Annotated in this window: 61 protein-coding genes and 4 tRNA genes (1 of these 65 running past the window's edge); 29 read left to right on the top strand and 36 right to left on the bottom strand. The window is 71.8% G+C overall.

Annotated features, from left to right (window positions below):
* Positions 1 to 17: 17 nt before the first annotated feature.
* Genes DEI92_RS03760 through DEI92_RS03770 form a run of 3 tightly spaced genes read left to right on the top strand, consistent with a single transcriptional unit; the run spans position 18 to position 2,814 of the window.
* The gene (locus DEI92_RS03760; RefSeq protein WP_111012442.1) at positions 18 to 1,412 is read left to right on the top strand and encodes an FAD-binding oxidoreductase; all 1,395 of its coding nucleotides are present in this window, start codon (positions 18 to 20) and stop codon (positions 1,410 to 1,412) included.
* Positions 1,409 to 2,194, top strand: a complete 786-nt coding sequence (locus DEI92_RS03765; RefSeq protein ID WP_111008904.1) for a creatininase family protein — start codon at positions 1,409 to 1,411, stop codon at positions 2,192 to 2,194. The genes DEI92_RS03760 and DEI92_RS03765 overlap by 4 nt, the downstream gene beginning before the upstream one ends.
* Complete coding sequence (locus DEI92_RS03770) at positions 2,191 to 2,814, top strand: pyridoxal 5'-phosphate synthase (protein ID WP_220037446.1); 624 nt, start codon at positions 2,191 to 2,193, stop codon at positions 2,812 to 2,814. The genes DEI92_RS03765 and DEI92_RS03770 overlap by 4 nt, the downstream gene beginning before the upstream one ends.
* Before the next feature lie 28 nt (positions 2,815 to 2,842).
* On the opposite strand, the gene DEI92_RS03775 is transcribed toward DEI92_RS03770, so the two are convergent.
* Positions 2,843 to 3,256: a BLUF domain-containing protein gene (locus DEI92_RS03775; RefSeq protein ID WP_181434636.1), complete on the bottom strand. Its 414-nt coding sequence runs from the start codon at positions 3,254 to 3,256 to the stop codon at positions 2,843 to 2,845.
* Between the two features lie 269 nt (positions 3,257 to 3,525).
* Here DEI92_RS03775 and DEI92_RS03780 point away from each other — a divergent pair, with 269 nt between their 5' ends.
* Entirely contained in the window at positions 3,526 to 4,443 is a 918-nt protein-coding gene (locus DEI92_RS03780; RefSeq protein ID WP_111008902.1) for an NmrA family NAD(P)-binding protein, read from the top strand.
* A 52-nt stretch (positions 4,444 to 4,495) separates the two neighbouring features.
* On the opposite strand, the gene DEI92_RS03785 is transcribed toward DEI92_RS03780, so the two are convergent.
* Together DEI92_RS03785 and DEI92_RS03790 are read right to left on the bottom strand one after the other, a co-directional pair.
* The gene (locus DEI92_RS03785; RefSeq protein WP_146243999.1) at positions 4,496 to 4,810 is read right to left on the bottom strand and encodes a hypothetical protein; all 315 of its coding nucleotides are present in this window, start codon (positions 4,808 to 4,810) and stop codon (positions 4,496 to 4,498) included.
* A 248-nt stretch (positions 4,811 to 5,058) separates the two neighbouring features.
* Positions 5,059 to 6,585 carry a glycoside hydrolase family 16 protein gene (locus tag DEI92_RS03790; RefSeq protein WP_146249091.1) on the bottom strand — a complete coding sequence of 509 codons (1,527 nt, stop codon included), beginning with the start codon at positions 6,583 to 6,585 and terminating at the stop codon, positions 5,059 to 5,061.
* Positions 6,586 to 6,837: 252 nt separating this feature from the next.
* On the opposite strand from DEI92_RS03790, the gene DEI92_RS03795 reads away from it, so the two are divergent.
* From DEI92_RS03795 to DEI92_RS03815, 5 genes are all read left to right on the top strand, one after another.
* Complete coding sequence (locus DEI92_RS03795; RefSeq protein WP_111012445.1) at positions 6,838 to 7,767, top strand: NADP-dependent oxidoreductase; 930 nt, start codon at positions 6,838 to 6,840, stop codon at positions 7,765 to 7,767.
* Positions 7,768 to 7,896: 129 nt separating this feature from the next.
* Complete coding sequence (locus DEI92_RS03800; RefSeq protein ID WP_111012446.1) at positions 7,897 to 8,784, top strand: aldo/keto reductase; 888 nt, start codon at positions 7,897 to 7,899, stop codon at positions 8,782 to 8,784.
* Positions 8,785 to 8,977: 193 nt separating this feature from the next.
* Positions 8,978 to 9,892 (top strand): helix-turn-helix transcriptional regulator, encoded by a 915-nt coding sequence (locus DEI92_RS03805; RefSeq protein ID WP_111012447.1) that lies wholly within the window; start codon positions 8,978 to 8,980, stop codon positions 9,890 to 9,892.
* Between the two features lie 38 nt (positions 9,893 to 9,930).
* Positions 9,931 to 10,548: a hypothetical protein gene (locus tag DEI92_RS03810; protein ID WP_111012448.1), complete on the top strand. Its 618-nt coding sequence runs from the start codon at positions 9,931 to 9,933 to the stop codon at positions 10,546 to 10,548.
* An 87-nt stretch (positions 10,549 to 10,635) separates the two neighbouring features.
* Positions 10,636 to 11,058: a hypothetical protein gene (locus DEI92_RS03815; RefSeq protein ID WP_146249092.1), complete on the top strand. Its 423-nt coding sequence runs from the start codon at positions 10,636 to 10,638 to the stop codon at positions 11,056 to 11,058.
* Between the two features lie 23 nt (positions 11,059 to 11,081).
* On the opposite strand, the gene DEI92_RS03820 is transcribed toward DEI92_RS03815, so the two are convergent.
* The 4 genes from DEI92_RS03820 to DEI92_RS03830 form a co-directional block, all read right to left on the bottom strand.
* Positions 11,082 to 11,333 carry a hypothetical protein gene (locus tag DEI92_RS03820; RefSeq protein ID WP_146249093.1) on the bottom strand — a complete coding sequence of 84 codons (252 nt, stop codon included), beginning with the start codon at positions 11,331 to 11,333 and terminating at the stop codon, positions 11,082 to 11,084.
* Between the two features lie 71 nt (positions 11,334 to 11,404).
* The gene (locus DEI92_RS16670) at positions 11,405 to 14,131 is read right to left on the bottom strand and encodes an esterase-like activity of phytase family protein (protein WP_220037447.1); all 2,727 of its coding nucleotides are present in this window, start codon (positions 14,129 to 14,131) and stop codon (positions 11,405 to 11,407) included.
* On the bottom strand, positions 14,049 to 14,867 hold the full coding sequence (locus tag DEI92_RS16675; RefSeq protein ID WP_220037448.1) for a lamin tail domain-containing protein: 819 nt from the start codon (positions 14,865 to 14,867) through the stop codon (positions 14,049 to 14,051). Before DEI92_RS16675 ends, DEI92_RS16670 begins: the two co-directional genes overlap by 83 nt.
* Before the next feature lie 117 nt (positions 14,868 to 14,984).
* Positions 14,985 to 15,701, bottom strand: coding sequence for a hypothetical protein (locus DEI92_RS03830; RefSeq protein ID WP_146249094.1), 717 nt, complete (start codon positions 15,699 to 15,701; stop codon positions 14,985 to 14,987).
* Positions 15,702 to 15,754: 53 nt separating this feature from the next.
* Here DEI92_RS03830 and DEI92_RS03835 point away from each other — a divergent pair, with 53 nt between their 5' ends.
* Together DEI92_RS03835 and DEI92_RS03840 are read left to right on the top strand one after the other, a co-directional pair.
* Positions 15,755 to 16,315 carry an MOSC domain-containing protein gene (locus DEI92_RS03835; RefSeq protein ID WP_111012452.1) on the top strand — a complete coding sequence of 187 codons (561 nt, stop codon included), beginning with the start codon at positions 15,755 to 15,757 and terminating at the stop codon, positions 16,313 to 16,315.
* Positions 16,316 to 16,357: 42 nt separating this feature from the next.
* A complete protein-coding gene (locus DEI92_RS03840; protein ID WP_181434637.1) occupies positions 16,358 to 16,972 on the top strand; it encodes a histidine phosphatase family protein in 615 nt (204 codons plus the stop codon).
* On the opposite strand, the gene DEI92_RS03845 is transcribed toward DEI92_RS03840, so the two are convergent.
* Positions 16,966 to 17,937, bottom strand: a complete 972-nt coding sequence (locus DEI92_RS03845; protein ID WP_111012453.1) for an SDR family NAD(P)-dependent oxidoreductase — start codon at positions 17,935 to 17,937, stop codon at positions 16,966 to 16,968. The genes DEI92_RS03840 and DEI92_RS03845 overlap by 7 nt on opposite strands.
* Before the next feature lie 65 nt (positions 17,938 to 18,002).
* Here DEI92_RS03845 and DEI92_RS03850 point away from each other — a divergent pair, with 65 nt between their 5' ends.
* Together DEI92_RS03850 and DEI92_RS03855 are read left to right on the top strand one after the other, a co-directional pair.
* A complete protein-coding gene (locus tag DEI92_RS03850) occupies positions 18,003 to 18,578 on the top strand; it encodes a TetR/AcrR family transcriptional regulator (protein WP_111012826.1) in 576 nt (191 codons plus the stop codon).
* A 92-nt stretch (positions 18,579 to 18,670) separates the two neighbouring features.
* Complete coding sequence (locus DEI92_RS03855) at positions 18,671 to 19,102, top strand: hypothetical protein (RefSeq protein WP_146249095.1); 432 nt, start codon at positions 18,671 to 18,673, stop codon at positions 19,100 to 19,102.
* Between the two features lie 39 nt (positions 19,103 to 19,141).
* Here DEI92_RS03855 and DEI92_RS03860 read toward each other — a convergent pair whose 3' ends face one another.
* Positions 19,142 to 19,537, bottom strand: a complete 396-nt coding sequence (locus DEI92_RS03860; protein ID WP_111012827.1) for a VOC family protein — start codon at positions 19,535 to 19,537, stop codon at positions 19,142 to 19,144.
* Positions 19,538 to 19,669: 132 nt separating this feature from the next.
* On the opposite strand from DEI92_RS03860, the gene DEI92_RS03865 reads away from it, so the two are divergent.
* The 4 genes from DEI92_RS03865 (at position 19,670) to DEI92_RS03880 (ending at position 22,797) form a co-directional block, all read left to right on the top strand.
* Positions 19,670 to 20,461, top strand: coding sequence for a hypothetical protein (locus tag DEI92_RS03865; RefSeq protein WP_111012455.1), 792 nt, complete (start codon positions 19,670 to 19,672; stop codon positions 20,459 to 20,461).
* A gap of 166 nt (positions 20,462 to 20,627) precedes the next feature.
* On the top strand, positions 20,628 to 21,656 hold the full coding sequence (locus DEI92_RS03870) for a BadF/BadG/BcrA/BcrD ATPase family protein (RefSeq protein ID WP_111012456.1): 1,029 nt from the start codon (positions 20,628 to 20,630) through the stop codon (positions 21,654 to 21,656).
* 62 nt (positions 21,657 to 21,718) lie between these two features.
* Entirely contained in the window at positions 21,719 to 22,147 is a 429-nt protein-coding gene (locus DEI92_RS03875; RefSeq protein ID WP_146249096.1) for a hypothetical protein, read from the top strand.
* A gap of 68 nt (positions 22,148 to 22,215) precedes the next feature.
* Positions 22,216 to 22,797, top strand: a complete 582-nt coding sequence (locus tag DEI92_RS03880; RefSeq protein ID WP_111012458.1) for a GNAT family N-acetyltransferase — start codon at positions 22,216 to 22,218, stop codon at positions 22,795 to 22,797.
* 49 nt (positions 22,798 to 22,846) lie between these two features.
* Here DEI92_RS03880 and DEI92_RS16790 read toward each other — a convergent pair whose 3' ends face one another.
* Complete coding sequence (locus tag DEI92_RS16790; RefSeq protein WP_258370055.1) at positions 22,847 to 22,978, bottom strand: hypothetical protein; 132 nt, start codon at positions 22,976 to 22,978, stop codon at positions 22,847 to 22,849.
* Between the two features lie 334 nt (positions 22,979 to 23,312).
* Entirely contained in the window at positions 23,313 to 24,269 is a 957-nt protein-coding gene (locus tag DEI92_RS03885; protein WP_220037449.1) for an NADP-dependent oxidoreductase, read from the bottom strand.
* Positions 24,270 to 24,398: 129 nt separating this feature from the next.
* Between DEI92_RS03885 and DEI92_RS03890 the strand changes: the two genes are divergently transcribed.
* Together DEI92_RS03890 and DEI92_RS03895 are read left to right on the top strand one after the other, a co-directional pair.
* Entirely contained in the window at positions 24,399 to 24,956 is a 558-nt protein-coding gene (locus DEI92_RS03890; RefSeq protein ID WP_111012828.1) for a TetR/AcrR family transcriptional regulator, read from the top strand.
* Between the two features lie 340 nt (positions 24,957 to 25,296).
* Complete coding sequence (locus DEI92_RS03895; RefSeq protein WP_111012460.1) at positions 25,297 to 25,506, top strand: hypothetical protein; 210 nt, start codon at positions 25,297 to 25,299, stop codon at positions 25,504 to 25,506.
* A 55-nt stretch (positions 25,507 to 25,561) separates the two neighbouring features.
* Here the strand turns inward: DEI92_RS03895 and DEI92_RS03900 are convergent, their stop codons facing one another.
* Entirely contained in the window at positions 25,562 to 26,437 is an 876-nt protein-coding gene (locus DEI92_RS03900; RefSeq protein ID WP_111012461.1) for a cyclase family protein, read from the bottom strand.
* A 133-nt stretch (positions 26,438 to 26,570) separates the two neighbouring features.
* Here DEI92_RS03900 and DEI92_RS03905 point away from each other — a divergent pair, with 133 nt between their 5' ends.
* Entirely contained in the window at positions 26,571 to 27,035 is a 465-nt protein-coding gene (locus DEI92_RS03905) for a MarR family winged helix-turn-helix transcriptional regulator (protein WP_111012462.1), read from the top strand.
* A gap of 322 nt (positions 27,036 to 27,357) precedes the next feature.
* Here the strand turns inward: DEI92_RS03905 and DEI92_RS03910 are convergent.
* The 3 genes from DEI92_RS03910 to DEI92_RS03920 form a co-directional block, all read right to left on the bottom strand.
* Positions 27,358 to 27,432 (bottom strand) — tRNA-Val (locus tag DEI92_RS03910).
* 41 nt (positions 27,433 to 27,473) lie between these two features.
* Positions 27,474 to 27,544 (bottom strand) — tRNA-Cys (locus DEI92_RS03915).
* Positions 27,545 to 27,628: 84 nt separating this feature from the next.
* Positions 27,629 to 27,700: transfer RNA gene (locus tag DEI92_RS03920), tRNA-Gly, on the bottom strand.
* Between the two features lie 191 nt (positions 27,701 to 27,891).
* Here DEI92_RS03920 and DEI92_RS03925 point away from each other — a divergent pair.
* Positions 27,892 to 27,967: transfer RNA gene (locus DEI92_RS03925), tRNA-Val, on the top strand.
* Positions 27,968 to 28,024: 57 nt separating this feature from the next.
* Here the strand turns inward: DEI92_RS03925 and DEI92_RS03930 are convergent.
* Positions 28,025 to 28,834 (bottom strand): LLM class F420-dependent oxidoreductase, encoded by an 810-nt coding sequence (locus DEI92_RS03930; protein WP_111012463.1) that lies wholly within the window; start codon positions 28,832 to 28,834, stop codon positions 28,025 to 28,027.
* A 420-nt stretch (positions 28,835 to 29,254) separates the two neighbouring features.
* On the opposite strand from DEI92_RS03930, the gene DEI92_RS03935 reads away from it, so the two are divergent.
* The 3 genes from DEI92_RS03935 to DEI92_RS03945 all read left to right on the top strand — a co-directional run bounded on the left by DEI92_RS03935 (position 29,255) and on the right by DEI92_RS03945 (position 32,622).
* A complete protein-coding gene (locus DEI92_RS03935; RefSeq protein ID WP_111012464.1) occupies positions 29,255 to 31,339 on the top strand; it encodes an acyl-CoA dehydrogenase in 2,085 nt (694 codons plus the stop codon).
* 99 nt (positions 31,340 to 31,438) lie between these two features.
* Complete coding sequence (locus DEI92_RS03940; RefSeq protein ID WP_111012465.1) at positions 31,439 to 32,059, top strand: DNA-binding protein; 621 nt, start codon at positions 31,439 to 31,441, stop codon at positions 32,057 to 32,059.
* A complete protein-coding gene (locus DEI92_RS03945) occupies positions 32,056 to 32,622 on the top strand; it encodes a hypothetical protein (protein WP_111012466.1) in 567 nt (188 codons plus the stop codon). The genes DEI92_RS03940 and DEI92_RS03945 overlap by 4 nt, the downstream gene beginning before the upstream one ends.
* Before the next feature lie 22 nt (positions 32,623 to 32,644).
* Here the strand turns inward: DEI92_RS03945 and DEI92_RS03950 are convergent, their stop codons facing one another.
* The 14 genes from DEI92_RS03950 to DEI92_RS04015 all read right to left on the bottom strand — a co-directional run bounded on the left by DEI92_RS03950 (position 32,645) and on the right by DEI92_RS04015 (position 45,666).
* Positions 32,645 to 32,932 carry a carbon storage regulator gene (locus DEI92_RS03950; RefSeq protein ID WP_111008858.1) on the bottom strand — a complete coding sequence of 96 codons (288 nt, stop codon included), beginning with the start codon at positions 32,930 to 32,932 and terminating at the stop codon, positions 32,645 to 32,647.
* Between the two features lie 74 nt (positions 32,933 to 33,006).
* The gene (locus DEI92_RS03955) at positions 33,007 to 34,128 is read right to left on the bottom strand and encodes a hypothetical protein (RefSeq protein ID WP_111012467.1); all 1,122 of its coding nucleotides are present in this window, start codon (positions 34,126 to 34,128) and stop codon (positions 33,007 to 33,009) included.
* Positions 34,103 to 36,088, bottom strand: coding sequence for a flagellar biosynthesis protein FlhA (locus DEI92_RS03960; protein WP_375334616.1), 1,986 nt, complete (start codon positions 36,086 to 36,088; stop codon positions 34,103 to 34,105). Before DEI92_RS03960 ends, DEI92_RS03955 begins: the two co-directional genes overlap by 26 nt.
* A 65-nt stretch (positions 36,089 to 36,153) precedes the next feature.
* Positions 36,154 to 37,335 carry a flagellar biosynthesis protein FlhB gene (locus tag DEI92_RS03965; protein ID WP_111012469.1) on the bottom strand — a complete coding sequence of 394 codons (1,182 nt, stop codon included), beginning with the start codon at positions 37,333 to 37,335 and terminating at the stop codon, positions 36,154 to 36,156.
* Between the two features lie 2 nt (positions 37,336 to 37,337).
* Positions 37,338 to 38,096 carry a flagellar biosynthetic protein FliR gene (locus tag DEI92_RS03970; RefSeq protein WP_258368442.1) on the bottom strand — a complete coding sequence of 253 codons (759 nt, stop codon included), beginning with the start codon at positions 38,094 to 38,096 and terminating at the stop codon, positions 37,338 to 37,340.
* A 1-nt stretch (position 38,097) separates the two neighbouring features.
* Positions 38,098 to 38,370 (bottom strand): flagellar biosynthesis protein FliQ, encoded by a 273-nt coding sequence (fliQ, locus tag DEI92_RS03975; protein WP_111008854.1) that lies wholly within the window; start codon positions 38,368 to 38,370, stop codon positions 38,098 to 38,100.
* Positions 38,367 to 39,284, bottom strand: coding sequence for a flagellar type III secretion system pore protein FliP (gene fliP, locus DEI92_RS03980; RefSeq protein ID WP_111008968.1), 918 nt, complete (start codon positions 39,282 to 39,284; stop codon positions 38,367 to 38,369). Before fliP ends, fliQ begins: the two co-directional genes overlap by 4 nt.
* A complete protein-coding gene (locus tag DEI92_RS03985; protein ID WP_111012470.1) occupies positions 39,281 to 39,817 on the bottom strand; it encodes a flagellar biosynthetic protein FliO in 537 nt (178 codons plus the stop codon). Before DEI92_RS03985 ends, fliP begins: the two co-directional genes overlap by 4 nt.
* 6 nt (positions 39,818 to 39,823) lie before the next feature.
* On the bottom strand, positions 39,824 to 40,525 hold the full coding sequence (fliN, locus tag DEI92_RS03990) for a flagellar motor switch protein FliN (RefSeq protein WP_111008852.1): 702 nt from the start codon (positions 40,523 to 40,525) through the stop codon (positions 39,824 to 39,826).
* A complete protein-coding gene (locus tag DEI92_RS03995) occupies positions 40,522 to 41,499 on the bottom strand; it encodes a flagellar motor switch protein FliM (protein ID WP_258370056.1) in 978 nt (325 codons plus the stop codon). The genes fliN and DEI92_RS03995 overlap by 4 nt, the downstream gene beginning before the upstream one ends.
* 73 nt (positions 41,500 to 41,572) lie before the next feature.
* A complete protein-coding gene (locus DEI92_RS04000; protein WP_258368440.1) occupies positions 41,573 to 42,595 on the bottom strand; it encodes a flagellar motor protein MotB in 1,023 nt (340 codons plus the stop codon).
* A gap of 1 nt (position 42,596) precedes the next feature.
* On the bottom strand, positions 42,597 to 43,421 hold the full coding sequence (locus tag DEI92_RS04005) for a motility protein A (protein ID WP_111012471.1): 825 nt from the start codon (positions 43,419 to 43,421) through the stop codon (positions 42,597 to 42,599).
* Position 43,422: 1 nt separating this feature from the next.
* Positions 43,423 to 43,719: a flagellar FlbD family protein gene (locus DEI92_RS04010; protein WP_111008849.1), complete on the bottom strand. Its 297-nt coding sequence runs from the start codon at positions 43,717 to 43,719 to the stop codon at positions 43,423 to 43,425.
* A 168-nt stretch (positions 43,720 to 43,887) separates the two neighbouring features.
* Positions 43,888 to 45,666 (bottom strand): N-acetylglutaminylglutamine amidotransferase, encoded by a 1,779-nt coding sequence (locus tag DEI92_RS04015; RefSeq protein WP_111012472.1) that lies wholly within the window; start codon positions 45,664 to 45,666, stop codon positions 43,888 to 43,890.
* Positions 45,667 to 45,889: 223 nt separating this feature from the next.
* On the opposite strand from DEI92_RS04015, the gene DEI92_RS04020 reads away from it, so the two are divergent.
* The 5 genes from DEI92_RS04020 (at position 45,890) to DEI92_RS04040 (ending at position 51,080) form a co-directional block, all read left to right on the top strand.
* The gene (locus DEI92_RS04020; protein WP_111012473.1) at positions 45,890 to 47,071 is read left to right on the top strand and encodes a glutamate--cysteine ligase; all 1,182 of its coding nucleotides are present in this window, start codon (positions 45,890 to 45,892) and stop codon (positions 47,069 to 47,071) included.
* Between the two features lie 75 nt (positions 47,072 to 47,146).
* Positions 47,147 to 47,884, top strand: a complete 738-nt coding sequence (locus DEI92_RS04025; protein WP_111012474.1) for a sulfite exporter TauE/SafE family protein — start codon at positions 47,147 to 47,149, stop codon at positions 47,882 to 47,884.
* A gap of 27 nt (positions 47,885 to 47,911) precedes the next feature.
* On the top strand, positions 47,912 to 48,895 hold the full coding sequence (locus tag DEI92_RS04030) for a glycoside hydrolase (RefSeq protein WP_111012475.1): 984 nt from the start codon (positions 47,912 to 47,914) through the stop codon (positions 48,893 to 48,895).
* Positions 48,892 to 49,989 (top strand): Gfo/Idh/MocA family protein, encoded by a 1,098-nt coding sequence (locus tag DEI92_RS04035; RefSeq protein ID WP_111012476.1) that lies wholly within the window; start codon positions 48,892 to 48,894, stop codon positions 49,987 to 49,989. Before DEI92_RS04030 ends, DEI92_RS04035 begins: the two co-directional genes overlap by 4 nt.
* Positions 49,986 to 51,080 (top strand): Gfo/Idh/MocA family protein, encoded by a 1,095-nt coding sequence (locus DEI92_RS04040; protein WP_111012477.1) that lies wholly within the window; start codon positions 49,986 to 49,988, stop codon positions 51,078 to 51,080. Before DEI92_RS04035 ends, DEI92_RS04040 begins: the two co-directional genes overlap by 4 nt.
* Positions 51,081 to 51,089: 9 nt before the next feature.
* On the opposite strand, the gene DEI92_RS04045 is transcribed toward DEI92_RS04040, so the two are convergent.
* From DEI92_RS04045 to DEI92_RS04065, 6 genes are all read right to left on the bottom strand, one after another.
* Positions 51,090 to 51,476, bottom strand: a complete 387-nt coding sequence (locus tag DEI92_RS04045) for a VOC family protein (RefSeq protein WP_258370057.1) — start codon at positions 51,474 to 51,476, stop codon at positions 51,090 to 51,092.
* Positions 51,477 to 51,529: 53 nt separating this feature from the next.
* Positions 51,530 to 51,658, bottom strand: a complete 129-nt coding sequence (locus DEI92_RS16795; protein ID WP_258368438.1) for a hypothetical protein — start codon at positions 51,656 to 51,658, stop codon at positions 51,530 to 51,532.
* On the bottom strand, positions 51,655 to 52,695 hold the full coding sequence (locus DEI92_RS04050) for a CU044_5270 family protein (RefSeq protein ID WP_111012478.1): 1,041 nt from the start codon (positions 52,693 to 52,695) through the stop codon (positions 51,655 to 51,657). The genes DEI92_RS16795 and DEI92_RS04050 overlap by 4 nt, the downstream gene beginning before the upstream one ends.
* Entirely contained in the window at positions 52,661 to 53,239 is a 579-nt protein-coding gene (locus DEI92_RS04055; protein WP_258368437.1) for an RNA polymerase sigma factor, read from the bottom strand. Before DEI92_RS04055 ends, DEI92_RS04050 begins: the two co-directional genes overlap by 35 nt.
* A gap of 47 nt (positions 53,240 to 53,286) precedes the next feature.
* Positions 53,287 to 53,817 carry a MarR family winged helix-turn-helix transcriptional regulator gene (locus DEI92_RS04060; protein WP_111012479.1) on the bottom strand — a complete coding sequence of 177 codons (531 nt, stop codon included), beginning with the start codon at positions 53,815 to 53,817 and terminating at the stop codon, positions 53,287 to 53,289.
* 140 nt (positions 53,818 to 53,957) lie between these two features.
* A protein-coding gene (locus DEI92_RS04065; protein WP_111012480.1) for a flagellar hook protein FlgE crosses the window boundary here: on the bottom strand, positions 53,958 to 55,127 show its 3' portion. The gene runs 6 nt beyond the window's last position; the window shows 1,170 of its 1,176 coding nt (coding positions 7-1,176); its start codon lies off the right edge, out of view — the gene reads right to left on this strand; the stop codon is at positions 53,958 to 53,960.

The following is a 55,127-nucleotide window of genomic DNA, read 5'->3' on the forward strand; positions in this document are numbered from 1 at the left end:
CCAGCAAGGAGCCCCACATGCCCGCCACCCCCGCCGCCCTCGAGGCGTTGCGGCTCGACCTGGTCGACCTGCTCGGTGACCGCGGCGTCAGTGCCGACCCGAAGACCCGCGAGCGCGCGTCGGTCGACGAGGCGACGATGAGCCCGATCCTCACCGAGCAGCTGCCCCTCGGCCTCGCCGACCTCGTCGCCTACCCGGCCAGTGCCGACGCCATCGCGCAGACGGTGCAGGCGGCGGCACGGCACGGCGTCCCGGTGACGACGCGCGGCAAGGGCACCGGCAACTACGGGCAGGGCATCCCGCTCGACGGCGGTCTCGTGCTCGACACCTCGCGTGCCCGCGCGGTCGTCGAGGTCGGGGACGGCGTCATCACGGCCGAGGCCGGCACTCCGATGGTGATGATGGAGCAGGCCGCGGCCGCGCAGGGCCAGCAGCTGTGGATGTACCCGTCCACCGCGCAGTCGACGATCGGCGGCTTCCTGTCCGGCGGCTCGGGCGGGACCGGGTCGATCTCCCACGGCTCGAACTGGGAGGGATTCGTCACCGCCCTCGACATCGCGCTCCCGGGTGAGGACGGCCTCCTCCACGTCGAGGGGGACGAGGCCCAGACGTTCGTGCACACCTACGGCACTGCCGGGGTCATCGCGCGGGCCACGGTCCGGCTCGAGCCGCTGCAGGACTGGCGCGCGGTCTACGCGAGCTTCCCGACGTTCGAGCGGGCCCTGACCGCCGTCCGGACGCTCCGCGGTCTGACGCCCGCGCCCCGGCTCGTCAGCGCGGACCGTGCCGAGATTGCCGCCACGCTCCCGAAGGACACGCCCGTGGTGGCGGGTGCGGCGAGCCTGCGCGGCATCATCGACGCCACCGCGCTCGAGGACGCGACCGGGCTCATCGAGGTCGCCGGCGGCACGGTCGTCGAGGTCCGCGAGGGCCTGCAGCAGACCACGAAGGTGTCGATGCTCTCGTACAACCACCCGATCTGGTGGCTCAAGCGGAACACGCCCGACACCGTGTACTTCCACGTCGAGGTCGGCGGCGAGGCGCTCATCGACCGGATCGCCGACGTCGAGGGCGTCTACCCGGGCGGCATGCTCCACATCGAGGCCGCCCACCGGTTCCCGATCGGCATGCTCACCGCGCCGTACACCGGAGCCGACGACGTGTACGCCGGGTACCCGCTGCTCGAGGCCCTCGGCGTGCGGGTGCACAGCCCGCACCAGTACTACGTCGACCACGGCGTCGAGGACCTCGTGGCGCTCAAGCAGCGGACCGATCCCGAGGGCGTGCTCAATCCCGGACACATCGTCGACCCCGCGCTCGTCGACCCCGCGCTCGTCGTGACGGGCGGCTCGACGGCCTCGGCGCAGCCCGCGTCGGCCGCCTCGACCGGCATCCCGGGGTTCGGCAAGTGAGCACGCGCAAGCTCGCCGAGCTGCCCGGGCCGGACGTCGCCGCCCGGTTCGGCCCGGACACGATCGTCGTGCAGCCGACCGGCGCGGTCGAGCACCACGGCCCGCACCTGCCGCTCGTCACCGACTTCCTGCTCGCCGACCACATCGGCGGCGCAGCGGTCGAGCGAGCGGCCGACGAGGGCCTCGACGTCTGGCAACTGCCGACCCTGGCGTTCACGAAGTCCGACGAGCACAGCTGGGCTCCCGGTACCGTCTGGCTCGACGCCGACACGATGTTCGACACGGTCGTCCAGATCGGCCGGGCGGTCGCGCTCATGGGCGCCGGGACGCTCGTGTTCGCGAACGGCCACGGCGGCAACACGGCACTCCTCCAGGTGGCGCTCCGCGAGATCCGCCGACGGACGGGGCTGAAGACGTTCCTCATGCCGACGCTCGCCCGTGTCCCGGGACCCGACGGCGAGGACGCCGACGAGCGCGGCCTCGGCATCCACGGCGGTGCCGCGGAGACGTCGATGATCCTGCACCTGCGTCCGGACCTCGTGGACCTCGCCCGAGCGGACCGCTGGGTGCCGGACCACATCGCCGACTTCGAGCGCATCGCGTTCAACGGCGGCCCGGTCAGCTTCGGCTGGCTCTCGAACGACTTCGGCACGCCCGGTGTGGTCGGGGACGCCAGCCGTGCGAGCGCGGAGTACGGGAAGCTCCTGTGGGACGTGTCGCTCGACCAGGCCGTCGCGTCCCTGCACGAGATCGCCCGGTTCGACCCCGCGGTCCCGCGGTGACGGACGGGGGCGTCGTCGTCGGCGGGCTCGCCCACGGCGCCGACGCGGACGACGACGTCCCCATGGACCCGCTCGCGCTCGCCGCGCGCTGGCTGCCGGCGCCCGGATCCGGTGTGACCCCGACCATGACGTTGTCGACGATCGGGCTCGACGGCTACCCCGCCGCGCGCACGGTCCTCATGTCCCTGTTCGACGGCCGTCGCGTGCACTTCCACACCGACAGCCGCAGCCGGAAGGCCGCCGAGATCGCCGCGGTGCCCCGTGCCACCGTGACGCTCGTCTGGCCCGAGCTGGCCCGGCAGCTCGTCGTCACCGGCGACGTCGAGCGCGTCACCGACCGGGAGGCCCGGGACGCCTACACCGCGCGGAGTCGCTACCTGCAGGTGCTCGCCTGGCTCAACGACGACGACCTCGCCGCGGTCGAGGCCGACCACCGCCGGACGCGCTGGGCTGCCTTCGACGCCGACCGCCCCGACCTGGATCCACCGACCACGTGGGCCGGCTACGCGATCACCCCGGTGCGGATGGTGTTCTGGCGCGGCGCCGCGGATGCACCGAGCAACCGGCTCCGCTACGACCGGACGGACGCCGGATGGACGGTCGCACGCGCCGCGGGCTGATCCAGGGCCATGCCGCCGGTCACCGGCATCAGGTGAACGACGGACGCTTCCGGAACCACTCGACCAGGGCACGACCGCGCGACGCGTTCCGGTGCTCGTCCCGACCGGCCGCGGTCAGGTCGGAGAACCCCGCGACCGCGGTCATGTCCGCGTCCGCCGGCTGGAACGCCATCGACCACCCGGGGAACGCCCGTTCGTCGAGCGGGTCCTCGCAGAGCAGCCGCACGTCCGTGTGTCGGGGGTCCCGCCGGATCACCTCGAACCGCTCGCGCACGGCGTCGTCCGGGCCCTCGAGGACCTGGATGAACCGGCCGTCGCGGTGTGCCAGGACCCCGGTGATCTCGAGCGCCGTGTTGCGGGTGCGCGCGTCGGTGAGGATCGCGGACAACTCGTCGTCCGAGAGCGGTCGGACACTCGTGCTCATGTAGACCAGGGACAGCATGGGGATCCTCATTCCGGGCGGGGCGGCCTCGATCCGCCGGTCGGCCCGCGAACCACGGCCGCACGACGGTGCTCCGCCAGTGAATCCGCACCGCGGTCCGCCGCACAAGCCCCGCCTTCGGGGCCCAGGGCGCCGGCGGTCCCCGCGCGGTAGCCTCCGGGGTGTGCCACCGACGGCGCGGCCCGTCGAGCACCATTGCGGCCGTCACCGTCCCGTCGATCGCCGTCGGCGTCCGGCACGTCCGCGCGACCACCAGGAGCAGCACCGCCATGACCCGAACCGTCCTCGTCGCCGGAGCCACCGGTGACCTCGGTCACCGCATCGTCCGTGCGCTCCTGGAGCGGGACGTGCGGGTCCGCGTCCTCACCCGTCCGGGCAGCACCGCCGCCGACGAGCGGTACGGGTCCGACGACCGCGTCGAGGTCGTCGCCGCTGCGTACTCCCACCGGGAGGCCCTGACCCGCGCGGTCACGGGTGTCGAGTCGGTCGTCTCCGCCGTGAGCGGCGTGCGCCCCGTCATCGTCGACGCGCAGCGCGCGCTGCTCGCGGCCGCGGTCGCCGCGGGCGTGCCCCGGTTCGTCCCGTCGGACTACTCCTCGGACTACCGCCGCATCGCGGTGGGCAGCAACCGCAACTTCGAGCTCCGCCGTGAGTTCGCGGCGGACGTGGACGCCGCGCCGATCCGGGCGACCTCCGTCCTCAACGGCGCGTTCACGGACATGCTCACCGGGCAGGCGCCGATGATCGCGTTCGGGCGCCACCGCGTCATGTACTGGTCGTCACCCGACCAGGTGCTCGACTTCACCACCAAGGACGACGTCGCCCGTGTGACCGCGCTCGTGGCCCTCGACGAGGACGCACCGCGTGTCGTCGAGGTCGCTGGCGACCGCGTCTCCGCCCGGGACGTCGCCCGCACGCTCACCGAACTGACCGGCACGCCCTTCGGGCTGCAGTGGGCCGGCACCACCGGGTCCCTGTCCGTCATGAGCAAGGTGGTCCGTCGGCTGTCCCGGAGCGACCAGGACACGTTCCCGGCGTGGCAGGGGATGCAGTACTTCGTGAGCATGTTCAGCGGGCAGGCGCAGCTCCGCCACGTCGACAACGACCGCTACGGGCCGTACCCGTGGACCACGGTGCGCGACGTGCTCGCCGACCACCTGGCGGCGGACGAGGCGCGCGTGGCCTGAGCGGGCCTCCCGGGCGCCCCTGCTGAGCCGCGGACCGCGTGCGCGGGCGCGGTCAGAGGACGACATCGCACACGATCGTCGGCGGTGGTGCACCGTCGTGCCGCGCGGCGTACGCGCGCAGCGTCGCGGCCTTGCCGCCCCCGGTCGAGGCGAGCCGCTCGAGGTGCGGGAGCAACCAGCGCGACGCGTCGTCCTCGTCGAGGCGGTCTGCGAAGTGCTGGAGGAACTCGTCCACGCACCAGACCGCGGTGTGCGAGGTCTCGCCCTCGCACTCGGAGTACGAGACGAGCCGTTCGTCGAACGCGATCCAGACCCTCCGTTCGCACGCCGCGTCACCGGGGACCGGCGTGCGCGTCCACTCGGCCACTCGGTGGAACAGCGTCGGCTGCACCGGCTGCGGCAGTCCCTGCCCGTTCGGACGGGTCGGATGTCGCGGACGGGACGAACGCGACCGACCCCCGGACGCGATCGACCCCGGGACACTACGGATCGACATGGGCCCTCCCCCACGGGCAGACGGAACCACCGGATGCCCGTCACGATCCTAGAGCGGGAGGACGAAAAGTGACGAATCCACCGCTTTGGCTCGTGCTCGGAGGACCGCCAGGAGCGTCGTCACTTCCAGATGCTGACCCAGTCGACGTCCACGTGTCCCGTCGCCGTGGCCGGGACGGCGCCCTCACCGATCCAGGTCTCCGCCTGCAGGGTGAGCCGGAAGGCGGTGGTCGGGACGGCGTTCGTCACGGAGTCGACGAGGGTGCCGTCCCAGGAGAACCGGACGACGCCGTGGTCCCACTCGGTGGTCGCGGTGTGCCAACCGGTCGTGTTGGACCCGGCGTACTTGGTGACGGCCGGCGCGAAGCTCATCCGCCCGTTCGCGTAGGTACCCGGGATGGCGGACGCAGGGCGCGGGGTAGCGCCCAGGTCCGCCTCGGGCCAGTCGATCTCGCCTTCGTTCCAGTTGTCGTCCTCGGGCCAGAGGATGCCGACGAACTTGTAGCCGGGGGTCTTCGTCGTCTTGTAGCGGACCGAGACGCGGCCCGTGGTCAACGGCAGGTAGTTGTCCGGGACGACCGTGGAGACGAGCGGCTGTCCGTTCTCGCTGTGCAGATCGAAGTCCAGCTCGCCGCCGGACACGGACAGGACCTTGTTCGGCGCGTACTGCCCGAGCCCCGACGTGTCCCTCGAGCCGTCGTACGCGGACAGGTCGTGGTACGTCGACAGCACCGTGCCGACCGCGGCGGGGGTCGTGAAGTCCTGCGCGTACGCCTGCTTCCACACGCGACCGTTCGACGTCACGTCGCCCTTCGGCATCGCCACCCCGGACGGGCTGGTGGTGACGTTCGCGCCGCTCACCGGTGCCGGTGCCGTGCCCGTGGCGGTGATCGTGACCGTCTTGCACCCGAGCGCGGTGTTCGAACCCGCGCCGGTGTTCACCGCGGTGACGCACACCGACTGCGCTCCGGACTTCGACGTCGTCAGGCTGCCGGAGTAGCCGTGGTCCCCGCTGACGTGCTTGGCCCGGTCGACGTCGGCACGGGCGCCGGTGGCCTGCAGGGTGCCGACGGCCACACCACCGACCGTCACGGTGACGCTGTTGCTCGCGGCCGCGCTGCTCGGGTCGTAGGTCCACCCCGCGACACCGACCGTGCCCGTACCACCCGACGCCGTGTCGAACGCGCCGACCGGGTTCGCGGCGGTGATCGTGACGGTCTTGCAGCCGAGGTTCGTGTCGGTCCCCGCGCCCGTGTTCACCGCCGTGACGCAGACCGACTGCGCTCCCGTCTTCGCGGTGGTCAGGGTCCCGGAGAACCCGTGGTTCCCGCTGACATGCCTGGCCCGGTCGACGTCCGCTCGGACCCCGGTGGCCCGGAGCGTTCCGGCGTTCGTGCCACCGACGGTGACGGTGACGCTGTTGCTCGACGCCGCGCTGCTCGGGTCGTCGGTCCACCCGGCGACGGTGACCGCGCCCGCACCGCCCGATGCCGTGTCGAACGCGCCCACGGGGTTCTGCGTGGCCGCGTTCGCCGGCTCGACGCTCGCACCCACGGCGAGGGCGGCGAGGGCGACGGCCACGGTCGCGGCGAAGGCGCGCGTCGTGGTCCGGAGGCGGACGGGGTGACGGGATCCCGAGCGGGGCATGACGTTCCTGACGACGTGGTTCGGCGCGGTCGTGCGTCGGGTCACACGGGAGCAGGGAAACGTGCGTCGGGTACACACGTGAGGAGCCGTTGCCCATGACAACAGGTTCGGCGGCGCGCGCGCAGTGCCCAATTCGGGGGCTTCCGGACGCATTCGGCGATCAGGGACCGGACCGGTATTGCTTCGCATTCGAAGCAGGTGTACGGTTCTGGTGTCGCTTCGAGTTCGAAGCAGTGAGCGAAGGAGTCCACCATGAAGGCAGTCCAGTTCCACGAGGTCGGCGGTCCCGAGGTCCTCGAGGAGGTCGAGATCGAGCAGCCCACCCCGGGCGCCGAGCAGGTGCGGGTCCGCGTCGCGGCATCCGCCTACAACGCGGCCGACGCCGGGATGCGCGGCGGATTCCTCCCCATCCCGATCGCGCTGCCCCACGTGCCCGGGTACGACGTGTCCGGCACGATCGACGCGATCGGCGAGGACGTCGACGGGCTCGCCGTCGGCGACGCCGTGATCGGCTTCCTGCCGATGGAGCGCGACGGTGGCGCGGCGGAGTACGTCATCGCACCCGCCGAGGCCCTGGTCCCCGCCCCGACGAGCATCCCGCTCCCCGACGCAGCCGCGCTGCCGTCCGTCGCGTTGACCGCCTGGCAGGCGCTCTTCGACGACGGTGGTCTCCGCGCCGGTCAGCGCGTCCTCATCGTCGGCGCCGGTGGCGTCGTGGGGAAGTACGCGATCCAGCTCGCCAAGCGCGCCGGCGTGTTCGTCAGCGCGACCGCCAGCCCCCGCAGCATCGACGCCGTCCGCGCGGCCGGCGCCGACCAGGTCATCGACCACACGGACGCCGATCTGCTCGCCTCCGTCGACGGCCAGTTCGACGTGTTGCTCAACCTCGCACCGATCGACCCGGAGCAGTTCGCCGCGGACGTCGCCGCCGTCCGCGACGGAGGCGTGGTCGTCAGCACGACGGCGTTCATGGCCACGCCCGACGACGAGTCCCGCGGCGTGCGGGCATCGACGGTGTTCGTGCTGCCGAACCGCGAACGCCTCGCCGAACTGGTGTCCCTGGTCGACGACGGCGCGCTCACCGTCGAGGTCACCCGTCGGATCCCGCTGAGCGACCTGCCCGCGCTCCACGCGGAAGCCGAGGCCGGTCGGATCGCCGGGAAGGTCATCGTCCTCCCCTGACCGGTGACAGGGACCGTCGTCCCCGGTTCTGCCGGGGCGTCCCTCCGCTGCACCGCGTGGCGCGGCGTGGCGGAGGGAGGGAACGGCAGCCCCCGTCACGCTCCGGCCGCGGGACCTAGCGTCGTCGTCATGGACATGATCACACTCAACAACGGCGTCCAGCTGCCGCCGATCGGCTTCGGCGTCTTCCAGAGTTCCCCCGCGGACACCGTCGAGGCGGTCCGCACCGCACTCGACGTCGGCTACCGCCACATCGACACCGCAGCTGCGTACGGCAACGAGCGTGAGGTCGGCCAGGCGGTCCGCGCCTCCGGCCTCGACCGGGACGAGATCGTCATCGAGACGAAGGTGTTCCCGTCCGACTACGGGTACGACGAGACCCTGCACGCGTTCGAGAAGGCCACCGGCAAGCTCGGCATCGACACCATCGACGTCTTCATCCTCCACCAGCCCGCACCCGACCGGTTCGAGAAGACCGTGCAGGCGTACAAGGCCCTGGAGTCGCTGTACGCCGAGGGCAAGGTCCGCGCGATCGGCGTGAGCAACTTCATGCCGCACCACCTCGAGTCCCTCCTCGCGCAGACCGAGGTGGTGCCGGCGCTCAACCAGATCGAGCTGCACCCGTACTTCACGCAGCCGGAGGTCCAGCGCGTCGACGCCGAGCACGGCATCCTCGACCAGGCATGGTCCCCGATCGGCGGCATCACCTTCTACCCGGGCTGGGGCGGCGACGAGCGCGTCAGCGTGCTCGCGGACCCGACCATCGGGGCGATCGCCGAGGCGCACGGGCGGACCCCGGCGCAGGTGATGCTGCGCTGGCACGTGCAGCAGGGCCGGAACGCGATCCCGAAGTCCACCGACCCCGGCCGTATCGCCGAGAACTTCGCGGTGTTCGACTTCGCGCTGTCCGACGACGAGCTCGCGCGGCTCGACGCGCTCGACACCGGACGGCGGGGCGGCCCCGACCCCGACGGCGACTCCTCGCGCTTCGACGCGCGGGTCATCCCGGAGGCCTGACGCGCCGACCGGTCGGGACGGGAGGCGCGGTGCCGGCGGTAGCGGGCCTCCCGTCCGGCCGCGTACCGGCCGCGCACCGGCCCGCACCGGCCGCGCACCGGCCGCTCGCCGGTCGGCGGGTGCGCTCCTGGCGCTGGAGCGGGGTACCGACAGCACCTCCCCGGTCGCCGACGGTGGTCGTACCGTCGATGACATGGACGCGACGACACAGGTCAAGGAGTTCCTGACCTCCCGACGGGGCCGCATCACCCCGGAGCAGGCCGGCCTTCCCGTGTTCAGCGGCAACCGACGCGTGACCGGACTCCGACGCGAGGAGGTCGCGTTGCTCGCCGGTGTCAGCGTCGACTACTACGTCCGCCTGGAACGCGGGAACCTCGGCGGGGTCTCCGACACCGTCCTCGAGTCGCTCTCGCGCGCACTGCAGCTCGACGAGGTCGAGCACGCGCATCTGTTCGACCTCGCGCACACCCAGAACGCCGCGCCCACCGCCCGGCGTCGTCGCCTCACCAACCGCGTCCGGCCCAACGTGCAGCGGATGCTCGACGCGATGAGCGCCCCGGCGTTCGTCCGCAACGGCCGGTCGGACTTCCTCGCCGGCAACCGGCTCGGACGTGCCCTCTACTCGCCGCTGTTCATCGACCCGATCGGCACGCCCAATACCGCGCGGTTCGCGTTCCTCGACCCCCGTGCCCGCACGTTCTACCCCGACTGGGACCAGCTCGCGTCCGATCTCGTGGCGGTCCTCCGTACCGAGGCGGGCCGGAGCCCGTACGACAAGGGGCTGACCGACCTCATCGGCGAGCTCTCGACCCGGAGTGACGACTTCCGCGTGCGATGGGCCACGCACGACGTCCGCGCGCACCGGAGCGGCCTCAAGCGCATCCACCACCCGGTGGTCGGGGACCTCGAGCTGACCTACGAGGCGTTGGACCTCAACGCCGACACGGGTCTGACGTTCGTGGTCTACGGCACGGTGCCGGACTCCGCCTCGGAACAGGCGCTGGAGCTACTCGCGGCCTGGGCAGCCACCGCGGACGCCGAGGAGCGGAGCGCCGCGCTCGTGATCGACCAGGGTCCGTCTGCTGACATGGTCCGCCGGTTCGAATGAATCTCACGGTCAGTGTCGGACGAGCGCATACTCCCGTCATGCTCTCGACGTCGCTGCGCATCATCCGAGCCGATCGATCGGTGCGGTTCGGCGCCCTCGCCGCCTGGGCGATCGCGGCGTTCATCGTCGCCGGAGGCGGTGCGTTCGCCCTCATGGCGCTGTTCATGCCGGGTCCGGTCGGCGAGGACGTCCTCCTCGCCCTCGGGTTCGGGGGCTTCGCGGGAGCCGTACCGTCCGGTCTCACCCGCTTCCGGCTTCCCAGCCACCAGTGGGACGCGGTCACGCCCGAGGACCGCGACGACCGCGCGACCGTCCTGCGCGCCATCCGACGCGCCGAGCCCGAGGACCTCCCAACCGGTGCGCTGGACGCCGCGGTCGTGTTCGCGAACGACCGTGCCACCTCGGCGCAGGTGTCGGCGATGACATCCTCGTTCCTGTACGTCGGGCTCGTGCTCGAGGTCCTCCATCAGGCCGCCCGGGACGCCGGCGGGTTCCGGACGCTGGACGTCCTGATCGCCTGCACGCTCCCAGCACTCCTCGTCGCCATGTGGCTCACGTCGCTCGTCCGGGCAGCGCGAGCCCGGCGATTCGCGAACGCGGTCCACGATCTGGCCCTCGCCGTCGCGCCAGAGGGGCACGCTCTCCCCCGGTCCTGATCCCCGCTGGCCGCATGCACGAGAGCGCAAGCCGTTGCCGAATCGCCCGTAGTGTGTCATCAGCACGAGGGGCTGGGGATGGGACGAGTGCGGACAGCAGTCGGGGCCGTGATCGCCCTGGCAACGGTCCTCGCCGTGACCGGGTGCGGCCAGGACGCGGCCGACCTCCCGACCGCGCCCCTCGCCCGCGCCGACCTCGTCGGGACCTGGGCCTCGGACGGCGCTGGCACCATCCGGTTCGACCGCGGCGGCACGGTCCGTCTGGTGGGTGTCCCCCTGCGCGGGATCACGGCACAGCCTGATGACCCGGCCACGCCCTCCACGAGCATCGGCCGCTGGCACATCGAGGACGGCGATGGGTGGGGGTGGAAGACCGTGTGCTGGGAGAACCGCGATGCAGACCGCTGCAGCGCGATCGTTCGCGGGTCGGCCACACATCGCCAACTCGACCTCGTGGTCGGCGACCCGGACCAGGTGGATTGGTACCGCTACCACCGAGTGTCGTCCTGACCCTCAGCGCTCAGAGACGCGCTTCACCGTCGCGTTCGCGCGGCGACGGTGCCGGCGGTCACCACGAGCAACATGACCGCACCGGTGGCCGCGACGATCCCGCCGAACAGCACCAGCACCCCGGCCCCGATGTTGGCCCCGCCGCCGCCGTCCGCTGTCACGGCGTCGAACCAGCCACCGAGCACCAGTGCGGCGAGGCCGATGACGAACACGATGCCGCCACCGACGACCACGCCGCGGTGCCGACGAGGTCCGCGACCCGAGGGAGATGTCATGCCGGCAGCCTCTCGCGCCAGTGTTGCCGAGGGCAAGGCACCCACGCCGTAGGCGAGCCCAGGGCGCATGGCTACCGCGGCAGCCGCACGGCCAGGTCCAGGATCCGCGTCCGCTGCAGCGCGCCGAAGTTGTCGTCGGAGATGAGCGCCACGCCCACGCGCCCACCGGCAGCGCGGCCCGTGATCGCCATGCCTTCGTAGTTGTCGAGGAGCGGGTTCGTCTGGGTCTCGAGCGCCGTCGCGCCGAGCGTCGGACCCTTCACGAGATCGGCGACCAGTGTCTTCCGCAGGATCCACGACGCCGGTGCGGCCGAGAGGTTCCCGACCCCGCTCACGTCGGAGGCCCGCGACAGACCCGAGACCGAGTACAGGTCCGCGGAGTTGCCCGCGGTCGCCGAGAACGCGGCTTCCTCGACGAGCATCCGGTCGTCCGACACGAGCGCGACCTCGGGGATGCGGTTGCCCGTGTCCGTGCGGTACCCGACCTGCTTCGTCAGCGCCCACACGCCGGAGCGCCCCCGGGTGTACACGAGCAGGCGGTGGGCGGTGGCGTCACCGGCGGTGGAGACATCGCCGGAGAGCGCGCCCTCCATCGACGCGACGATCGTGTGACCGGACGGCGAGATCGACACGCCCTCGAGCGTTGCGTTCGAGGTGGCCTCACCCGGGACGCTCGCACCCTCGAGCCCCGCTCCGGACAGCGCCGTGCCGGTCACCGCGAACCGTCCGGGGACCGGCAGCTGCGCCTTCTGCACGCCGTCGCGGCCGAAGACCCGGATCGACGGTTCCGTCTCGGAGCTCACCAGGTAGTCGCCGTTCGGGAGGACCGCCAGGCCTTCGTCGTCTGCCGTGAGACCGGTGTAGGGAACGCCCTGTTCGTTCCTCAGGACCAACGGATCACGGGTGACCGTCGGGTCGTCGAGGTTCCGGAAGAACCAGATCCGCGACGGGTCGTCCGCGTGGTTGTCCACGGCGGAGATCCACGACCGCGACCGGCCGTCGTAGGCCAGCGACGAGAGGCCGCCCACCTCGGCCCCGTTGTGCACGAGCTTGTCCAGCGCGTCGCTGTAGCCGAGCGCCACCGCCGCCGGCGGGACAGCCTGGGACGCGCCTCCATGATGCCCGAAGACGCGGACGACCTGCGGATCGTGGTCACTGGTCTGGTCGGCGAACTCCGCGTTCAGGTGCACCACCTGGTAGTCCGGCATGCCGACCCCCGACGTGACGAGGATGTGGTCGAGGACCTCGCTGATCCCGTCGTACACGTACGTGTACTGCTGGTTCGCCGGCAGGGTGGTGATCAGGTCGGTGAGGACCGGCTTCGTCGCGGCCTGGCCGTGCAACGGCTTGCCGGTGAGCGTGGCGAGCGCAGGGCTGAACTGGTGGTCGTTCAAGTCACCCGCCACGACGACCGCGGCCCTCGCGTCGACCGTGAGGATCTGCGCCGTGAAGTCGTGCACGAGCTGCGCCTGCTGCTGACGCTGCACGGCGGACGACTGCGCCGGGTACTGGAATCGACCGTCCTGGTTCTGGTCGCCGAGCTTCGCGTCGAAGTGGTTGCCGATGACGAAGACGCGCCGGCCGCGGAACGTGAACTCGCCCACGAGCGGCTTCCGGCTGCTCTGCCAGGCGGCGTCCGTCGGAGCGATGCGCCCCGGCGACAGGGTGACGTCCGGCACGCCGTGGGAGGAGGTGACCGCGGTCGCGGTGGTGGACCGGTTCACCGACGCAGGACCGCGGTCGTCGAACCTCACGCGCTTCGGGTTGAAGAGGAACACGACGCGGATGTTGCCGCCGGGCTGACCGCCGTCGGCGTCGTTCACCGGATCGATCTCACGGGACGCGTAGGACGGGCCTCCAGCCGTGGTGATCGCGGCGGTGAGCTTGGCGATGGTCTGATCCGCCGCGACGACACCGTCATCGGTCGCGCCGTCGTCGTCCTGCACCTCCTCGACGGTCAGGATGTCGGGCGAGCGCAGGTTCGCGACGACCCCCTTCGCGAGCGCGGCGAACTTGGTCGCCGGATCCGACGGCGCCAGGTTCTCGACGTTGTAGGTGGCGACCGACAGCTGGTCGGGCTTCGGGGTCGTCGCGACCGTCGGGGTGATGCCTCCCCGCGCGACGGACCCGAGTGTCGTGGCCCTGAGGTCGTACCCGCCGTACTGCGAGTAGTCGACCTCGCCCACGGTGGCACCGCGGAACACGTCACCGACGTCCACCCGGGGATTGCTGCCGTTCGCCGCGACGACCTCGAGACGTCCGGACGGCGTCGCGTTCTCGGCGGTCAGGAGCGTGCCGCCGCGCGTCGTCGGGAGCTGGGACGGCCTCGTCGTCACGTACTGCTCGCCGTACTCGTCGCTCGGCCCGACCACGCGGGCGTCGTCGACCTCGACACGCATGCCCTCGAGCGACTCGAAGAAGTCGAGCGCCGAGCGTGTCGGCGTGATGGGCGTGGACTCGATGTTCCCGCCCGCGAGGTCCGGAGCGGACGTGTCGGGCACGCTCGTCGGGCCGAGGACGATCGGCGCCGGCAGCGCGTCCCCCGTCGAGACGACGGTCGCCGTGGCGTTGGTGAGCTCCGTGACCGACAGGTTCGAGGTGGTCGCCGTGGTGTCGCCGGAGGCGAGGGGGTAGTAGTCCTTGACCGTGCCACTGACGAGGACACTGTCACCCACGGCGACCGCCGCCCTCGAGGAGCTGTAGACGAAGACGCCCTCACTCGTCGCGGGGTCGCTGTCGGCGTCGGGGTCCTGGATCCAGTAGCCCTTGCTGCTGCCCGACGTCCGGATCCCGGTCACGATGCCGGGGACGTTCGTGACCTGCTCGCCGTTGAGCGGCGAGCACGAACGACGTCCCCTGGATGTCGTGGATGCGGACCGTGCCCGGCTCGGGCGCAGGGCCGGTCGGCGGGGTCGTCGTCGATGCTGTGTTCGCCGCACCCGGGGTGGGTGCAGCGGCGGCAAAGTCCGTCGCGTTGTGGTCGTCGTCGGACGCCCCCTGCCGCTGCACCGAGGCCGTGTTCGAGGCGCCGACGGCCGGGCTCCCCTCGGCGATCGCCGCGGAGCCGAACCCGACGAGGTCGACCGACGCACTCACGCACGAGGCGCTGTCGGCACAGGTGAGCGCGGTCCGGCTCGCGACGACGGCGACCGTGCCGTCGGTGGCGCTCATCGCGATGGTGCCCGTGGCGTCCGGCGTCGGCAGTGCGGTCGTCCCGCCAGTACCCTTCGCCTCGGCGACGAGGTAGCGACCACCAGGAGCGATCGTCCCGCTCAACGGGGTCACCTGCCACGTGCCCGTCGCGGACCCGGCATGGTACTGGACCGAGTGACCGCTGAGGTCGATGGTCGACGATCCCCGGTTCGCCAACTCCACGAAGTCGTTCGTGAAGCTGCTGCCGGCGTTGCCCCCACCGCCGTACACCTCGTTGACCACCAGATCCGCCGACGGCGCCGCCGTCGCGGGCATCGCGGTCAGCAGACCTCCCGCGATCCCCACGGCCGCCACGACCGATGTTGCGATTGCACGTCGCATGCTGCTCTCCCCTGAACCCCGACGAGCAGCATTCAACCCTGTTCGGGTGACATCCGGGTGACGCGGAGGAGGCCGAACGGATTCGCTGAGATCGGTGCGGCAACGACGGCGGCGGCGTCAGCCTGCGTCGCTGACGAACTCCGTCGTCACCCAGGGCAGCAGGTCGCGCTCCACGACCGAGGTGATTACCCGGCCGTCGTCGAGTGACACCGCCAGCCCGAGGACGAACGCGTCGGTGTCGATCGTGAACCCGTCCCTCGCCGTTCCGTCCACGACGACCGCCCGCGGCTGCACCGCGCGGATCGAGACCAGTTCGGTCCAGCCGGGCTCCATCGTGTGGTCGCCGAGTCCGTACTCGTCTCGGAACCGGTTGTGGAGGATGTGGTCGACGTGGGCGCGGAGCAACTCCCGTGGATCGCGTTCGTCGTCGCCGGGCGCGGCGGATCCCGGAGCGAACCAGTGGGTCTGGACGGCCTCCCACAGCGAGGGATGACGCATGCGCTCCCGGCGCTCGAACAACCACGACGGAAGGTCCCGGGGCACCGGCCGAGCGAGCGCGGCCTCGGCCTCCGGCGTCAGGTCGGCGAGGTTCACCGGGTCCGAACGGTCGTCCGGGTTCTTCCACACCGTGTACATCCGTGCCACGGCCGCGCTGATGGTGACGGCGTCCGCACCACTCCCCTGGCCATGCGACGAGATACCGGCGACGCCCAGGTCCTCGAGATGTCGTTGCGGAACGAATCCGGCGACGGTGATCCCGAGCGCGTCCGCCTCGGCACGCATCGCCAGCTTCAGATCCGGCTGGTCCGCCGGCACCCTTCCCCCGATGTGCATGTCGTGCAGTCTGCCAGGGTCCGTCCCGAGCGGTCCTGCGCCATGATCGAGCCATGAGCGCAGATCACGACACCCACCCTCGCGTCGTCGCAGTGAGCAGGGACGGTGCCCATCGGTTCAGCAAACCGGTGGTGGACGAGGTGGTGCTCGTCGCGGGATTGGGCATCGAGGGTGACGCGCATGCCGGCGTCACGGTTCAGCACCGGTCTCGCGTCGCACGGGACCCGTCCCAGCCGAACCTGCGCCAGGTGCACCTGATCCACGCCGAGCTGTTCGATGACGTGGCGGGAGCGGGATTCCAGGTCGGGCCCGGCCAGATGGGCGAGAACATCACGACTCGCGGGGTCGACCTCCTCGGTCTTCCGACAGGCACGCTGCTGCACCTGGGCGCGGATGCTCGTGTCCGCATCACGGGCCTCCGGAATCCGTGCCAGCAGATCAACGAGTTCGAGCCCGGTCTCCTCCGGGCGGTGCTGGGGCGCGCTGACGACGGCTCCGTCGAACGCAAGGGCGGCGTCATGAGTGTCGTCGTGGCGGGCGGGGTCGTCCGTCCTGGTGACACGATCCGGGTCGAGCTGCCCACCGGCGAGCTGCAGCCGCTCGGTCCAGTCTGACCGCCGCGACCGGCTGACCTCCCGATGTCCGAGGATCCGACGGTGCTGCAGCACGTGTGGCTCGTCCGCCACGGCGAGCAGGTGCGGCGACGCGACGGAGAGCTCACGATGCGCGGGACGCAGCAGGCCGGAGCGGTGATGCGGCGCCTCCGGACCGAGCCGATCGGGAGGATCGTCATCAGCCCGGCACGACGCACGCGCGAATCGGCGATGCCGTTTCTGACTGAGCGCCCCGCGGTCCCTGTCCGAGTGGACGGCCGGGCGCGTGAGCGCATGGAGTACGACCCCCCAGTCGTCGACGACGCATCGTGGGAGGCGTTCCGCGACGCGTGGGACCGCACTGAGCGCGACCGTGACCTCGTTCCGGCCGTCGGCGATTCCTCGCGCGCAGCCGCGGCACGGCTCCGTGACCTGATCGACGAATCGCTGCCGGACGCAGGTGACCTCGTCGTGGTCACGCACGGCGGCATCATCCGCGACCTCCTGCGCGACATCCTCTCCGACGAGGAGATGCGATCGCTCCGCCCCGACGCCCTCGCGGGTCTCCAGCACGGGTCGATCACACGTCTCGACGTCGTGGCTCGCGGCTACCACGTCGGCGGGATCGGCACGACGGAGCACCTGCCGAGATCGCTCCCGGCGGATCCGCGTCAGTGAGACGGGCGTGTGAGCTCCTCCGACGCCCTCCAGAGCCGATCCGCCGCGTCGGGATCGAGCGCCCACGCCTTCACCCCGTGGGGGTGATCCGCGAGACTCGCGTCGTTCGGAACCGTGTAGGCCTCCTGACAGTCGTCGAGGTAGTGCCCGCCGGTGTGGGCGAACTCGGGCGCGACCGCGGCGACCGTGGTGGTCGCGGCGCCCTGCTCGACCGTCTTGTACGCGAACACGCCAGCGGCTTCGGCGGCTTCCAACGACGCCTTCTGCGCCGCCGAGAAGTTCCGCTGGAGCCCGGTGGCGATCCCGCCCGGGTTGACGGCGTTCGCGACGATGCCGTCGTCCGCCCAACGGCGCGTCGCCGCCACGGCGAACAGGGAGTTCGCGGTCTTGGCTCGTGCGTAGGCGATCTGGGGGTCGTACTCGGATCGGGTGAAGTCGAGGTCGTCGAGGTCGACGTTCGCCCGCATGTGCGCGGTGGAACTGAGCGCGACGATCCGGGCGCCGTCGCGCTCCGCGGCGCCTCTGGCGAGTGACCGTCGAAGACCATTCGCGAGCGCGTGGTGGCCGAGGTGATTCGTGGCGAACTGCAGCTCACGCCCTTCCGCCGTCCGCTCGAGTCCCGCGCTCACGACACCGGCGTTGTTGACGAGCAGGTGCAGCGGAGCCTCCCAATGCGCCACGAAGGCGGCCACGGAGGCGCGATCCGCGAGATCGAGGTGACGCACGTCCGGCCGGCGGCCCGTCGAACGGGCGACGACGTCGGCCACCGCCGTGCCGGCAGACGTGTTCCTGACGGCGAGCGTGACCGCAGCGCCGGCGGCGGTGAGGGCGCGGGCCGTCTCCACGCCGAGTCCTGACGACGCGCCCGTGACGATCGCGCGCAGACCGATCAGATCGACGTCGACCAGGACGTCAGCGGCGGTGGACTCGGCGTCGAACCGCGTTCGGATGAGCGGAAGGGGCATGCGGGCAACTGTACCGACTAGACAGGTTCTGTCTAGTCGGCATGGGAGGCGGTATCATCGGCGGCATGGTCGACACCTCCACCGGCACGGATATGGGACGCCGTCGGACCGTGCTCGAATCAGCGATCGACACGTTCGCACAAGCGGGATACCGGCGGACATCGATGGACGTGATCGCGCGAGCAGCACGGATCTCCCGCCCGGGGTTGTACTTCTTGTTCGAGTCGAAGGAGGCGTTGTTCCGGGAGGCCGCGGCACACGTCCTGACCCAGGATCTGGCAGCGATCGAACAGCTCCTCGCGGACGACACGCGGCCCATCGCCGACCGCCTGCTCGACGCGTTCGACCGGTGGGCCGGACGGTACGTCGGACCGATGGTGCGCGACGTGTCAGCCGTGATCGCCGACAACCCGGAACTCCTCGATGACACGGCCCGTGAGGCTCCCGCCCGGTTCGAGGCGATGGTGACCGCGGCGATCAGCGACCACTGCGAGGCGGCAGCGGATGTCGCACGAACGCTGACCAGCGTGTCGGTGGGGCTGAAACACCAGGTCGACCTTCGCGACGAGTACCGGGCGCGGCTCGAGGTGGCGATCCGGCTCGTTCTGCTGGCAGCGGCGACAGCGGATCCGGCAGGATGAGTCGACGCGGCAGCGAGGGGAAACGTGCCGCACGAGGGGGCACCATGCGCACACTGCTGGTCGCTGTCACTGCCACATGCGCAATGATCGCGTTGACGGGATGTTCGACCGCCGCGCCGCATCACGCCGCGCGGAGCACCGCCGCACACACCACGAGAGCCGCATCGACACCCACCCCCGACCCGGGCATCGCGGTGACCTGCGCCGGGCTGACGGAGCTCGAGACGGACCTGTCGGCCGCCGGCATCGAGCGCAGCGCGGGCACCATCCAGGACGCCGGCTACGCCGCGATCGTCAACCTGACACCGACCGTGGTGTCGGGGATGCTGCGGACCCCGAACCGCGGCCTGGTCGCCGACCTCACCAGCATCCAGGACGCGATCGCCAGTTCCCCGCCGGTCGTCGCGGCGGCGCAGTTCGACCCGGACGCGCCCGCGTTCCGCGCGGCCATGCAGCGGGCACAGCACGATTGCGCTGCCAATGGCTCACCGCTCGTCGCCTACGCGCCCGCCGGCCAAGGGTGATCCCGGCCTGCGAGCCCCCGACCGCGAGACCAGCGACCCTCAGTCGGCCGGGGCCATGCAGAGGAACCCGAGGTTGTTCCCGTCCGGGTCCTCCAGGTCGCGGGAGTACATGAACCCGAGGTCCTGCGCGGGTTGGGGCTCGTGCCCACCGGCGGCGATCCCCTTCTCCACGATCGCATCGACCTCGTCGCGGGAGTCGCGTGTCAGGTTGAGGCCGACCTGCGCATGCGTCCTCGGGTCGGCGATCTCCTTCGTGGTCATCGTCGCGAAGAAGTCCCGCGCGACCACCATCAGGTGCAGGTTGTCGGCGACCTCGAAGCACGTCCCGTGCTCATCGGAGAAGTCCGGGTTGACGACGAACCCGAGCGCCTCGTAGAACGCTGCCGATCGCGCGAGATTTCCTGACGTGATGCTCACCCACATGCTGGTCGTCATCGGTGCCTCCAGGTCGTCGCCGTTGCGTGCCAGCCTGCTCGGTCCGGATCCGCTCGTCAACGTATCCATCCGGTGGCCGCCGCCCCCAGTGCGACCACGCTGTCGACGATGCAGGTCACCTAGCGTGGTGCCATGACGACCCCCGACATCCCGAGTTCTGCGGTCTTCGTCGCGTTCGGCGCAGGATCCGGACCGAGCCATCGGCTGTCGGGGGGACGGGGCGCGACCTGGCGCGCCGGCGACGTCGTCGTGCGACCCGCGGGCGACCCCGACGAGGCGAACTGGCGCTCGGCCGTGCTCGAGTCGCTGCCGCCCACCGCCGGGTTCAGGACGGCTCGACCGATCCGCGCCGCTGACGGGGGCTGGCTGTCCGACGGATGGGAGGCGTGGCAGTGGCTCCCCGGGCACGCGGACGAAACGCGGGTGGTCGACGTGATCCGGGCCGGGGCGGCGTTCCACCGGGCGCTCGCCACATTGCCCCGCCCGGACTTCCTCGACCACACCGATGACCCTTGGAGCCGTGCGGACCGCATGGCCTGGGGGGAGGACACGCTGCCGCCCGGCGCGCTGCTCGACCGCCTCGCGGCCGCGTTCGTCCCTGTCCGGTCACCGTCGCAGGTCATCCACGGCGACCTGCTCGGCAACGTGCTCTTCGAACCCGGGGCGGCACCGGCGATCATCGACTGGGCCCCGTACTGGAGACCCGCAGGACTGGGCGCCGCGATCGCCGCTGTCGACGCGACGTGTTGGCATCGCTCGCCGGTCGAGCGTCTGGACGACCTCGGTCGCGGAGTCGCCGAGTGGCGGCAACTCCTGGTGCGCGCCCTCGTGTTCCGGATCGCCACCCTGCACCTCCTCGGGTGGTGGAACGCCGCAATGGACGACCGTCACCGGCCCGTGGTCGACGTCGTGGCCGCACGGTAGCGCCACCGGTCGACGCGCGTCCGCCGACGCGGCCGCGAAGCGCTCGGTCACGCCGGGCGCGTCAACGGACACAACAGGCACAGAGCATCTTGCCATCCCGCGGGTGGGGCCCACGTGCGGAGCGGCGACGGTGCGGGGTCGAGTGCGGGTTGGCTACGCTCGCCCCATGTCCGTCGCCGGAGAGGACCGCCGTTTCGTGATCGCCGCCGATGCCGGGGGCACGTTCTCCCGCGTCGGGTGCTTCGGTCTCGACGGCCGGTTGCTCGGCTCCGCCACGGGTCGAGGCGGGAGTCCGTACCACCAGGCGGACGCCGCGGCGAACGTCGCGGACACGACGATCCGCGCGTTGCACGACGCCGGCCGTGACGCTGCTGACGCTGTCGCACTCGTCGCCGGGCTGGCGATGGTGAGCCGTGCCGGTTCGAACCAGGGCGACGGCGACAACGGCTGGGCCGACGACTTCTTCCGGGTGCCGGGGCTGCGGTGCGAACGGCTCATCTTGAACGACGCGGTCGTCGCGCACCGCGGCGCCCTGCTCGGTGCCGCGGGGATCATCGTCGTCACCGGCACCGGCTCGATGATCCTCGCGATCGACGCGGACGGGACCGAGGTCGAGAGCGGACAGTTCGAGCACTACGCCGGCGCGGCACGACACCTGGCCTACGAGGCGGTGCAGCTCATCCTGCTCGGCACCGCCGGTCCGGACGACGACGAGTTCGTCGCCGCGGTCCTCCACGCCTGGGGCGCGGACGACGTGCCGGGACTCCGCCACGTCATCCTCGGCCTGGCGCACGTTGACCGGATGGAGGTCCGGCACCGGTTCGGCGCACTCGCCCCCCTCGTGACCGACGCCGCCGACCGGTCGCCACTGGCGGATCGGGCGCTCCGCGATCTCGCCCGCAAGACCGCCCGCGGCGTCGGACTACTGGCGCCCCTCGTCGGGGTCGACCGTGTGACGGTGTCGACGACGGGTGGTCTGGCGACGACGCCGGCGTTCACGGCCCGCCTCGCGGACGCACTCGACGAGGACGCGCACGCATCGGTGACACTCGTGCCGGCCGCGCTCGACGCGCTCCGTGGGGCAGCTCTGATCGCGTACAGCACCGTCGGGGCGCCCACTCCGCGGACCGTCGTCGACCGGCTCCGCGAGAGCCAGCAGGACGCTCGACCCGACGGCACCGTCGCTCGATCGTGACGTCGCCGGGCCTCCTGATCCGCCATGCTCGTGCCATGTCGGTGGGGAGGCCCGTGGTAGCGGTGGCAGCAGCGCTCGCCATGGTCGCGGTGCTGCTCCTCAGCGCGTGCTCCACGTCTCGCCCGTCCGATCCCGTCCGGGCGGCGCGCGCCCTCCCTGATGCGCCGGCGTGGGTCGCGAAGCCGACCGGCACCGACTGCGGCAGCGCACGTCTCGAGGTCGGCGACCTCGCGTTGCCGGAGCGGAGCCTCCGCTGCCTCACGGATGCGCATGACGCCGGAGGCTCGGCGACGGTCAGCTGGGTCGAGCTCACCACCGAGGGCGACCCGGTACCGACCTTCGTCCGCATGACGTCGTCGGGCGTCTCCGTGGCGTCCACCTCGGCGTTCGACGCCTACGGCCAGGGCGGCTGGACGACCTGGCGATGCGCTGACCTGCAGGAGTTCCTCCGCAGCCGTACGTGCGCTGCGCCGACGGACGCGGGCCGGTGAGATCGGGACAGGCCGCGACGGAGCTCGGAGCGCCTTCACGGTGACGTCTCGCTCGGTAGCGTGGGGCGATGGAACCGGTGACGCTCCGAACGCCGCGGCTCGTCCTCAGCCGGCAGACGACGGAGGACGTGGATCAGATCGTGGCGTACTGCCAGGACCCGGACGTCATCGCGTTCACCCCGATACCGGTCCCCTACGGGCGCGACGAAGCTGACTCGTTCGTCCGGCAGGTCGAAGCGGGATGGCGGGACGGGACCCGGTTCGAGTTCGCGGTCCGCCCGCGAGCCGACCCCACCGACGTCCTGGGCGCGGTGAGCATCTTCGGTGTCGCAGACGGAGCCGGAGAAGTCGGGTACCTGCTCGCGCCCGCCGGTCGCGGCCACGGCTTCATGACCGAAGCGGTCAGGGCGATCCTCGACTGGGCGTTCGCCGGTCCTCCCGACGGTCTCGGGCTCAGCCGTGTGCAGTGGCATGCCCTCCCTGAGAACGAGGCTTCCGCTCTGGTCGCGCAACGATGTGGGTTCCGCCTCGAAGGACGGCTCCGATCGGCCCTGACACATCGAGGGTCGCGCCGTGATCAGCTCCTGGCGGCGGTGCTCCGGACGGACGACCGCCGGCAGCCGGTCCGTTGGGACGACGGTCAGCAGTAGCTCAGACGAGCCATCACCAACAGGCACCCGTCGACCATGAGCGGAGCGGTCACCCCCACCAGGGCTCGTCGACGACGACGTGGTACCGGTTCGCGATCTCGATCCGCAGTGCCTGGAGCAGGCCGCGCACCTCCGCAAGCCAATCGGTGTCGCCGGCACCGTCGATGGGGAGCTCGTCCACGTCGTACCGTACGACCCAGCCGCGGAGGGCATCGTCGAGGGCGGCCGGAGGTGCGTGCCTGCAGCAACCCGAATGCTGCAGGCACGCACGGAGCCGTTGCGTTCCAGGGCAACCCGAATGCTCGGCATCGCGACGGCACGAACCAGCATAGGACCTCTCGTGGGATGGTCCTGGGGAAATCCCGTCGCCTCCCACGCGCGGATCTCATCCATCCAGTAGTCCGCGTCCTGCGCCCGGGCGATAGTCGCCGCGACGAGGTCCCGCTTGGCCGCCTGCGTGGCGGGTTCGGTGGCGGTCATCCGCGGGCTCCCTCACTCGAAGGGCATTTCGGGGGTTACGACGCGGCGTCCGCGCCCTTGGGCAGGAGGACGAGCTTGCCGCGGGCGTTGCCGCTGCGGCTGATCGTGAGCGCGGTCTGCCAGTCCTCGAGAGGGAACGTGGCGGCGACCGGCACCCGGAAGTGTCCCTCGGCCGCAAGTGCGGCAAACTCCGGCAGGGCCTCGACGCGGTCGGTGAGGTCCTCGGTGGCGGAGGAACGAGTGCCGAGCTCGGCGGCCGCGGCGAAATCGGAGATCGTCAGGACCCGCCTCGGGTCGCCGCCGACGATGCGGATGAGGTCCGGCAGCGCGCCGCCGACCGGCGCGGTGTCGAGGGCGACGTCAACCGGACCGTCCGCGAGTTCCGCGACGCGCCCCACCATGCCGTCGCCATAGGAAGTGACGATGGCGCCGAGGTCGCGCAGCTGCTTTGCATAGGTCTCGCCCGCGGTCGCGATGACGTGCATGCCCCCGAGGAGCGCGATCTGCACGGCCGCGAACCCGATCGTGCTCCCGGCACCGTGCACGAGGATCGTCTTGCCCGGTTCGAGTCCGAGCCAGCGCAGGTGCGCGTAGGCGGTGTCGACGGTCATCGGCAGCGCCGCGGCCTGCACGAGGTCGAGCCCCTCCGGGACGGGGAACCACCGGTTCATCACCGCCCAGTCGGACGCGCCCGCGGACGGCGAGTTCGCCCAGTCGGCAGTGCCGAACACCACGTCGCCGACGGAGACGCCCACGACCCCGTCGCCGACGGCATCGACGGTGCCCGCGACGTCGCAGCCAACGCCGCGCGGCAGGGACCCCGCGAAGAGGCCACCGCACAGCGCCCAGTCGGCTGGTGCGAGTCCGGCAGCGCGCACGCGTACACGGATCCGGCCGGACCCTGGCTCGGGTACCGGCGCCGTCTCGAACCGGAGGACTGCCTCCGGCTCGCCGTACTCGTGGAACCGCAGGGTGCGCATTGTGTCTGTCATCGGAGTCTCCCGGTCTGTCAAGCGTTGCGACAGGCACTGACGCAACGAATCGTCGGTCGCCGACCTTACGTTCTGTCAGTCGCTGACGCAACCTGCTAGTATCCGGATATGCCTCGGGACGGACGGATCGTGCGGGAGCGACTCCAGCGCGCTGCGCTCGAGCTGTTCGCCGAGCGTGGTTTCGATGGCGCGACAACGGAACAGATCGCGGCGCGGGCAGGCGTCACCGAACGCACGTACTTCCGGCACTTCCCCGACAAGCGGGAGGTGTTGTTCGCCTCCGAGGACGAACTCCGCGAAGTCACCGCGGGGGCCCTCGCCGCGGTGCCGGGAAACTTGCCGGCACTGCCGGCATTGCGACACGCGTTCCATGACGTCGTGCCGCTCATCGAACAGAACCGGCCGCTGGCAGAGCTGCGGGCGCCGATCATCCGTTCCGCCCCCGCACTCCTCGAACGTGAGCACGCCAAGGCCGCAGCATTGGTCGTCCTGGTCGCGGCCGGCCTGGTCGCCCGCGGAGTCTCCGAACGCGAAGCGCTGCTCTGCGCCCGCGTCGGGATAGACACGTTCAGCACCGCTATCCGACGCTGGACGCCCGGGTCGACCGACCTGCACCACGAACTCGATGGCACGTTCGCAGAGCTGCAGCAGCTTGCCGCGACGTTGCAGTTCGAACGGCCCGAATGACCGCTCGACTGCGCGATTCCGAGTAGTACCCGTGGACAGGACGCGTCGCGACTGAGATCTGAGCCCGCTTCGTGCGAGCGATCAAACCTCGGACTCACGGTCAGCGACCGGTAAACCATCGGTTCACGAACACCGGAGTCAACACTGCAGATGCCCACACTTGGCCCGGCTTGAACGGGCTGCCTCCCTCTCCCAAACTCGGCCGGGCCCTGTGGGCGGGTTACCGGCTAGGGCAAGCCGGAAAGATCATATTGCAGCGCTGGGTGGGGTTACATCAGGTCCTCCGTAGCCGATCGGCTACGGAGGACAGGAGCAGCTAGCTCCCGGTACCGTTCACGTCGTGAAGGCCGGTCTTCCTGTCATCGCCCTCGTTGGCATCGTCGTCGGAGTGCTCGGGTCCGCTTATTCGACGTCGGGCCAGATGGTGCTCGGATGGATCATGATCGTTGCGGGCTTTGCTACTGCGGCTGTCGCGGTGACTGCGCGAGTACGCGAAAACCGCCAGCTGCTCCGTCGGTGGGCGGACGAGGACGAGCGCAAGCAGGACTGACCGCTCGTCTCGGCTGCCGATCGGTCATCGGGACGCTCATCACTGAGATGTCGAATCAGAAGATCGCCTGAGGGTTGACGGGGACGCCCGTGAGGCCGTGGAGGCGGGGTGGCGCGACGCTGAGGAGGAAGGCGTGTCGACCAAGCTCGTCGCAGGTCGTGGCGAGGTCATCGGTGGCGACGCTGTCGATGAGGGGCATGCCCAGGCGGGCCAGCCCCACCATGTGCATCGGCATGGGCATCTGGGGATCGCTCGGTGGGAAGGAGTCGCTGACGTCGCCGGCGTAGAGCGAGACGCCGCGGTCGTGCATCCACGACACCGCGTCGACGGTCATGCCCGGGGCCTGGGCCTGGGCGTCCCAACTGAAGCCCCAGCCGCTCCGCACGACCACGGCGTCGCCGGGTAGGATTTGGACCCCAGCGTGTTCCTCTGCCGTGTTGAGGTCGGCGGATGTGATCGGGTGCGCGGCCGGCAGCGGACCGTTCGATGCCAGATCGAGCAGGATGCCTCGCGTGACGATGCCCTCGGCGAAGGCGGTCGTCGAGCTGAAGAGGACGCCTCCTGCCCTGACTGCATCCGTGACCGGGCGTCCTGGGTAGACGGTGCCGTCGACGGGCATGTGGGCGAACGCGTCGAGGTGCGTCAGCGCCGGGTGGTGCGGTGTGACGATGAGCACCTCGGACATGCCCATGGGTGGTGTGCCCGTGTACAGCAGCGCTTGCTGGACCGGGGGTGACGGCGGGGACGGCGGAGCGAACGGCCCCCCGAGCATGGACGCTGGCTCGACGGGCAGCGCGAGCGACACACTCTTGCCGACCTGCACCTGCTCGGCGGCGCGCGCTCTCGCGGCGTCATCGATCAGGTTGAGCGTGCCGAGTTCGTCGTCGGCGCCCCAACGGCCCCTGTTGTCAGGTAGTGCGGGTGCGGTCATGGTGTCTGTCCTGTCGATTCGACGGAGTACGGGTGCGTGATGCACACTCCAAGGAGGTCCTGCAGAAGCAGGTTCCTGTACCATATACGCACAAGCAGGAACCTGCTTTTCCTGTCGCAAGGAGACGCCGAACGTGGACGACGCTGAAAGAACCGGTCTCGACTCGGTGCTGGGCTGGAATGCCCTGAAGGTTGCACGCATCATCGGCTCGCGGATCACCGCGGGCATGGCCGAGCGTGACGTGAGCCTGGTGCAGTTCGGTGTGCTGTCGTGCCTGGCGGAGGGTGCGCAAATGACATCGGCAGAGATCGCGCGGGCCGTCTTCGTGCGCCCGCAGAGCATGTCCGACGTACTCGACGGGATGGAGCGACGCGGCCTCGTCCACAGGGTCGGTGTCCGCGCACGCGGCCGGAGGAACCCGGCGGCGATCACTCCGGCCGGGCAGGCCGCGCTGGATGCGGCACAGACTGTGGCCCTGGCGACGAACGACCTCAGCACCTTCGGGTTGGACGCCTCACAGAGTGCTCAGCTGAACGCGTTGCTGCTCACCGTGATCGACGGTGCTCAAGCTGCATCCGTCGTCGACGACTCGTTGTGACCCGTGCCCGATGCATGGTCCGCCGCCGAACGACGGAGCACGACCACCGAACGACGGCGCACGACCGGACGATGCGCCGGACGCCGTGTCTCACAGAGCCCGTCCGGTGTCAGTCTCGATGCGGGCACGTCATTCGAACGTCGGCATCCGCCGGGGCGGATCGGCGAGGCGGAGGCACGTCTGCGAGAACCGCAGAATCCCTCTCGTCACCTTGCCGGCGACGTCAGCAGCAGGGGGCGCCAAACGGTGCCTCGGGATGAAGCGAGAAGCACGACCACGCCGCGAAACGAAGAGGGCCCCCGGAGAACCGGGGGCTGCTACGTGGTGGGCGATACTGGGATCGAACCAGTGACCTCTTCCGTGTCAGGGAAGCGCGCTACCGCTGCGCCAATCGCCCAGAGTTGAACTCCTACCGCCCTTGCGAACGATACGAATTCGAGGTGGGGACGGGATTCGAACCCGCGTATACGGCTTTGCAGGCCGCTGCCTCGCCTCTCGGCCACCCCACCGTGCTGAGGTTCACGTCTCCGTGAGCACCGGATCGGTGGGGATCCTCTCTGGTGAGCCTTCAGGATCCGGGGATCCTGCACTCGAGCGGATGACGAGATTCGAACTCGCGACCCTCACCTTGGCAAGGTGATGCGCTACCACTGCGCCACATCCGCATCGCCGCCACTGGACGGTCCGTTTCCGGCCCGCCGCTCGCTGCGACTCCGTTACTCTAACCGACCTCCAGCCCGGATCGCAAAACGAGCCAGGCCGGGCGTGTCAGCGACCTGACGACGCGCGCGGACGTCGCCGAATAGGACGACGGCGCTGCTTCCAGTAGTATCGATGGGCGCGGGCAGCCGCGTAGGGGCGATTGGCGCAGTTGGTAGCGCGCTTCGTTCACACCGAAGAGGTCATCAGTTCGAGTCTGGTATCGCCCACCACCACGAAGGCCCCGGGGAGTTCCCGGGGCCTTCGTCGTTCCGCAGGGTGGCGTCGTCTCAGCCGCTGACGCCGTCCCGCCAGGCGAGCAGCGCCTTGACCGGCGCCAGGTCGATGTCCGGCCCGCTCACCCCGATGGTGAACAGCCGTGCCCCGAGGGCGTGCTGGGCGTCGAGGGCGGAACCCTGCTCGGCGGTCAGCGTGCCGGAGACATCGACGCCCGTCGAGATCTCGATCGCGTCGGTGGGCCGGCCGACGCGCTCGCACCACTCGTGCAGCACGCCGAGCTTGCGCTCGAGCGTCTCGACGTCCGAGAAGCTGTGCCAGATGTCGGCGTGCTCCGCGACGATGCGCAGCGTCTTCTTCTCGCCGCCACCGCCGATGAGCACGGGGATCTTCCGGGTCGGCGCGGGGTTGAGCGCTGCCCAACGGGCTTCGATCCGGGGCATCGCGGCATCGAGCGCGTCGAGCCGGCTCCCGGCCGTGCCGAAGTCGTACCTGTACTCGGCGTAGTCGCGCTCGAACCACCCGGACCCGATGCCGAACACGAGCCGTCCGGCGCCGTCCTTCGCGCTGATGTGGTCGACGGTGCGGGCCATGTCGGCGAGCAGGTCCGGGTTCCGGTAGGTGTTGCAGGTCACGAGCGGGCCGAACTCGATCCGGGTCGTCTGCTCGGCCCAGGCGGCCAGCATGGTCCAGCCCTCGAAGTGCGTGCCGTCGGGGTCGCCGGACAGCGGGAAGAAGTGGTCCCAGTTGAAGGCGATGTCCACTCCGAGGTCCTCGAGCTCGGCGAGGGTGTCGCGGATGGTGGCGTAGGGCGAGTGCTGCGGGGCGATCTGGACGCCGACGCGGACGGTGGAGGCGGGCACGCGGTTGCTCCTTCGAGGGAGTGCTGGACGGGACTCCTCGCCACGCTAGCCCGGACGGCGACGGGACGGCGCGCCGATGGTGGCACGGCGTCCCATCGGGTCAGCTGCGGCCTTCGGTGCCGCCCTTGAGCATGGCGCCGAACGCCGCGCACACGCCGACGCCGCCGAGCACGCCGATGCCGATGATGACGACTGCGATGACAGTGAGCATGGGGGTCCTCCAGATCCGAACGGTGCGTCCGCAACGCTACCCGGTCGGGAGGGACGGCTCCCCCATCCCGACGGGCTGCATCCTGTGGACCCGCACCGGAGGCCGCTTGGAGGAAACCTCCACAGGGGCGTCGACTCCCCCGGGTCGGCCTTGTCGGGCGACCACGCGGCTGCTGGCGAGCGCGCGGAGGCGGGCATAGCCTCCCGTCCATGGTCGACATCGCCGTCCCTGACGTCCCCATCGCACCCACACCGGACGCGTCCGGTGGCTCGTCACCCCACGCGGCCGACCGGCGGTCCCGTCCGCGCATCGACGTCCCCGGTGTGGCCGAGATGCTGCTCGGACGCTGGGCGGAGGACCGCCGGATCTCGCGCGCGCTGGCGCTCGACCCGGCGACGCACCGCCTCGAGGGCGCCTCGGTCGACGACCACCGCGAGCGGGCCCTCGCACAGTGCCGGCTGCTCGTCGAGCAGGGCGCGATCCAGCGTCCGTTCCCGCGGTCGTTCGGCGGTCAGGAGAACCACGGCGGCAACGTCGCGGCCTTCGAGGAGCTCACCACGGCGGACCCGTCGCTGCAGATCAAGGCGGGCGTGCAGTGGGGCCTGTTCGGCTCGGCGGTGCTGCACCTCGGCACGGAGCACAACCACGAGGAGTTCCTACCCGACATCCTCGACTTCACGGTGCCCGGCTGCTTCGCGATGACCGAGACGGGGCACGGCTCCGACGTCCAGAGCATCGCCACGACCGCGACGTACGACCCGGCGACCGAGGAGTTCGAGATCCACACGCCGTTCCGGGGTGCGTGGAAGGACTACATCGGGAACGCGGCGGTGCACGGGGTCGCCGCGGTGGTGTTCGCGCAGCTCGTCACGGGCGGGGTCGGGCACGGCGTGCACGCCTTCTACGTGCCGCTCCGCGACGCGACCGGCGCGTTCCTGCCCGGGATCGGTGGCGAGGACGACGGCGTCAAGGGCGGCCTCAACGGGGTGGACAACGGCCGGCTGCACTTCGACCACGTCCGGGTCCCGCGGACCAACCTGCTCGACCGGTACGGCGCGGTCGCGCCGGACGGCACGTACTCGTCGCCCATCGCGTCCCCCGGCCGCCGGTTCTTCACCATGCTCGGCACCCTGGTGCAGGGCCGTGTGTCGCTCGACGGCGCCGCGGTCGTCGCACAGAAGCTCGCGCTGCAGATCGCGGTCACGTACGCGTCCGAGCGTCGGCAGTTCCCGACCGCCGAGGGCGAGGAGGGCGTGCTCCTCGACTACGGGGAGCACCAGCGCCGGCTCATCCCCCGCATCGCCCGCGTGTTCGCGCAGTCGTTCGCCCACGAGCGGCTCCTCCGCACCTTCGACGACGTGTTCAGCGGTCGCGCCGACACGCCGGAGCGGCGCGAGGACCTCGAGACGCAGGCCGCGGCGTTCAAACCGCTGTCCACGTGGGCCGCGCTCGACACGCTGCAGGAGGCCCGCGAAGCGTGCGGCGGGGCCGGGTTCCTCGCCGAGAACCGGCTCACCGGCCTCCGGGCCGACCTCGACGTGTACGTGACGTTCGAGGGCGACAACACCGTGCTCCTCCAGCTGGTGGGCAAGCGCCTGCTCGGTGACTTCGCCGCCGCGGCACCACGGGACCCGGCCGGGGCGGCCCGCTTCGTGGCCGCTCGGGTCGCCGGCCGGGTCGCCGACGTGACGCGGGTCCGTGCGGTCGGGCAGAGCGTGCTCGACCGCGGTTCCGTCCGCCGCGCGTCGCAGGACCTCCGGGACCCGGTCACGCAGCGCCGACTCCTCGCCGACCGCGTCGACACGATGGTGGCCGGCATCGGCATGCGTCTCCGCAGCGCGGGGAAGGACCGCGTCCGCCAGGCGCGCCTCCTCAACGAGCAGCAGCACGAGCTCATCGAGGCCGCTCGTGCCCACGCGGAGCTCATGCAGTGGGACGCCTTCACGGCGGCGCTCGCCGACGCCCCCGACGACGACTCGCGGACGGTGCTGACGTGGCTCCGCGACTGCTTCGGACTCGGGCTCGTCGAGGAGCACCTCGCCTGGCACCTCATGCACGGGCGTCTGTCCGCGCAGCGGGGCGCTGCCGTCTCGGCCACCATGGACCGGCTCGTGGGCCGACTCCGGCCGCTGGCGACGGACCTCGTGGCGACGTTCGGGTACGAGCCCGGCCACGTCCGCGCGCCGATCGCCTCGGGGGCGGAGGCGCGACGGCAGGACGAGGCCCGCGCGTGGTACGCCGCCGAGCGGGCCGCCGGACGGACTCCCGGCGCGGAGCCCCGCCCGCGACGATGAGCAGAGCGGTCAACCCTGGCGCGTTGATCCGGGAGCAATCAACCTCCCAGGGTTGATCGGCACCAGATCAACCTCGTAGGGTTGACGCGGAGGTCGAGCATGTACGTCATCACCGCAGACCAGATCGACAGTCGACACGGAGCCGACCTCGTCGAGGCCGCGCTCGCCGCGATCAGGGCGGCCGTGGGGCCCCGGCTGCTCCTCCCCGCGGACCGGACCGCGGGCGACGAACTCCAGATCGCCACCGCCGACGCGGGCGCCGCGCTCGACGTCGTCTTCCGGCTCGCCCGCGCGGGTGACTGGAGCATCGGGTGCGGCATCGGCGACGTCCAGACGCCGTTGCCCACGGCGACCCGTGCGGCATCCGGGACCGCGTTCTACCGTGCGCGCGAAGCCGTCGAGCGCGCGAAGGACCGGCCCGACCACGTCGCGGTCGCCGTCGAGCGGGGCCGGCACCGCACCGCCGACGACGTCGAACCCCTCGTCACGCAGGCACTCCGGCTCCGCGCGCGCCGGTCCCCCGAGGGCTGGGAGCTGGCCGACCTGCTCGACCAGGGCATGAGCCAGCGTGAGGCCGCCCGGCACCTGGGGATCAGCCCCCAGGCGGCGAGCAAGCGCGCGGCCGCCGCCGGGCTCCGTGAGGACGACGCCGTCCGGGCGGCGTTGGTCCGGCTGCTCGAGGACGCGGACCGCCCGGGACCGGACGGAGCGCCGGCATGACCGCGGCGCAGGTCCTCGTCTGGATCGTCGGCCCCGTGGTCCTGCTCGTCTGCTGCGTGCTCGCACTCGCCTCGGGCCGGGAACCCCGCACGGCGGCCGGCCTCGCCGGGGTCGTGCCCCTCGCCGCCGGCGGACTCGCGCTCGCGTTCCACGTCGGCGTCCCCGCCCCCGACCCGGCACTCGCGAGCGTCATGACCGTGCTCATGAGCGTGCTCGGCGTCGTCGGCGGCGGACCCGCCACCGCCGTCGTGCTCCGCCTGGCGACGCACCGCGATGCGACGCCCGGGCGCAACGGGGGCATCCTCATCCTCGACCAGCGCGGGGACGGGCAGCGACACGAGGTCCTCCGCGGTGGCGCGGCGATCGGTCACCTCGAACGGATCGCGGTGGTCGCGGCGATCCTCGTCGGTCGACTCGAGATCGTCGCCGCGGTGATCGCGATCAAGGGCCTCGGCCGGTTCTCGGAGCTCGACAGCGCGGAGGCCCGGGAACGGTTCATCATCGGCACGCTCGCGAGCATGCTGTGGGCCGGGGCGTTCGCGGCGCTGGTCGCGCTCGCCTGACGCGGTCAGCCGGGAGGCAGCCTCAGCGAGGCTCCTCGGCGTCGCCGCGACGGTCCCCGCCCGGGGCGCCGCCGCCCCCGCCCAGGGCACCGAGCGCCGCGCGCAGCCGCGCTTCGGCATCGCTGGAGGACCGGCTCGCCTCGACGTTCGCCTCGGTGACGGCGGCGACGACCTCTTCGCGCTGGATCTTGACGCCGCGCGGGGCGTCGATGCCGATGCGGACGCCGTCGCCGCGGGAGTCGAGGACGGTGATGACGATGTCCTCACCGACGAGGATCCGCTCGCCGATCTTGCGTGTGAGCACCAGCATCCCGACAGCCTATCGGCGGACGGGCGCGGGGAGCCCCCGGTGCGGACTCGGCACGGCGCCGATCGCGTCGACGGTCACCGCCAGCTCCGGACGTCGACCACGGGGAACCCGAGCATGTGCACGGTCTCCGGCGTCGTCGTGTCCTCGGCCCCGACGCTGAGGACCCCGGTCACGCCGATCGTCCGCTGCACCGCGCGGACCTCGCGCGCCGTGTCGTCGTGCTTGCGGCCCGCGTCCACGACCACCCACACCTGGTCGGGCGCGATCCCCACGAGTCGTGCGGCACGCTCCGGGTCGTCCGCCGCACCGCTCCACACGAACGACGACACGACCGCCGTGCCCTCCTGGACCCCCGCGGCTCGGGCGAGGATCGCCGATCGCCGGTCCTCGACAGGCAGGATCCGGAGCGCGTGTGCGGTCGCCACGACCGGGAGGACCTCGGTCACCGCCGCGGACCGGCCCACGACGAGCACGAGGTCACCGTCGGCGCGACGGACCGCGGGCGGGTCGGGAATCCGGTCCGTCGCGTCGGGGACGGGAGCCCGCACGAACCCGTCGACGCCGGCCGCGACCGGGGTGAGGGGCGTCGACTCGACGAGCCGGTCCTCCCGGTCGGACGGCAGCGGAACGGCCGGGCCCACCGCGGGCGTCGCCGTCCCGGCCCCACCGAGGGCCTCACCGAGCGGGACGCGCGGCGCCAGGCCGTTGAAGGTGAAGTCGTCCATGAGCGAAGCGAAGGCGTCCGAGCGGGTCGCGACGACCTCCTCGTCCGCTCCCACCAGGAGCGGACCGGCCGGGCCGGCACCGGACGACACCGACCTGCCCGAGGCCGGGACGCCGGGAACGGGGCGGAGGGACCCGCGCGCTTCCTCGGCGGCGCGGCGACCACGACGGGTCGTGACGGCGTCGGCGGCGGCGAGCCGGTCCTCCCGGGCCTCGGCGTCCTCGAGCAACGCGAGGATGCCTGCGCGACGGGGCCCACCGGCGTCGATGGCGACGCGCGCCACCGGTTCGTCGCCGGGCGCCGGCACCTCGACGGTCGCCTCGTAGTGGTGCTTCCGGAACAGGCCGCCGATGCCGCCCGTCGTCACCCGCTCGGCCGCGACGATGCGGGCCGCCGGGCCGAACTCGGCGCGGACGTCGGCGCGCAGGGCGTCGAGCGTCGGCGCACTACGCTGCGATCGGATCGGCGGCACGGACGACTCCCACGGTCTCGATGGTGGAGCCCGCGGCGGTCGCCTCCTGGTAGGAGAGCACCGGCAGGCCGTTGGACTGGGCGGACACCAGGCGGTGGATCGCCGGACGGAGCTGCGGCGCACACACGAGCACGGCCGACAGGCCCTGGTGCTCGACGGCGCCCACGGCATCGCGGACGGATCCGAGCACCTGCTCCACCCGGTGGGCGTCGAGCAGGATCTGCGTGCCCTGCTCGGACGGGCGGAGCCCCTCGAGCATGGACTGCTCGAGCCCGGGGTCGATCATGATCACCCGGAGCACGCTGCCGTCGAGGTAGCGCGCGGCCAGGGCGGGGCCGAGCGCCGCACGGGCCGCCTCGACGAGTCCCTCGGGGTCCGTCGAGACCTTCGCCCGGAGCGTCAGCGCCTCGCAGATGCGCCCGAGGTCGTTGATCGGCACGCGCTCGGCGAGGAGGCCCTGCAGCACACGCTGGAGCTCGGCCATCGACAGCATGCCCGGCACGAGTTCCTCGACCGCTGCCGGGTTGGTCTGCTTGACGCCCTCCGTCAGGACCTTGACGTCCTCACGCGTGAGCAGCCGGGCGGCGTTGTCCCCGATGATCGCCTGCAGGTGCGTGACGAGCACGGACACGCGGTCGATCACCGTCGCGCCGGTCATCTCGGCGGCGTGCCGGAGTTCGGCAGGAACCCACCTGCCGGCCAGCCCGAACACCGGCTCGGTCGTCGGCTCCCCCGGCAGCCCGTCGAGCTGGTCGCCGAGGGCGAGCACGCTCCGTGCCGGCGCGGTGCCGCGGCCCGCCTCGACCCCCGCGATGCGGATCGCGTACGTCGACGGCGGCAGGTCGACGCTGTCCCGCGTGCGCACCGGCGGGACGACGAGTCCCATGTCGACCGCGATCTTGCGGCGGAGGGCGCGGACGCGCCCGAGCAGGTCGTCCGAGGCCCCGGACACCATGTCGACGAGGTCGGGCGCGAGCAGGATCTCGAGCGCGTGCACCCGCATCTGCTCGATGAGGTCCTCGGGGGTGTCCCCCGTCGGGGCGACGGCCGCGGCCCGCTCGGCCCGTTCCGCGGCGGCCGCATCGGCCTTCGCCGTGACCCCGAGGCGGTACGCGACGATGAGGAGCGCCGCCCCGACGAGCAGGAACGGGACGATCGGCATGCCCGGGATGAACGCCATGCCGCAGGCCGCGATCCCCGCGATGAGGATCGCGTTGCGGGACTGCGTCAGCTGCGTGGCGGCCGAGGAGCCCATGTCGGCGTCCGCGTTCGACCGGGTGACGATCATGCCCGTGGACACCGCCATGAGCAGCGCCGGGATCTGCGTCACGAGGCCGTCACCGATCGTCAGGATGCCGTACTTGCCCAACGCGTCGGTGATCGACAGCCCGTTCTGCACCATGCCGATCGCGATGCCGCCGACCAGGTTGATGACGATGATGAGGATGCCCGCGATCGCGTCCCCCTTGACGAACTTCGAGGCGCCGTCCATCGCGCCGTAGAAGTCCGCCTCGGCGGACACCGCTGCCCGGCGCTCCTTGGCGACGGTGTCGGTGATGAGTCCCGCGTTGAGGTCCGCGTCGATGGCCATCTGCTTGCCGGGCATCGCGTCGAGCGTGAACCGCGCCCCGACCTCGGCCACGCGCTCGGCGCCCTTCGTGACGACGACGAACTGGATCACGACGAGGATCATGAAGATCACCGCGCCGATGATCACCGACCCCGAGACCGCGACGTGCCCGAAGGCCTGGATGACGTCGCCCGCGAACCCCTTGCCGAGCACCAGTCGCGTCGACGCGACGTTGAGTCCGAGCCGGAACAGCGTCGCGACGAGCAGCAGCGACGGGAACACCGAGAAGTCGAGCGGCTTCCGCACGAACAGCGTCGTGAGCAGGATGACGAGCGCCAGCAGGATGTTGCAGATGATGAGGAAGTCGAGGACGAACGACGGCACCGGCATGATGAGCAGCAGGATGATGCCGACGATGCCGATCGGCACGGCGAGCTTGGGCAGGTCCTTGCGGTTCACGCTGGGGCTCCTTCGGTGGTCCGGGCATGACGGATGCGGCGGGGCAGGGCGTCCCCGGCGAGCTGGTCGGCGGCGATGACGGTGGCGACCTCGTCGGCGGTCGTGGGACGCGGGGCCGAGTGCACGCCGGTGGCGGCGCCGCGGGCGCGGAGCGCCATGACGAACGACAGGACCCGGGCCACGGGCGTGTAGAGGTCGACCGGGATCTCCGTGCCGATCTCGCACGCGGCGTGCAGTGCACGGGTGAGCGGGACGTCGCGGACGATGGGGACACGGTCCGCCTCGGCACGGTCGCGGATGACCTCGGCGACGGCGCCCGCGCCCTTGGCGACGACCTTCGGTGCCGACTTGCCCGGCTCGTACCGGATCGCGACCGCGAAGTGCGTCGGGTTCGTCAGGACGACGTCGGCCGTGGCGATCGCACCGATCATGCGGTTCCGGCTCATCGCGAGCTGTCGGGAGCGCCGGTGCGACTTGACGTGGGGATCGCCGTCCGTGCTCTTGTGCTCGTCCTTGACTTCCTTCTTCGTCATCCGGGTCTTCTTGCGGTTCCGGCGCATGACGACGAACACGTCGACCGCCGCCAGGAGCAGGCCGGCCGCGATCGCCGCGCGGAGGAGCGTGGCGGCACCGTTCCCGGCGGCCTGCAGCACCGCGGTGAGCGGCAGCGACCCCGAGGACATGAGCACGGGCACGAGGCCCTGCACGGCCCCCCAGAGCACGAGCCCGACGACCGCGCTCTTGAGCAGGGCCTTCGCGCCGCCCCAGAGCGCCTGGGTGCCGAACACCCGGGTGATGCCGGTGAGCAGGTTGAACTGCTCGTAGTTGCCGGTCATGCGCTTGATGTGCACGCCGCCCTGCGCGATCGCGGTGGCCGCCACGACGACCGCGACGACGCCGAGCATCGGGGCGAGGGTCGACCCGATCGAGCCGAGGTCGGCGGCCATGGTCTCGCGGACGGCGCCCACCGTCGGGTGGGCGATCACCCGCTCGATCCGGAACACCTGGTCCGTGCCCGCTGCGGCGGCCGATGCGATGGTGGACGGCACCATGACGGCGGCCGCGGCGACCCCGAGCCAGGCGCTGAGGTCGGTCGAACGGCTGAGCTGGCCCTTGCGGTGGACCTCCTTCATCCGCTTCTCGGTCGCCTGTTCGGTGCGTTCTCCGGTGTCGGACATGGTCACCGCCCTCCGGTCAGCAGGGTCACCGCGTCACCCGTGAGGGAGGACACGACGCTCGGCAGCGCCATGAACAACGCGCCGGCGAACATGACGGTCAGACCGATCTTGATCGGGTACCCGAGCTGCAGCGCGTTGAGCGCGGGTGCGACGCGGGTGAGCAGGCCGAGGCCGACGTCGGACAGGAACAGCACGACGACGAGCGGGCCCGCGATCTGGAGCGTCGACAGGAACATCTGCGTCGTGCCGGCGAGCATCGCGTGCACCGGGTCGGCCAGCGAGAACGACCCGGCCAGCGGCACCGCGTCGAACGAGCGGGTCAGGCCGCCCACGATGAGCTGGTACCCGCCCGAGGCGAACAGGAGCGCGAGCGACGTCATCTCGAACAGGCGCGTGAACTGCGCCCCGTTCACCTGGGACTGCGGGTCGTACGCCTGCGCGAGCGTGAACCCGCCGAACAGGTCGACGAGCGCGCCGGCCGACTGGACCGCCGCGAACACGAGGTAGACCAGGAACCCGAGGGTCAGTCCCACGGCGAGCTCGACGACGAGCGCGACGACGAACGCGCCGGTGTCGAGCGCGTGGTACCGGGCTGCCGCCCGTGGCGCGACCGCGAGCGCCAGGCCCATCGCGAGCATCGCCTTGACCGTGCCGGGGAACGCCTTGTACGAGAACGGCGGCGCGATGACGATGAACGCCACCATCCGCACGCCCGCGAGCATGGTGCCCTCGAGCTGGTCGAAGTCGATCGACAGGTCCACGTCAGCTTCCGAGCAGGTTCGGGATCTGGTCGAACAGGAAGTGCGTGAACCCGACGATCTCGTCGATCATCCAGTTGCCGCACACGACGAGCGCGACGGCGACGGCGAGGGCCTTCGGGACGAACGCGAGCGTGACCTCCTGGATCTGCGTGATCGACTGCAGGAGCGAGATCGCGAACCCGACGACGAGGGACGTGATGAGCACGGGCGCGGCGAGCTTGCCCGCGACGATGAGCGCCTGCAGGACGAGGTCGATGACGGCTTGTTGGTTCACGACACCACCTGGTAGCTCTCGATGAGCGACTTGATGATGAGTCCCCAGCCGTCGACGAGCACGAAGAGCAGCACCTTGAACGGCAGCGAGATCATCACCGGCGGCAGCATCATCATGCCCATCGACTGGAGCGCCGCGGACACGACGAGGTCGATGACGAGGAACGGGAGGAAGATGACGAACCCGATGATGAACGCGCTGCGGAGCTCCGAGATCATGAACGCCGGGACCAACGTCGTCATCCCCACCGCGGCCTCGTTCTTCGGGTTGGGCCGGCCGGCCGCGCGGGTCATCAACGCCAGGTCCTCCTGCCGCGTCTGGTGGAGCATGAACTTCCGCAGGGGCGCACTGCCGACGTCCACGGCGTGCTGGAAGTCGATGTGCCCGGCGAGGTACGGCTGCAGGGCGTCGTCGTTGATGTGCCCGATGATCGGCCCCATGATGAACAGGGACAGGAACAGGGCGAGCCCGGCGATCACCTGGTTCGGCGGGATCGACTGCAGTCCGAGCGCGTTCCGGGTCATCGACAGCACGACGAAGATCTTCGTGAACGACGTCATCATGAGCAGCAACGCGGGTGCGACGCTGAGCAGCGTGATGCCGACGAGGGTGACGACCGCCGACGAGGGGGTGCCGTCCGGCCCGTTCACGGACACGTCGAGGCCGCCGTTCGTCGACGGGGTCGCGGGCGCGGTGGGGGCCGCGGGTGCGGTCGGCCCGACCACGCCGGCCGCGTGCGCGCCGCCAGCGGTGAGCATGAGGAAGCCGACGACCGCTGCGAGACCGAGGAAGACCAGGACGGCGATGCGTGCGACCCGGACCGCGCGGGCTCGGCTGCTCCGGGCCTCCCGGCCGACGCCGGGCGCGAGGACGAGCGGACGCAGCGGGGTGCGTCCGCCGGGGACGAGCGTCATCCGGCGCGCCTCGCGCGGACGGCCGCGGCGGCCTGCCGCCACGTGTCCGTCGACAGGATCGAGCCCTGGAGCTGCTGCTGCGTGGGCATGGCGATGTGCGCGGCGCGGCGGTTGCGGGGGCGGGCCCGGAGGACGGGTGCGGCGCTCTCCGGCTCCTCGGTGAGCGCCTGCGCGGCGGCCGGGAGGGACGGTGCAGCCTGTGCCGCCAGGACCGCCCGGAACGGGTCGGTCGCGTCGGACCCCGCGGCCGACGCCGCGGCCGACGCCGCGGGCGCGGTCCCGGAGGCGAGCACGGCCACCTGCTGCTCGGTCACACCGAGGACGAGCCGCTCACCCTCGACGTCGACGACGACGACGCTGGCCTTGCCACCGATCCCCTGGCGCGCGACGACCTGGACCGCCGCCGAGCGTCGTCCGCGACCACGCGACGAGCCGGTCGTGCTCTTCGCGACGCGGCGCTGCACGAACCAGAGCAGGGCCAGCACGACGCCGAGGGAGAGCGCGACCCGCAGGGCGACGACGAGGGTGTCCACGGAGGGTCAGATCCCCTCGGCGACGTCGAGGATCTTCGTGATGCGGACGGCGTAGTCCTGGTCGACGACGACCACCTCGCCGTGCGCGATGAGGCGGCCGTTGAGCAGCACGTCGGCCGGTGCGCCGGCGGATCGGTCGAGTTCCACGACGGCCCCGGGCTCGAGGCCCAGGACGTCACGGACGGCCATGCGGGTGCGACCGATCTCGACGGTGAGCGCCATCTCGACGTTGTTGATCCGGCCGAGGTTGCCGCTGATCGACGAGGCGACGGCCGCGGCCGCGGGTGCGTCCTCGCGGATGCGGATGGCGAACCACCCCGCCGGGACGCCCGCGGCGCTCAGCTCGAACACGGTGGTCTGGGGGTCGAGCAGGAGCGACGCGGCGGACGCGCGCACGGCCTCGCCGAGCACGCCCACGCCGAGCATGCCGGCCGCCGCCTCGAGCGCCGGCCGGACGACGTCCGTCACCGAGACGAGCGGCGCGTCGACGCCGCCGGCGGCCGTCATGCCGTCGAGGTCGAGGAGCACGAGCGCGAGGTCCGCCGACAGGGCACCGACGAACGACGCGACGACCGCACCGCCCGCCTGCCCGGCGGCACCGCTCGCCGCTCCCGGCGTGAGCGGGGTGGCGCGCAGGGGCGTGGGGGTCGGGAGCTGACCGACGAGCGCCTCGGCGACCGAGGTCTGCAGGGTGATGGTGGCGGTCATGACGCCCTTTCGGTGTTCGGAGTGCGTGCGTGGGCGCCGGCGGCGGCGGGCGTGGTGGCGACGACGACGCCGGCGAGACGTGAGCCGTTGGCGCCGACGGCCGCCGTGCCGATCGGTTCGCCGTCGACCGTCAGGGTCAGCGGACGGTGCTGCGGGTGCGGGAGCGGCACGACGTCGCCGACCGCGAGGCCGAGGACGACGGCCGGACGCACGACCGCCGGGGCGAGCTGCAGCGAGACCCCGACCGGCACGTTCGCGATCTGCGCGTCGAGGAGTTCGCGCGGATCGGCCGTCGTCACCGTCGGGTTCGACTCGCCGAGCTGCGGCAGGACGACCTCGAGCGGGATCGCCAGGGTGGCCGGCGCGATACGCTCCCCCACGCGGATGTCGAACGACGCGACGAGCATGAGGTCGCTCTTCGTGGCCGCCTGCGCGAACTGGCTGTTCCACTGGAACGAGCCGACCCCGATCGGCTGCACGAGGAGCGTTCCGAGCGAGTAGCGGAGGTCGTCGAGCGCGTCCTCGACGAGTTTGCGCACGAGCGCCTGCTCGATCGGGGTGAAGGTGCGCTCGGGGGCCGGCAGCGGTCGGGCCGCTCCGAGCATGTGACTGACCCACGTGAGCACCGAGGTGAGCGGGAACTGCAGGACGCCCTTGGCGCTGGCGCCCTCGATCGTCAGCAGCACCATCGCGGTGAGCGGCGGGAGCGACGCGGCGTACTCGTCGTACGTCAGCACCTGCACCTGCTCGCAGGTGACCTGGGAGAGCACCCGGACCTTCGCGGTCAACTGGGTGCCCCACTGCCGCGCGAACGTCTCGAACGCGAGCTCGAGCACGCGGGACTGCTCACGGGCGAGGGTCGTCGGTCGACGGAAGTCCACCACCTCGACCTGGGCGTCGTCGTGCGCACGCTGGTCCCCACCGTGGTCGTCGCGCGGGGACGCCACGGCGCGCTGGGCGAGGAGGTCGGTCACGACGGGCACTATCGGTCCCGCGGTGATCCGTCGTTAGCGCTGTCCCCCGGACTGGGCGGGGGTCCCGTCGCCGCTACCCATCGCCCTCCGCGGTCGTCGGCGCCGTGGTCCCCGCCGTCTCGCCCCGATGCGCCGCGTCCTGCGCAGCCGCGATGGCCGGCATGAGCGCGCTGACGTCCTGGTCCTGGTTCGACAGCACGACGATGTCGACGCGACGGTTCAGCGCGAGGTCGGCGTCGGTCGACCCCTTGGACAGCGGCCGGCTCGACCCGAACCCGACGCTCTGCACGTGGTCGGCCGGCAGGCCTCCGCGCTCGACGAGATCCCGGAGCACGCCGGTCGCGCGGGCCGCGGACAGCTCCCAGTTCGTGGCGTAGGGCGCGGTCGAGTTCCGCTGGTCGGCGTGACCCTCGACGCTGATGTCGTGGCCGCTGCTCTTGAGGACCGGGGCGATCGCGTCCATGACCGCCCGGGCCTCGTCCGACAGGTCCGCGCTGTTGGTGGCGAAGTACGTCTCGCTCCCGACCAGCCGGACCGTCAGCCCGCGGGCGTCGAGGTCGAACTGCACGTTCGCGGTCTTGCCCTCGGCCGTCAGGTTCTTCTTGATCGCGGCCTCGATCGCCTTCAGGTCGTCGAGCTCCTTCTTCGCCGCCTCGACGTCCGCCTTGCTCGCCTTCGCCACGGCGGTGTTCGGCGTCGGGGCCGCCGCGGGGACCGCGACCGCGCTCGGGTCGGCGCTCGTGCCGTCCGCGTTGCTGTTCGCCGTGCCGCTCGCCGCACTCGAGTGCTCCGCGTCGGACTTCGACAGCGCGTAGCCCTTGCCGTCCTTCTTCGTCACCTCGTCGGGCTTGACGACCGTGCCGGACGCCGTGTCGACCTTCTGCTTCTGCACCTGGCCGAAGCCGGTCGCGAGCGAGTCCTTGAGCGCGATGAACTTCTGCTGGTCGACCTGCGACATGGCGAACAGGACCAGGAACATGCACATGAGCACGGTGATCATGTCCATGTACGACGCCATCCAGCGCTCGTCCGGGTGGTCGTCGTCGTCGTGTCCGCCGCCGCCGTGACCGCGGCGCCCGCGCCCTCTGCCAGCCACGTCAGGCCGCCAGCGCTTCGTCGTCGGCGGCGCCCTTGCCCTTGCTCTTGGCGCCCTTGGCCGGAGCCGCGTCACCGCGGGCCGACGGCGGCACCATGGCGCGGAGCCGCTCGCCGAGCAGGCGCGGCTGACTGCCCGCCTGCACGGCCAGGAGGCCCTCCATGAGCAGCGTCTGTCGAGCCACCTCGAGGTCGGCGAGCTTCTTGAGCTTGCCGCCGATCGGCAGCCACAGGAAGTTCGCACTGAGCAGGCCCCAGAGCGTCGCCACGAACGCCGACGCGATGAGCGGCCCGAGCTCGTCCGGCTTCGACAGGTTCGCGAGCACGTGGGTCAGGCTGACGACGGTGCCGATGATGCCGACCGTCGGGGCGTAGCCGCCGAGTCCCATGAAGAACTTGCTCGCGTTCCGCAGGGTCGACGCGTTCGACTCGATCTCGTCCTCGAGGAGGATCCGGAGCTCCTCGCCGTCGGTGCCGTCCGCGATGTTCTGGAGCGCCTTCTTGAGGAACGGGTCGTCGTGCTTGTCGGCCTCCTGCTCGAGCGACAGCAGGCCGTTCGTCCGCGCCGTCTCAGCCAGACCGACGACGTCCTCGATCACCGATGCCGGGGGCACGACCTTGCCGGTGAACGCGGTCGGGATCGCCTTGAGGTTCGCGATGGCGTCCTTGAGCGTGGTTCCGGCGAGGCCACAGGCGAGCGTCGCGCCGAACACGAGCACCATCGGGGCGGGGATGATGAGTCCGGAGATCTCGACGTGCTCCATCGACACCATGCCGAAGAGCGCCCCGAACGCGAGCAGGACGCCGATGATCGTCGCGAGGTCCACGTCAGCGCCGCCCCTCGGACGTGCGCGGTGCGGCGATGTCGGACACCGGCGCGAGGACCGGCTGCGGGCCCGTCGTGTTCACGCTCGAGGCCGTGTCGTCGGCCACGCCGGAGGCGATCGCGATGATCCGGGCGCGGTACGCGGCGATCATGTCGATGACCTCGGCCATCGACTCCTGCACGATGTACTTCGCGCCGTCCACCATGATGAGGGTGGTGTCCGGGCTCTCCTGGATGCGTTCCACGAGATCCGGGTTGACAGCGAATCTGCTGTCGTTGAGTCGCGTGACGACGATCATGGCCCGTCCTAGGTCGTGTGCTCCCGCCGCCGTCCGTGGGGCGGGTGTCCCGCTCGTCCTGAGCGGTACAGGCACGACTATCGGCCGTGGCGTCGCCGCCGTTAGCCCGGTGCCCCGCGCCGTCGGCGGTCTCGTGCCCGGGGGGGACCGGGCCGGTTCGGCGGCCGCTCACCGGATCCCGTGCCGCTGCAACCACAGCTCGAGCACCGCGAGCTGCCAGCAGAGTGCGCCGCCGACGCGCGTGCGGAACGCGTCAGGCCGGTCGATGACGGCCTGCACGACGTCCTGGCGCAGCAGCCCGCGCTGCCGGGCCTCCGGCGCGAGCAGGGCGTCGCGCGCGACCCCGGCCAACGCGCCGTCGAGGTGCCGGAGCGCGGGGACCGGGAAGTACCCCTTCGGCCGGTCGACGACCTCCTGCGGCAGGAGCCGCCGACCGAGTGCCTTGAGCAGGCCCTTGCCGTCGTCGGCGATCTTCAGCGCGGGCGGGCACGCCGCCGCGAGGGTGACGAGGTCCTGGTCCAGGAACGGGACCCGAGCCTCCAGACCGGAGGCCATCGTCATGCTGTCGACGCGCTTGACCGGGTCGTCGGGCATGAGCAGGTGCGTGTCGAGCCGGAGGACGGCGTCGAGCGCGGTCTCGGCACCCGGGGCCGCGAGGTGCGCGGCGATGGTGTCACGGCTCACGTCACCGGCCGGCAGCCGGCCGGGTTCCACGAGCGCGCGAACGCCGGAGGCACTCTCGGAGAAGGCGCCCGCGAAGGCGTCGAGCGCCCCGTCCCGCGACACCCGACCAGCACGCCGGTGGTATCGGTAGCCGGCGAACACCTCGTCGGCACCCTGCCCGGACTGCACGACCTTCCGGTCCTCCGAGACCGCCCGTGACAGCAGGAAGAACGCCGCGACGTCCTGGGTGGCCATGGGCTCGGTCATGGCGTCGACGGCCTCGTCCACCGCCGTCGGCAGATCGGTCGTCGGGACCAGGATGCGGGTGTGCTCGGTGCCGAACCGCTCCGCGACGACGTCGGACCACCGGAACTCGTCCCCGGACTCCCCCGCGGCGTCCTCGAACCCGATGCTGTACGTGCCGACGGGGTCGGCGGACTCCTCGGCGAGCAGGGCGACGAGGAGGCTCGAGTCGAGTCCACCGGACAGCAGCACGCCGACCGGGACGTCGGCCACCAGGCGGCGTCGGACCGCGGTGCGGAGGGCGTCCTCGACGGCGTCCTCCCAGTCGCGGGCCGTCCAGCACGCCCGTCCCGCGTCGCGTTCGTACGTCGGCGCCCAGTACTCGCGGTCCTGTGTCCCGCCGCGCTCGTCGATGACCCGCACGGTGGCCGGCGGGAGCTTCCGGACCCCCCGCAGCACGGTGCGCGACCCCGGAACGATCGAGTGCCAGCTCAGGTAGTGATGGAGCCCGACCGGGTCGAGCTCCGTGTCGACGCCCCCACCCGCCAGGAGTGCCGGCAGCGTCGACGCGAACCGCAGCCGACCGCCGACGGTCGCCAGGTAGAGGGGCTTCACGCCGAGGCGGTCACGAGCCAGGACGACCTCCCGCCGCCGTTCGTCGACGACCACGACCGCGAACATCCCGACGAGGTGGTCGACGAACCGTGCGCCCCAGCGTTCGTACGCGGCGAGCACCACCTCGGTGTCGCTCGTGGTGCCGAAGGGGCGGCCCGGTTCGAGCTCGTGGCGGAGCTCCCGGTGGTTGTACACGCAGCCGTTGAACACGATCGTCACCCGGGCGTCGGCCGACTGCATCGGCTGGCCCCCAGCGTCCGAGAGGTCGATGACGCTGAGCCGTCGGTGCCCGAGCGCCGCCCACCCGCACGACCAGCTCCCCTCGCCGTCCGGGCCCCGGTCGCGCATCGTCGCCGCCATGCGGCGGACGACGTCCGTGTCGGCCCGTTCTCCGTCGAACGTGACCTCGCCTGCCACACCACACATGCTCGTGCCTCCACGCCGGTGCGAGGGTTCCGCAGGCCGACCGCGCCCACCGAACCCGGTGACACCCGAGCGTCGATCCAGGTGGTCCCGCCCGGACCGGCGGTGCGCGAACCGCGGGTGCGCTCGCAAGTCCGCGCGCACGGTCCGCGCGCCCGCGTACCGCCGTGTGCTGCTCCTGGCAACCCCGTGAATCCTCCCGGCCGCATCCGCACACAGTTGTCCCATGCGAACGATGGGTGTGGAGGAAGAACTGCTGTTGGTCGACGGCGAGACCGGCGAGCCGGTGCCCCTCGCCGACGAGGTCCTCGGCTGGCGGACCCGGCTGCAGGGGTCACGTGCCGACGGATCCCTGACGGGCGAGATGCAGCTCGAGATGCTCGAGACCGTGTCGTCGGTCCACAACCGGCTGTCCGCGCTCGAGCAGGAGGTGCTGGCGAACCGCGGCACGGTCGACGCGATCGCGGCGCTCGAGGGTGCCCGGGTCGCCGCACTCGCGAGCGCGCCGCTCCCGACGCGACCGCACGCCCGGGACACACCGCGGTACCGGACGATGCTCGACCGCTACGGAGCCCTGCCCCGTCGGAGCCTGTCCTGCGGACTGCACGTGCACGTCGGCATCGAGTCCGAGGACGAGGGCGTCGCCGTGCTGGACCGGATCCGCACCTGGACACCGGTCCTCATCGCCCTCACCGCGAACTCCCCGTTCCACGACGGCGAGGACACCGGGCACGCGAGCTACCGGAGCATCGAGTGGACGCGGTGGCCGTCGGCCGGGCCGATGGAGCGCTTCGGGTCCGTCGCCCGGTACAACGCCGTGGAGCAGGCGATGCTCGGCACCGGCGCGCTGCTCGACGCGGGCATGCTCTACCTCGACGCTCGGCTGTCGCGGTCGTTCCCGACGGTGGAGGTGCGCGTCGCCGACGTGCCCCTGGACCCGGCGGTGACGGCGATGACCGCGGGCATCGTGCGGGCGATGGTCGACACCGCCGCGGCGGACTGGCGCAACGGCGTGCCCGCCCCGGACGCACCCGCCTGCGCGGTCCGACTGGCGAACTGGCGTGCGGCACTCGAGGGACTGGAGGGCGAACTCGTCGACCCGGTCACCGGCCGTGCGGCGGACGCGCGCACCGTCATCGGGATGCTCCTCGAGCGCCTCGGCCCGGCACTCCGCGCGAACGGTGACGAGCAGTTCGTCGAGCGGGGCATCGCCGAGGTCCTCGCGCACGGCACCGGGGCCGAACGGCAGCGGGCCGAGTACGCGCGGACGGGCGACCTCGGCGCGATGGTGCGGAGCGCGGTGCTCCAGACGCAGGGACGCAACCGCTCCGGGACGATCCACCTCGAGGAGCCGGACCCGTCCGGAACCCCGCACCGGGCCTCCCGGCCGAGGACCGCGACCGCCTGACGACCGGCAGCGGGAACCCGCCGAGCCACGGCGCGGACCCGTCGGCCGGGCTCCGCGACGTGCCAGGATCCAACGGTGACGACCGCGGTGTTCCTGTTCGTGGCCGGCGTCGCCGCGGGCGTCATCGGCACCGCGGGCGGCATCACGTCGCTCGTGGCGTACCCGGCCCTGCTCGCCGTGGGCATCCCGCCCCTCGCCGCGAACGTGACGAGCTCCGTGGCCCTGCTCGGCAGCGGGGCGGGATCGGCCCTCCGCGCGCGGGGCGACCTGGTCGGGCACGCGCCGACCGTCCGGCGGTGGCTGCCGGTCACGGTCGTCGTGTCGACCGCGGGCGCGGCCCTGCTGCTCGCGACGCCGTCGCACGTGTTCGACCGCATCGTCCCGTTCCTCGTCGCCGCGGGGTCCGCCCTGCTGCTCGCGCAACCGTGGATCGACCGCCGACGGACGGCGACGACGATGGCGCGCCCGGTCGCCGCGGCGAGCGTCGCCGGCGTCTCGCTCTACAACGGGTACTTCGGGGCGGGCTCCGGCGTCCTCATGATCGCCGTGCTGCTGCTCGACGGCGAACCCGTCCTGCACCGTGCGAACGCGCTGAAGAACGTGTTGCTCCTCGCTGGTGACATCGTGCCCGCCGTGCTGTTCGCCCTCTCCGGGACGGTCACGTGGGCGGCGGTGTGGCCCCTCGGCCTCGGCGCGCTCATCGGCGGGCTGATCGGTCCGAACGTCGCACGGCGTGTCCCGCAGACCGTCCTCCGTGTCGCCATCGCGGTGTGTGGGTTCGTGCTCGCCGGGTACCTGCTCGTCGCGGCATGACGAGCGGATCGGGAGCAGGCTCGGGGCATGACCGCTGACGACGCACTCGGGTCCATCGACCTCCCCGGCACCCCTCGACTGGTGGGCGCACCGTGGGGTGACACCTCGCGGCGGGGCCGCCCGTACGCGAAGGACCCGTCGGTGATCCGGTTCGGCGGCCGCTACCTGCTCTACTGCTCCTTGCCGTCCGGGTCCGACGACGTCGCCGAGGGCTGGTCGGTCGCCGTGGCCGAGAGCGACGACCTCGTGTCCTGGTGCACCGTCGCCGTCCTGCCGCCGTTCGGCGACTACGACGCGACGGGCGCCGCCGCCCCCGGTGCGGTCGTGCTCGACGGACGCGTGCACCTGTTCTTCCAGACCTACGGCCGTGGTCGCGAGGACGCGATCTGCCACGCCGTGAGCGACGACGGCATCGCCTTCACGCCGAACCCCGAGAACCCGGTCTTCGCGCCGTCGGGCGACTGGACGTGCGGACGTGCGATCGACGCCGACCTCGTGGCGACCGACGAGCACCTCGTGCTCGCCTGGGTCACGCGCGACCCGGAGATGCGGATCCAGATGCTCGGCACCGCTCGCGCGCCCCTCGACAGCGCGTTCGGCAGGGCGGACTGGGAGCAGCTGTCGGTCGACGGTCCGGCGCTGGCACCGGAACTGCCGTGGGAGCAGGAGTGCATCGAAGCGCCGGCGCTGCGCTGGGACGGCACGACGTTCACGATGTTCTACGCCGGCGCGTACAACAACTGCCCGCAGCAGATCGGCTGGGCGACGAGCACGGACGCGCGGACGTGGACGCGGGGTGCCGACGAGCCGCTGATCCCGGCGGGTCCGGTCGGCGCCTGGAACCACAGCGAGTCCGGACATCCCGGGTTCCTCGCCGACGGCCCCGACGCAGGGGTCCTGTTCTTCCAGGCGAACGCGGACGACGGGCACACGTGGCGGATCGGCGCGACACGGGTGTCGTTCGACGGTGCGACTCCGCGCGTCGAGTTCCACGGGGATGCCGCGCGATGACCGCCCCGATGCGCGTCGGCCTGGTCGGCGTGGGCACCATCAGCGCCCAGTACCTCGCCGACCTGCCGTCCCTGCCCGGACTCCGGCTCACCGCCGTCGCGGACGTCCTGGAGGACCGTGCGGCTGCCGTCGCCGCCGCTGCGGGCGTGCAGGCACTCGCGGTCGACGACCTCCTGACCTCGCCCGACGTCGACGTGGTGCTCAACCTGACGATCCCCGCCGCGCACGCGTCCGTGGCCACACGCGCCGTCGCGGCCGGCAAGCACGTGTACGGCGAGAAGCCGCTCGCGCTCTCGACCGCCGAGGCCGCCCCGGTGCTCGAGGCCGCCGCGCGCGCGGACGTCCGGGTGGGCAGCGCCCCGGACACCGTGCTCGGTACCGGCATCCAGACCGCACGGGCCGCGATCGACGACGGGCTCATCGGCACACCCGTCGGTGCCGCCGTCGCTTGGAGCGCGCCCGGGCACGAGCTGTGGCACCCCGCGCCGGGGTTCTACTACCAGCCGGGCGGGGGTCCGCTCTTCGACATGGGTCCCTACTCCCTGTCGAGCCTCGTGACCTTCCTCGGCCCCGTCGCCCGGGTGAGCGCGAGTGCGACGCGATCGGACCGCCGGCGCACGATCGGTACGGGCCCGGCGGCCGGGACGGGCATCGACGTGTCGGTCGACACCCACGTCGTCGCGATCCTCGAGCACGTCGACGGCAGCGTCTCGACCGTCACGATGTCGTTCGAGGTCTGGGCGACCCGCGCACCCCTGTTCGAGGTGTACGGCACCGCGGGCACGCTGGGTGTGCCCGACCCCAACCACTTCTCGGACCCCGTGTCGGTGTTCGTCGCCGGGAGCGACGCGTGGCGGGAGCTCCCGGTCGCCGGCGGGTACGCCGACGCGGGCCGCGGTCACGGCCTCGCGGACATGGCCCACGCGATCGCCACCGGCCGGCCGCACCGGGCCTCCGGCGCACTCGCGTTCCACGTGCTCGACGTGATGGAGTCGATCACCCGTGCCGCCGCCGAGCACCGCGTCGTCGAGATCGCGTCGCGCGTCGAGCGACCGGAGCCCGTCCCGCTGGGAGCGCGTCCCGACACCTGGTGAGCGTCCGCGCGTCGCGCGGAGCGAACACGAACACGAACACGAACACGAACACGAACACGAACACCGAGATGAGCCACGAGGGAGCGAGCATGCCATTGACGTTCGGGATGATCGGGGCGTCGACGATCGGTCCATCCGGGTTGGTCGAGCCTGCCGCACGTCGTCCGGACGTGCGCGTCGCGCGGGTCGCGGCGCGTCGCCCCGGGGCAGCCGCGGAGTACGCGCGGACGTGGGACATCCCGCGCGCGTCGGAGCACTACGAGGACGTCCTCGCCGACGCCGACGTCGACGCGGTGTACATCGCGAACGCCGCGGCCGAACACGCACGGTGGACGATCGCGGCGCTCCGCGCGGGCAAACACGTGTTGTGCGAGAAACCGATCGGTGTGAGCGGCGCCGAGGGTCGCGCGATCGTCGCCGTCGCGGCGGACTCGGGGCGGCTCGTCATGGAGGGGTTCCACTACCGCTTCCACCCGCTGTTCGACGCGCTCCGGACGCTGGTCGGGGACGGCCGGTACGGGCCGGTCTCGTCGATCAGCTCATCTGTCAACGGCACCCGCCCGTACGATCCGCAGTCGATCCTGCACGTCGCCGCGCTCGGAGGCGGCGCCCTCCTCCACAACGGCGTGTACGCCGTGCACTGGTCGCGACTCCTGTTCGACGCGGAGCCGAGCGAGGTGACCGCCCGTCAGCGGCGGAACCCGAGCGGCGCGGACTCGGACACGATCGCGACGCTGCGCTTCCCCACGGGCACCACCGCCAGCATCCACTGCTCGTTCGACCAGGACGATCCGGTGTCCCTCACGCTCCAACTCGCGGAGGCCGAGGTGACGGTGACGGGACCGATCGTGCCGCACCACGGAAACAGCCTCCGTGTCATCCCCCGACACGGCGCTCCGACGATGACGACGGTCGCCGGCGGCACGAGCTTCGACCACCAGCTCGACGCCTTCGTCCGTCGTGTCCGTGCCGGCGTCCCCGATCCGAGCACGGCGTACGGGCGCGGCGACGACATCGTCGCGAACCTCGACGTGGTGGATGCCATCCGCCGAGCCGCACGGTCCGGAGGGACGGAGCCGGTCCGACGGTGACGGGAGCGCTCAAGCCCCCGGCAGGAACAGACAGAACGGGTGGCCGTCCGGGTCGAGCATCACCCGGACGTCCTCGGTCGGCTGCCACGCTGCTTGCCGTGCGCCGAGCCCCTCGGCTCGCGCGACCGCGGCCGGCAGGTCCTCGACCAGGAAGTCGAGGTGGAGTTGCATGCCGGGCGCGTCCGCTCGGCCGGGCCAGGTCGGCGGGACGTACTCGGGCTCGAGCTGCACCGAGAGGCCCGGGCCGTCGTCAGGACGGACCCGGGCCCAGCTGTCGTCGTCCTCGAACACCGTCCAACCCGTCAGGGCGCCGGAGAAGCGGGCGAGCTCCAGGGGGCGCGGCGAGTCGAGGACGGTGGCGACGAGGGTCGGCATCGCGGGGTCGGCGGCGGTCATGCCGGGGAGCGTACGCCCGGTGGTCGGGCGGTGCCGCTCCCCGGCGCGGGCCGTCATCGTCCGTTCGCGGCCTCGCGCTCGAGTGCCCAGGTGACGTCGACCCAGCGGGTCCTCGGCGTCGGGATCACCAGGAGCGGCACGGTGTCCACGCCGACGGTCTCGACCTGCGGTGCGGCGCTCACCGGGCGCTCCCGGCCGGTGCGGCGTCGACGACGCTCGTGGTCACCGCGGTCCAGCCGATGGGGGTGCCGTCGGGCACCTTCCAGGAGGCAGCTGCCCCGCCCGTGACGACCTCGCGTTCGCCGATGAGCAGGCCGGTGGACGGATCGATGATGAGCTCCTGCTGGTCGCCGTTGCCCTGTGCGTAGCCGATCGCGACGCCGGTCCGCCCCTCGAGGTTGGCCTGGCGGTCGGTCAGGACGACCCCGGGGATGCCCGCGGCCGCCTTGTACAGGGCTGCGCGGAGGTCCGCCGGTGCGAGTCCACTGCGGAGCGTGTCGGCGATCCACCCGAACGCGGCGAGGTCCGGGTCGTCCTGGCCCTTCGTGGCGTCGTAAGCGTGCCGGAGCAGCGCGGCGGGGTCCCGTGGAAGGGCCGCGAGGTCCGACGGCGACACCACGGCCGGGCTCCCGTAGAACCCACCACCGGCTGCGCGCAGGTACTCCCCCTTCGCCTTGTCGGACACGCGCGCGGCGCGCTCGGAGTCGGGCCCGAACGTCTGCACCACCCGCTCCGGGTCGCGGACCCAGACCCAGTCACCGGCCGTGTCGGCGGGGACGTACAACTGGCCGTCCTGGGACGACAGGTAGGTGCCGGAGCCGTGGTCGTCCTCGAACCCGGATGCGTAGACGGCCCGCGTCGCGACCTCGAGGTACTGGCCGGGGTGCACGACCGGGTCCGTCGTGGCGGTCGTCGAGGCGGCGGCGTGGGTGAGGACCTCCGCCGCTGCCGGCGCGGCGCTCCCGTGCGGTCCGGTGCCGGCCACGCCGATCACGTTCCCGACGACGAGGGCCGCCGCGACGCCCGCGGCGACGACGGAACCGGCGCCGATCCACCCGGCACGGCGGCCGCGCCGACCGGATCCACGTCGGACCGGACCCCGTGTGGGCGTGCCCTGCTCGATGTGCGCGAGCAGTGCCTCCCGGCCGCGTGCCAACGTCTCCGGCTGGACCGGTTCCACGTCGTCACGAACGGACCGGAGCAGTGTCAACTCGTCCATGTTCCACCTCCTGAGCCGCGTCGCGGCCTGCAGCGGCACGCAGCGTGCGGCGTGCTCGGTTGAGTCGTGAGCGGACGGTCCCGACGGGAACGTCCAGCGCCAGGGCGACGCCCTCGTAGTCGAGGTCGGCCCAGGCGTAGAGCAGCAGCACGTCGCGGTCGCGGGCGGGCATCCGCTGGATCGCGGAGCGCAGTCGGCGGACCGCGAGTTCGGCCTCGAGCGCCTCGTGGTCGTGCTCGGTGACGAGCGCGGTCGGGTCGGCCCGGGCGCTCGCCCAGAGCCGCGCCTCGATCCGACGGTGCCGTTTCAGCAGCGTCGTGACGATGCCGTACAGCCAGGGCAGGGCGTCCGCGCGGTCGAGGTCGTACGCGGTCCGGCGCTCGAACGCGACGGTGAAGGTCTCGGACACCAGGTCCTCGGCCACGTCGGGTCCCGCGCGGCGCGCTGCGAACCGGTGGATCGCCGGGGCGTGCCGGTCGTACAGCTGCGCGAACTCGGCGGGCCGTTCCAGGGTCCGCCGGATGATGTCGCTGTCGGTGCTCACACCAGGTATTGCACGGACCGGGCGATCGGGTTCACGATCCGTTCCGGTCAGTCGCCGCTCGGCGTGTCGCGCCGTGCGGCACGGGTGCGCCGCGGCCTGGCGGAACGGGGCGGGATGGTGCGCATGTGGTCGCGGACGAGGGTGAGCACCCGGGACAACGCCGCGACGTCGTCGTGGCCGAGCGGCTCGAGGAACAGCTCGCGGAGGACCGCGACGTGGCCCGGGAACACGCGGGCGAGCACGGCGCGACCCGCGTCGGTGACCGTCACGGTGACGCCGCGCTCGTCCTCGGCCGAGGTGCTCCGGGCGACGAGCCCGGCCCGCTCGAGCAGCCCCACCTGGTAGGTGAGGCCGCTCCGGCTGTAGACGACGCCGTCGGCGAGTTCGGTCATCCGGCGGCTGCCGTCCGGAGCGTCGCCCAGCGTGGCGAGGAGCTGGAACTGCACGTAGCTGAGGTCGCCGGCCTCACGCAGCTGCTGCTCGACCGTGTGGCGCAGCAGACTGCTCACCTCGATGAGCGCGAAGTACGCGTCGAGTTCGACGGGGTCGAGCAGGGGTCGGGCTTCGTCGGCGGGCATCCGTCCATCGTACGGTGCTTCGAATTCCCAGCACCCGAGGGGCAGCGGCGCGCCGGTGACCGCGCACATGCCGGGAGGCCCGGCGGACGTGACCGGTGAACCGGACGTCCGCCGGGCCTCCCGGCCGCGCGGCGTGCTCGTCAGCGCTTGAGGTTCGTCAGCTCCTCGAGCACGGAGTCGGACGTCGTGATGATGCGGGCGTTCGCCTGGAACCCACGCTGCGCGACGATGAGGTTCGTGAACTCCTGCGACAGGTCGACGTTCGACATCTCGAGGGTGCCCGACGCGAGGGAACCGAGCGCGCCCGAGCCGGGAATCCCGACCTGCGGGGCGCCGGAGTTCGCCGACGCGCGGTAGCCCGACGCGCCGACCTTCTCGAGGCCGCCCGGGTTGGCGAACGACGCCAGGGCGATCCGACCGACGGCCAGCGTGGACCCGTTCGAGAACTGTCCGACGAGGGTGCCGTCCTGCGAGATGGAGAAGCCCTTCAGTGTCCCGGCCTCGTGGCCGTTCTGGCTGCTGATGGAGGCGGTCGAGAGCGTCGCGAACCCCGTGAGCTGCGTCATGTCGGCGGTGATGCCACCGACCTTCAGCGTGCCGCCGCTCGTGATCTTGCCGTCCGCGCCGAACGTGATCGTGCCGGAGGCGGCATTGCCCTCGCCGTCGGTGCCGGTGACGTTCCAGCCTGCCGCGGTCTTCGTGTAGGCGAGCGACATGGTGTGCTTGGTGCCGTACGCGTCGTACACGTCGCTGTCGCGGGTGATCGTCTGCCCGACGGCGGTGTCGGACGGCAGGTTGCCGTCGACCGTCGCCGAGGTCGTGGCGGCGGCCGGCGCGGCAGCGGTGAGCGGCAGGGTGATGTCGGTCAGTTGGCCGCCGTCGTCGACGACGCCGTTGGTGGCCGAGTAGCCCTGGACGATCTTGCCGTCCGGGGTGGTCAGGCGGCCCTGGGCGTCGAAGTCGAACGAGCCGGCCCGCGTGTAGACGGTGTCGTTCCCCTGACGCGTGACGAAGAACCCGTCGCCGGAGATCATGAGGTCGGTGGCCTTGCCGGTCGCCTCGGCCGAGCCCTGCGCGAAGTTCGTCGAGACGCCGGCGACCTGCACGCCGAGGCCGATCTGGGCCGGGTTCGTGCCGCCGAGGCCGGACTGCGGGGAGCCCGCACCCTGGGTCATCTGCGACAGGGTGTCCTGGAACACGGTCGTCGACGACTTGAAGCCGGCCGTGTTGACGTTGGCGATGTTGTTGCCCGTGACGTCGAGCATCTCCTGGTGGGAGCGGAGTCCGGAGATCCCGGAGTACAGCGAGCG

This window comes from Curtobacterium sp. MCBD17_034, assembly GCF_003234515.1.
Lineage (GTDB): Bacteria > Actinomycetota > Actinomycetes > Actinomycetales > Microbacteriaceae > Curtobacterium.

Coding starts and splice junctions, on each gene's coding strand:
- DEI92_RS03760 (WP_111012442.1), top strand. CDS start 18: ATGCCCGCCACCCCCGCCGCCCTCGAGGCGTTGCGGCTCGACCTGGTC.
- DEI92_RS03775 (WP_181434636.1), bottom strand. CDS start 3,256: ATGCTGTCCCTGGTCTACATGAGCACGAGTGTCCGACCGCTCTCGGAC.
- DEI92_RS03780 (WP_111008902.1), top strand. CDS start 3,526: ATGACCCGAACCGTCCTCGTCGCCGGAGCCACCGGTGACCTCGGTCAC.
- DEI92_RS03790 (WP_146249091.1), bottom strand. CDS start 6,585: ATGCCCCGCTCGGGATCCCGTCACCCCGTCCGCCTCCGGACCACGACG.
- DEI92_RS03795 (WP_111012445.1), top strand. CDS start 6,838: ATGAAGGCAGTCCAGTTCCACGAGGTCGGCGGTCCCGAGGTCCTCGAG.
- DEI92_RS03800 (WP_111012446.1), top strand. CDS start 7,897: ATGGACATGATCACACTCAACAACGGCGTCCAGCTGCCGCCGATCGGC.
- DEI92_RS03805 (WP_111012447.1), top strand. CDS start 8,978: ATGGACGCGACGACACAGGTCAAGGAGTTCCTGACCTCCCGACGGGGC.
- DEI92_RS03810 (WP_111012448.1), top strand. CDS start 9,931: ATGCTCTCGACGTCGCTGCGCATCATCCGAGCCGATCGATCGGTGCGG.
- DEI92_RS03820 (WP_146249093.1), bottom strand. CDS start 11,333: ATGACATCTCCCTCGGGTCGCGGACCTCGTCGGCACCGCGGCGTGGTC.
- DEI92_RS16675 (WP_220037448.1), bottom strand. CDS start 14,867: ATGCGACGTGCAATCGCAACATCGGTCGTGGCGGCCGTGGGGATCGCG.
- DEI92_RS03830 (WP_146249094.1), bottom strand. CDS start 15,701: ATGCACATCGGGGGAAGGGTGCCGGCGGACCAGCCGGATCTGAAGCTG.
- DEI92_RS03835 (WP_111012452.1), top strand. CDS start 15,755: ATGAGCGCAGATCACGACACCCACCCTCGCGTCGTCGCAGTGAGCAGG.
- DEI92_RS03845 (WP_111012453.1), bottom strand. CDS start 17,937: ATGCCCCTTCCGCTCATCCGAACGCGGTTCGACGCCGAGTCCACCGCC.
- DEI92_RS03850 (WP_111012826.1), top strand. CDS start 18,003: ATGGTCGACACCTCCACCGGCACGGATATGGGACGCCGTCGGACCGTG.
- DEI92_RS03860 (WP_111012827.1), bottom strand. CDS start 19,537: ATGACGACCAGCATGTGGGTGAGCATCACGTCAGGAAATCTCGCGCGA.
- DEI92_RS03865 (WP_111012455.1), top strand. CDS start 19,670: ATGACGACCCCCGACATCCCGAGTTCTGCGGTCTTCGTCGCGTTCGGC.
- DEI92_RS03870 (WP_111012456.1), top strand. CDS start 20,628: ATGTCCGTCGCCGGAGAGGACCGCCGTTTCGTGATCGCCGCCGATGCC.
- DEI92_RS03880 (WP_111012458.1), top strand. CDS start 22,216: ATGGAACCGGTGACGCTCCGAACGCCGCGGCTCGTCCTCAGCCGGCAG.
- DEI92_RS03885 (WP_220037449.1), bottom strand. CDS start 24,269: ATGACAGACACAATGCGCACCCTGCGGTTCCACGAGTACGGCGAGCCG.
- DEI92_RS03900 (WP_111012461.1), bottom strand. CDS start 26,437: ATGACCGCACCCGCACTACCTGACAACAGGGGCCGTTGGGGCGCCGAC.
- DEI92_RS03935 (WP_111012464.1), top strand. CDS start 29,255: ATGGTCGACATCGCCGTCCCTGACGTCCCCATCGCACCCACACCGGAC.
- DEI92_RS03940 (WP_111012465.1), top strand. CDS start 31,439: ATGTACGTCATCACCGCAGACCAGATCGACAGTCGACACGGAGCCGAC.
- DEI92_RS03945 (WP_111012466.1), top strand. CDS start 32,056: ATGACCGCGGCGCAGGTCCTCGTCTGGATCGTCGGCCCCGTGGTCCTG.
- DEI92_RS03950 (WP_111008858.1), bottom strand. CDS start 32,932: ATGCTGGTGCTCACACGCAAGATCGGCGAGCGGATCCTCGTCGGTGAG.
- DEI92_RS03960 (WP_375334616.1), bottom strand. CDS start 36,088: ATGCCGGTGCCGTCGTTCGTCCTCGACTTCCTCATCATCTGCAACATC.
- DEI92_RS03965 (WP_111012469.1), bottom strand. CDS start 37,335: ATGTCCGACACCGGAGAACGCACCGAACAGGCGACCGAGAAGCGGATG.
- fliP (WP_111008968.1), bottom strand. CDS start 39,284: ATGACGCTCGTCCCCGGCGGACGCACCCCGCTGCGTCCGCTCGTCCTC.
- fliN (WP_111008852.1), bottom strand. CDS start 40,525: ATGACCGCCACCATCACCCTGCAGACCTCGGTCGCCGAGGCGCTCGTC.
- DEI92_RS04010 (WP_111008849.1), bottom strand. CDS start 43,719: ATGATCGTCGTCACGCGACTCAACGACAGCAGATTCGCTGTCAACCCG.
- DEI92_RS04015 (WP_111012472.1), bottom strand. CDS start 45,666: ATGTGTGGTGTGGCAGGCGAGGTCACGTTCGACGGAGAACGGGCCGAC.
- DEI92_RS04020 (WP_111012473.1), top strand. CDS start 45,890: ATGCGAACGATGGGTGTGGAGGAAGAACTGCTGTTGGTCGACGGCGAG.
- DEI92_RS04030 (WP_111012475.1), top strand. CDS start 47,912: ATGACCGCTGACGACGCACTCGGGTCCATCGACCTCCCCGGCACCCCT.
- DEI92_RS04035 (WP_111012476.1), top strand. CDS start 48,892: ATGACCGCCCCGATGCGCGTCGGCCTGGTCGGCGTGGGCACCATCAGC.
- DEI92_RS04045 (WP_258370057.1), bottom strand. CDS start 51,476: ATGACCGCCGCCGACCCCGCGATGCCGACCCTCGTCGCCACCGTCCTC.
- DEI92_RS04050 (WP_111012478.1), bottom strand. CDS start 52,695: ATGGACGAGTTGACACTGCTCCGGTCCGTTCGTGACGACGTGGAACCG.
- DEI92_RS04060 (WP_111012479.1), bottom strand. CDS start 53,817: ATGCCCGCCGACGAAGCCCGACCCCTGCTCGACCCCGTCGAACTCGAC.